Annotated in this window: 60 protein-coding genes (1 of these 60 cut by a window edge); 7 read left to right on the forward strand and 53 right to left on the reverse strand. The window is 47.3% G+C overall.

Features of this window, described 5'->3' with window-relative positions:
• From carB to KNQ09_RS07530, 30 genes are all read right to left on the reverse strand, one after another.
• A protein-coding gene (carB, locus tag KNQ09_RS07385) for a carbamoyl-phosphate synthase large subunit (protein ID WP_064299622.1) crosses the window boundary here: on the reverse strand, positions 1–1057 show its beginning. The gene continues 2153 nt to the left of window position 1, outside the view; the window shows 1057 of its 3210 coding nt (coding positions 1–1057); its start codon is at positions 1055–1057; its stop codon lies beyond the left edge, outside the window.
• Positions 1050–2138: a carbamoyl phosphate synthase small subunit gene (locus KNQ09_RS07390; RefSeq protein WP_064299621.1), complete on the reverse strand. Its 1089-nt coding sequence runs from the start codon at positions 2136–2138 to the stop codon at positions 1050–1052. The genes carB and KNQ09_RS07390 overlap by 8 nt, the downstream gene beginning before the upstream one ends.
• The gene (locus tag KNQ09_RS07395; RefSeq protein WP_214858046.1) at positions 2131–3402 is read right to left on the reverse strand and encodes a dihydroorotase; all 1272 of its coding nucleotides are present in this window, start codon (positions 3400–3402) and stop codon (positions 2131–2133) included. Before KNQ09_RS07395 ends, KNQ09_RS07390 begins: the two co-directional genes overlap by 8 nt.
• Positions 3386–4321, reverse strand: a complete 936-nt coding sequence (locus KNQ09_RS07400; RefSeq protein WP_064299619.1) for an aspartate carbamoyltransferase catalytic subunit — start codon at positions 4319–4321, stop codon at positions 3386–3388. Before KNQ09_RS07400 ends, KNQ09_RS07395 begins: the two co-directional genes overlap by 17 nt.
• A 123-nt stretch (positions 4322–4444) precedes the next feature.
• Positions 4445–5758, reverse strand: coding sequence for a uracil-xanthine permease family protein (locus KNQ09_RS07405; RefSeq protein ID WP_064299618.1), 1314 nt, complete (start codon positions 5756–5758; stop codon positions 4445–4447).
• A gap of 51 nt (positions 5759–5809) precedes the next feature.
• Positions 5810–6340: a bifunctional pyr operon transcriptional regulator/uracil phosphoribosyltransferase PyrR gene (gene pyrR / locus KNQ09_RS07410; RefSeq protein ID WP_064299916.1), complete on the reverse strand. Its 531-nt coding sequence runs from the start codon at positions 6338–6340 to the stop codon at positions 5810–5812.
• Between the two features lie 248 nt (positions 6341–6588).
• Positions 6589–7512 carry an RluA family pseudouridine synthase gene (locus KNQ09_RS07415; protein ID WP_035396726.1) on the reverse strand — a complete coding sequence of 308 codons (924 nt, stop codon included), beginning with the start codon at positions 7510–7512 and terminating at the stop codon, positions 6589–6591.
• Entirely contained in the window at positions 7509–7985 is a 477-nt protein-coding gene (lspA, locus tag KNQ09_RS07420) for a signal peptidase II (RefSeq protein ID WP_023468792.1), read from the reverse strand. The genes KNQ09_RS07415 and lspA overlap by 4 nt, the downstream gene beginning before the upstream one ends.
• A 72-nt stretch (positions 7986–8057) precedes the next feature.
• A complete protein-coding gene (gene ileS / locus KNQ09_RS07425) occupies positions 8058–10793 on the reverse strand; it encodes an isoleucine--tRNA ligase (RefSeq protein WP_214858047.1) in 2736 nt (911 codons plus the stop codon).
• Positions 10794–11092: 299 nt separating this feature from the next.
• Positions 11093–11614 (reverse strand): DivIVA domain-containing protein, encoded by a 522-nt coding sequence (locus KNQ09_RS07430; protein WP_023468794.1) that lies wholly within the window; start codon positions 11612–11614, stop codon positions 11093–11095.
• A 25-nt stretch (positions 11615–11639) separates the two neighbouring features.
• The gene (locus KNQ09_RS07435) at positions 11640–12410 is read right to left on the reverse strand and encodes a YlmH family RNA-binding protein (RefSeq protein WP_029342133.1); all 771 of its coding nucleotides are present in this window, start codon (positions 12408–12410) and stop codon (positions 11640–11642) included.
• Positions 12407–12682 (reverse strand): YggT family protein, encoded by a 276-nt coding sequence (locus KNQ09_RS07440; RefSeq protein WP_023468796.1) that lies wholly within the window; start codon positions 12680–12682, stop codon positions 12407–12409. Before KNQ09_RS07440 ends, KNQ09_RS07435 begins: the two co-directional genes overlap by 4 nt.
• Before the next feature lie 2 nt (positions 12683–12684).
• Positions 12685–13011 (reverse strand): cell division protein SepF, encoded by a 327-nt coding sequence (locus KNQ09_RS07445; protein WP_231496839.1) that lies wholly within the window; start codon positions 13009–13011, stop codon positions 12685–12687.
• A gap of 193 nt (positions 13012–13204) precedes the next feature.
• Positions 13205–13876, reverse strand: coding sequence for a YggS family pyridoxal phosphate-dependent enzyme (locus KNQ09_RS07450; RefSeq protein ID WP_064299617.1), 672 nt, complete (start codon positions 13874–13876; stop codon positions 13205–13207).
• Positions 13863–14639: a peptidoglycan editing factor PgeF gene (gene pgeF, locus KNQ09_RS07455; RefSeq protein ID WP_047393727.1), complete on the reverse strand. Its 777-nt coding sequence runs from the start codon at positions 14637–14639 to the stop codon at positions 13863–13865. Before pgeF ends, KNQ09_RS07450 begins: the two co-directional genes overlap by 14 nt.
• Positions 14640–14723: 84 nt before the next feature.
• Positions 14724–15878 carry a cell division protein FtsZ gene (gene ftsZ, locus KNQ09_RS07460; protein WP_029342137.1) on the reverse strand — a complete coding sequence of 385 codons (1155 nt, stop codon included), beginning with the start codon at positions 15876–15878 and terminating at the stop codon, positions 14724–14726.
• Positions 15879–15925: 47 nt separating this feature from the next.
• Positions 15926–17230, reverse strand: a complete 1305-nt coding sequence (ftsA, locus tag KNQ09_RS07465; RefSeq protein ID WP_029342138.1) for a cell division protein FtsA — start codon at positions 17228–17230, stop codon at positions 15926–15928.
• A gap of 229 nt (positions 17231–17459) precedes the next feature.
• Complete coding sequence (locus KNQ09_RS07470) at positions 17460–18239, reverse strand: cell division protein FtsQ/DivIB (protein WP_214858048.1); 780 nt, start codon at positions 18237–18239, stop codon at positions 17460–17462.
• Positions 18240–18299: 60 nt separating this feature from the next.
• Complete coding sequence (gene murG / locus KNQ09_RS07475) at positions 18300–19394, reverse strand: undecaprenyldiphospho-muramoylpentapeptide beta-N-acetylglucosaminyltransferase (RefSeq protein WP_050677531.1); 1095 nt, start codon at positions 19392–19394, stop codon at positions 18300–18302.
• Positions 19391–20737: a UDP-N-acetylmuramoyl-L-alanine--D-glutamate ligase gene (gene murD / locus KNQ09_RS07480; protein WP_214858049.1), complete on the reverse strand. Its 1347-nt coding sequence runs from the start codon at positions 20735–20737 to the stop codon at positions 19391–19393. The genes murG and murD overlap by 4 nt, the downstream gene beginning before the upstream one ends.
• A gap of 33 nt (positions 20738–20770) precedes the next feature.
• On the reverse strand, positions 20771–21733 hold the full coding sequence (gene mraY, locus KNQ09_RS07485; RefSeq protein WP_050677532.1) for a phospho-N-acetylmuramoyl-pentapeptide-transferase: 963 nt from the start codon (positions 21731–21733) through the stop codon (positions 20771–20773).
• 22 nt (positions 21734–21755) lie between these two features.
• Positions 21756–23075, reverse strand: a complete 1320-nt coding sequence (locus KNQ09_RS07490) for a UDP-N-acetylmuramoyl-tripeptide--D-alanyl-D-alanine ligase (protein WP_251138110.1) — start codon at positions 23073–23075, stop codon at positions 21756–21758.
• A gap of 108 nt (positions 23076–23183) precedes the next feature.
• A complete protein-coding gene (locus KNQ09_RS07495; protein WP_353049748.1) occupies positions 23184–25253 on the reverse strand; it encodes a penicillin-binding protein in 2070 nt (689 codons plus the stop codon).
• A 65-nt stretch (positions 25254–25318) separates the two neighbouring features.
• Positions 25319–25705, reverse strand: a complete 387-nt coding sequence (gene ftsL, locus KNQ09_RS07500; RefSeq protein WP_023468808.1) for a cell division protein FtsL — start codon at positions 25703–25705, stop codon at positions 25319–25321.
• Between the two features lie 13 nt (positions 25706–25718).
• Complete coding sequence (gene rsmH, locus KNQ09_RS07505; RefSeq protein ID WP_035396712.1) at positions 25719–26657, reverse strand: 16S rRNA (cytosine(1402)-N(4))-methyltransferase RsmH; 939 nt, start codon at positions 26655–26657, stop codon at positions 25719–25721.
• Between the two features lie 161 nt (positions 26658–26818).
• Positions 26819–28381, reverse strand: coding sequence for a bacillithiol biosynthesis cysteine-adding enzyme BshC (bshC, locus tag KNQ09_RS07510; protein ID WP_214858050.1), 1563 nt, complete (start codon positions 28379–28381; stop codon positions 26819–26821).
• 29 nt (positions 28382–28410) lie between these two features.
• Positions 28411–28767 (reverse strand): DUF3397 domain-containing protein, encoded by a 357-nt coding sequence (locus KNQ09_RS07515; RefSeq protein WP_023468811.1) that lies wholly within the window; start codon positions 28765–28767, stop codon positions 28411–28413.
• Entirely contained in the window at positions 28764–29573 is an 810-nt protein-coding gene (locus tag KNQ09_RS07520; protein ID WP_214858052.1) for a ketopantoate reductase family protein, read from the reverse strand. Before KNQ09_RS07520 ends, KNQ09_RS07515 begins: the two co-directional genes overlap by 4 nt.
• 83 nt (positions 29574–29656) lie before the next feature.
• Positions 29657–29830 carry a 50S ribosomal protein L32 gene (gene rpmF / locus KNQ09_RS07525; protein WP_012370841.1) on the reverse strand — a complete coding sequence of 58 codons (174 nt, stop codon included), beginning with the start codon at positions 29828–29830 and terminating at the stop codon, positions 29657–29659.
• A gap of 46 nt (positions 29831–29876) precedes the next feature.
• Positions 29877–30401, reverse strand: a complete 525-nt coding sequence (locus tag KNQ09_RS07530) for a YceD family protein (protein ID WP_214858054.1) — start codon at positions 30399–30401, stop codon at positions 29877–29879.
• Positions 30402–30557: 156 nt separating this feature from the next.
• On the opposite strand from KNQ09_RS07530, the gene KNQ09_RS07535 reads away from it, so the two are divergent.
• Entirely contained in the window at positions 30558–31709 is a 1152-nt protein-coding gene (locus KNQ09_RS07535) for a tRNA(Met) cytidine acetate ligase (RefSeq protein WP_214858056.1), read from the forward strand.
• On the opposite strand, the gene KNQ09_RS07540 is transcribed toward KNQ09_RS07535, so the two are convergent.
• From KNQ09_RS07540 to KNQ09_RS07560, 5 genes are read right to left on the reverse strand one after another with little or no spacing between them, the layout of a single operon-like run.
• Positions 31682–32680 carry a SepM family pheromone-processing serine protease gene (locus tag KNQ09_RS07540; protein WP_064299609.1) on the reverse strand — a complete coding sequence of 333 codons (999 nt, stop codon included), beginning with the start codon at positions 32678–32680 and terminating at the stop codon, positions 31682–31684. The genes KNQ09_RS07535 and KNQ09_RS07540 overlap by 28 nt on opposite strands.
• Positions 32680–33171, reverse strand: coding sequence for a pantetheine-phosphate adenylyltransferase (gene coaD / locus KNQ09_RS07545; RefSeq protein WP_214858058.1), 492 nt, complete (start codon positions 33169–33171; stop codon positions 32680–32682). The genes KNQ09_RS07540 and coaD overlap by 1 nt, the downstream gene beginning before the upstream one ends.
• Positions 33168–33749 (reverse strand): 16S rRNA (guanine(966)-N(2))-methyltransferase RsmD, encoded by a 582-nt coding sequence (gene rsmD, locus KNQ09_RS07550; RefSeq protein WP_214858060.1) that lies wholly within the window; start codon positions 33747–33749, stop codon positions 33168–33170. The genes coaD and rsmD overlap by 4 nt, the downstream gene beginning before the upstream one ends.
• 46 nt (positions 33750–33795) lie before the next feature.
• Complete coding sequence (locus tag KNQ09_RS07555) at positions 33796–34053, reverse strand: YlbG family protein (RefSeq protein ID WP_023468818.1); 258 nt, start codon at positions 34051–34053, stop codon at positions 33796–33798.
• A gap of 24 nt (positions 34054–34077) precedes the next feature.
• Positions 34078–34518 carry a YlbF/YmcA family competence regulator gene (locus KNQ09_RS07560; protein WP_195864725.1) on the reverse strand — a complete coding sequence of 147 codons (441 nt, stop codon included), beginning with the start codon at positions 34516–34518 and terminating at the stop codon, positions 34078–34080.
• A 122-nt stretch (positions 34519–34640) separates the two neighbouring features.
• On the opposite strand from KNQ09_RS07560, the gene KNQ09_RS07565 reads away from it, so the two are divergent.
• Positions 34641–35387 (forward strand): ATP-grasp domain-containing protein, encoded by a 747-nt coding sequence (locus tag KNQ09_RS07565; protein WP_251138112.1) that lies wholly within the window; start codon positions 34641–34643, stop codon positions 35385–35387.
• A 110-nt stretch (positions 35388–35497) separates the two neighbouring features.
• Positions 35498–35848, forward strand: coding sequence for a YugN family protein (locus tag KNQ09_RS07570; RefSeq protein WP_023468821.1), 351 nt, complete (start codon positions 35498–35500; stop codon positions 35846–35848).
• A 146-nt stretch (positions 35849–35994) separates the two neighbouring features.
• On the opposite strand, the gene KNQ09_RS07575 is transcribed toward KNQ09_RS07570, so the two are convergent.
• From KNQ09_RS07575 to cyoE, 9 genes are all read right to left on the reverse strand, one after another.
• Complete coding sequence (locus KNQ09_RS07575) at positions 35995–36252, reverse strand: hypothetical protein (RefSeq protein ID WP_064299608.1); 258 nt, start codon at positions 36250–36252, stop codon at positions 35995–35997.
• 6 nt (positions 36253–36258) lie between these two features.
• Positions 36259–36864, reverse strand: a complete 606-nt coding sequence (locus KNQ09_RS07580) for an SCO family protein (protein WP_064299607.1) — start codon at positions 36862–36864, stop codon at positions 36259–36261.
• A gap of 12 nt (positions 36865–36876) precedes the next feature.
• A complete protein-coding gene (locus tag KNQ09_RS07585) occupies positions 36877–37338 on the reverse strand; it encodes a DUF420 domain-containing protein (RefSeq protein WP_023468824.1) in 462 nt (153 codons plus the stop codon).
• Between the two features lie 18 nt (positions 37339–37356).
• Positions 37357–38262, reverse strand: a complete 906-nt coding sequence (gene ctaG / locus KNQ09_RS07590) for a cytochrome c oxidase assembly factor CtaG (RefSeq protein WP_023468825.1) — start codon at positions 38260–38262, stop codon at positions 37357–37359.
• Between the two features lie 131 nt (positions 38263–38393).
• Positions 38394–38723 carry a cytochrome C oxidase subunit IV family protein gene (locus KNQ09_RS07595; RefSeq protein ID WP_064299605.1) on the reverse strand — a complete coding sequence of 110 codons (330 nt, stop codon included), beginning with the start codon at positions 38721–38723 and terminating at the stop codon, positions 38394–38396.
• Between the two features lies 1 nt (position 38724).
• Complete coding sequence (locus tag KNQ09_RS07600; RefSeq protein WP_023468827.1) at positions 38725–39354, reverse strand: cytochrome c oxidase subunit 3; 630 nt, start codon at positions 39352–39354, stop codon at positions 38725–38727.
• A gap of 1 nt (position 39355) precedes the next feature.
• Positions 39356–41224, reverse strand: a complete 1869-nt coding sequence (ctaD, locus tag KNQ09_RS07605) for a cytochrome c oxidase subunit I (RefSeq protein ID WP_029342162.1) — start codon at positions 41222–41224, stop codon at positions 39356–39358.
• A 35-nt stretch (positions 41225–41259) separates the two neighbouring features.
• Positions 41260–42291, reverse strand: a complete 1032-nt coding sequence (gene coxB, locus KNQ09_RS07610; RefSeq protein ID WP_081637364.1) for a cytochrome c oxidase subunit II — start codon at positions 42289–42291, stop codon at positions 41260–41262.
• Positions 42292–42355: 64 nt separating this feature from the next.
• Entirely contained in the window at positions 42356–43288 is a 933-nt protein-coding gene (gene cyoE / locus KNQ09_RS07615) for a heme o synthase (protein ID WP_023468830.1), read from the reverse strand.
• Between the two features lie 325 nt (positions 43289–43613).
• Between cyoE and KNQ09_RS07620 the strand changes: the two genes are divergently transcribed.
• Entirely contained in the window at positions 43614–44507 is an 894-nt protein-coding gene (locus tag KNQ09_RS07620) for a COX15/CtaA family protein (RefSeq protein ID WP_023468831.1), read from the forward strand.
• Positions 44508–44554: 47 nt separating this feature from the next.
• On the opposite strand, the gene KNQ09_RS07625 is transcribed toward KNQ09_RS07620, so the two are convergent.
• The 4 genes from KNQ09_RS07625 to KNQ09_RS07640 form a co-directional block, all read right to left on the reverse strand.
• Positions 44555–45910, reverse strand: coding sequence for a cryptochrome/photolyase family protein (locus tag KNQ09_RS07625; protein WP_214858062.1), 1356 nt, complete (start codon positions 45908–45910; stop codon positions 44555–44557).
• 75 nt (positions 45911–45985) lie between these two features.
• Entirely contained in the window at positions 45986–49420 is a 3435-nt protein-coding gene (locus KNQ09_RS07630; protein WP_064299604.1) for a pyruvate carboxylase, read from the reverse strand.
• Entirely contained in the window at positions 49413–50684 is a 1272-nt protein-coding gene (locus tag KNQ09_RS07635) for an FtsW/RodA/SpoVE family cell cycle protein (protein WP_064299603.1), read from the reverse strand. The genes KNQ09_RS07630 and KNQ09_RS07635 overlap by 8 nt, the downstream gene beginning before the upstream one ends.
• Positions 50685–50754: 70 nt before the next feature.
• The gene (locus KNQ09_RS07640) at positions 50755–51033 is read right to left on the reverse strand and encodes an Fpa/YlaN family protein (RefSeq protein ID WP_023468835.1); all 279 of its coding nucleotides are present in this window, start codon (positions 51031–51033) and stop codon (positions 50755–50757) included.
• A gap of 123 nt (positions 51034–51156) precedes the next feature.
• Here KNQ09_RS07640 and KNQ09_RS07645 point away from each other — a divergent pair, with 123 nt between their 5' ends.
• Positions 51157–51618, forward strand: a complete 462-nt coding sequence (locus tag KNQ09_RS07645) for a hypothetical protein (protein WP_064299602.1) — start codon at positions 51157–51159, stop codon at positions 51616–51618.
• A gap of 39 nt (positions 51619–51657) precedes the next feature.
• Here the strand turns inward: KNQ09_RS07645 and KNQ09_RS07650 are convergent, their stop codons facing one another.
• Positions 51658–52974, reverse strand: a complete 1317-nt coding sequence (locus tag KNQ09_RS07650; protein WP_023468837.1) for a PhoH family protein — start codon at positions 52972–52974, stop codon at positions 51658–51660.
• A 40-nt stretch (positions 52975–53014) separates the two neighbouring features.
• Positions 53015–53467: a PNPOx family protein gene (locus KNQ09_RS07655; protein ID WP_050677546.1), complete on the reverse strand. Its 453-nt coding sequence runs from the start codon at positions 53465–53467 to the stop codon at positions 53015–53017.
• Between the two features lie 117 nt (positions 53468–53584).
• On the opposite strand from KNQ09_RS07655, the gene KNQ09_RS07660 reads away from it, so the two are divergent.
• Entirely contained in the window at positions 53585–53788 is a 204-nt protein-coding gene (locus KNQ09_RS07660) for a YlaI family protein (protein ID WP_029342171.1), read from the forward strand.
• 43 nt (positions 53789–53831) lie between these two features.
• Here the strand turns inward: KNQ09_RS07660 and KNQ09_RS07665 are convergent, their stop codons facing one another.
• The 3 genes from KNQ09_RS07665 to typA form a co-directional block, all read right to left on the reverse strand.
• The gene (locus tag KNQ09_RS07665) at positions 53832–54926 is read right to left on the reverse strand and encodes a PQQ-dependent sugar dehydrogenase (protein WP_353049749.1); all 1095 of its coding nucleotides are present in this window, start codon (positions 54924–54926) and stop codon (positions 53832–53834) included.
• Positions 54927–55048: 122 nt separating this feature from the next.
• Complete coding sequence (locus KNQ09_RS07670; protein ID WP_023468841.1) at positions 55049–55402, reverse strand: YlaH-like family protein; 354 nt, start codon at positions 55400–55402, stop codon at positions 55049–55051.
• A gap of 26 nt (positions 55403–55428) precedes the next feature.
• A complete protein-coding gene (gene typA, locus KNQ09_RS07675) occupies positions 55429–57276 on the reverse strand; it encodes a translational GTPase TypA (protein WP_023468842.1) in 1848 nt (615 codons plus the stop codon).
• Between the two features lie 185 nt (positions 57277–57461).
• Between typA and KNQ09_RS07680 the strand changes: the two genes are divergently transcribed.
• Positions 57462–57632 (forward strand): DUF5325 family protein, encoded by a 171-nt coding sequence (locus KNQ09_RS07680; protein WP_023468843.1) that lies wholly within the window; start codon positions 57462–57464, stop codon positions 57630–57632.
• The last annotated feature ends 39 nt before the right edge of the window (positions 57633–57671 follow it).

The raw sequence follows: 57671 nt of genomic DNA on the forward strand, positions 1-57671 counted from the left end.
CATAATCGAGTGCCGGTTCGAAGGAAGCAAAACTTGTCTCGGTGATCGGGTTCTTTAATTCGGATAAGGCATACCCGACGGCAATCTTCGCAGCCAGTTTTGCGATTGGGTAACCAGTTGCTTTTGACGCGAGTGCAGACGAGCGTGAGACACGTGGATTGACTTCGATGACATAGTAGTCGAAGCTCGTCGGATCCAGTGCGAACTGGATGTTACATCCACCTTCGATCCCGAGTGCACGGATGATATCAAGCGAGACGTTTCGTAGCAATTGATAATCGCGATCCGATAGCGTTTGCGTCGGTGCGAAGACGATCGAGTCTCCAGTATGAACACCGACGGGATCGAAGTTTTCCATCGCACAGACGATGATCGCCTGATTCGTCGCATCGCGCATGACTTCGAACTCGACTTCCTTCATCCCGGCAATTGATTTTTCTAGAAGTACTTGTGTTGCCGGACTTGCCTTGAGTCCCCCTTCGACGATTCGCGTGAACTCTTCCGGTGTGTTGGCGATTCCACCGCCCGTTCCTCCAAGCGTATACGCCGGACGGATGATGATCGGTAAACCGATCTGTTGCCGGAATTGTTGTGCCTCTTCAAGCGTATGCACGATTTCACTGTCCGGCACACCATGCCCGCGTTTAAACATCAGTTGACGGAACAAATCACGATCTTCTGCCTCTTCGATTGCTGACAATTTCGTACCGAGTAACTCGACACCATACTCAGCAAGGACACCGAGACGATCCAGTTCGACAGCCAAGTTCAGACCCGTTTGACCTCCGAGTGTCGCAAGCAAGGCATCCGGACGTTCCTTGCGGATGATCCGTGAGACGAACTCTGCTTGGAGGGGCTCGATGTAGACACGATCAGCGACCGTTGGATCCGTCATGATCGTTGCTGGGTTCGAGTTGACGAGGATGACTTCATATCCTTCTTCCTTCAAGGCTTGACACGCTTGTGTTCCAGCGTAGTCGAATTCAGCTGCTTGTCCGATCACGATAGGACCGGACCCGATAACGAGAATTTTCTGGATATCTTGACGTTTAGGCATGAGAGACCTCCTGTTGTTTCGTGATTTCTTCTAAAAACTGTTGGAATAGACCGTTCGCATCCATTGGACCAGGTGATGCTTCCGGATGGTACTGGACGGAGAAGACCGCTGCTGTTGTATGACGGATTCCTTCGACCGTTCCGTCGTTGATCGCAAGATGCGTCACTTCAAGCACGGTATCGCGTAAGGACTGTTTGTCAACGGCATACCCGTGGTTTTGCGACGTGATATCGACGCGACCTGTCCGGATATCTTGGACTGGATGATTCGCCCCTCGGTGACCAAATGGGAGCTTGAACGTATCCGCCCCGTGCGCTAGTGCAATCAACTGATGACCGAGACAGATGCCGAAGATGACGACTTTTCCCGTCAATTCTTGAATCATCGGAATCGCCGTTGGGACATCCTTTGGATTCCCTGGTCCGTTCGATAGCATTACACCGTCCGGACGATAGCGTAAGACTTCCGTTGCACTGACGTCGTAGGGCACGACGACGACTTCACAGCCGCGTTTGACGAGTTCGCGGACGATTCCGAGCTTCGCACCGAAATCGACGAGAACGATTCGCGGTCCAGCACCCGGAATGATGTACGCTCGTTCCGTTGAAGCTCGCTTGACTTGATCCGTCTCGATAGGTGCGTTTTGAAGATGAACCAGTTCTGCTGCTAAATCGAACTCACCGTCAACGAGTCGTCCACGCATGACACCTTTCGAACGGATATGCCGTGTCAATTGGCGCGTATCGATTCCACTTAATCCTGGAATATTAAGATCTTGAAGTGCTGCATCGAGCGACATCTCACTCCGGAAATTCGACGGCGTCTGACAATGTTCACGTACGATCAGTGCTTTAGCGAGCGGACGCGTCGTCTCATAATCTTCTCGGTTAATCCCGTAGTTTCCGATCAACGGGTTCGTCAACACGATCATCTGATCGCAGTAAGATGGATCCGATAACATTTCTTGATACCCTGTCATTCCGGTCTGGAAGACGACTTCTCCTGTTGTTGTCGTATCTGAGCCAAATGCTGTTCCTTCAAACGTCATCCCATCTTCTAGTATCAGTGTCCGTTTACGCATGTGCTGTGTCCTCCTTGAATACGATTTCTCCCTTGACAAGCGTCATGACCGGGAATCCTTTTAACCGTTCTCCTGCAAACGGTGTGTTCTTGCCTTTTGAGCGGAATCGTTCCGGTGATACGGTACGCTCCGTTTCTAAATCAAGCAAAACCAGATCTGCTTCCGCCCCCACTTCGAGTTTCCCGTAAGGAAGTTCAAAGATGGCTGCTGCCTTATCCGTTAAATTCCGGATCAAGGTATCCAGTGTCATATCTCCTTTAGAAACAAGCTTCGTATAGAGGAGTGGAAAGGCCGTCTCGAACCCTGTGATGCCGAACGGAGCGCGTTCGATACCGAGCGCCTTCTCTTCTGCCGCATGCGGAGCGTGATCGGTCGCGATGCAATCAATCGTTCCGTCCGCTAACCCCTCGAGCAATGCTTGGCGATCTGCTTCACTTCGTAAGGGAGGATTCATTTTAAAGTTCGGATCCTGATTCGGTATGTCTTCATCGATCAACACCAGATGGTGCGGTGTGACTTCTGCCGTCACCCGGATTCCTGCTCGTTTCGCATCACGGATGACACGGACCGATTCTTTCGTCGAGACATGACAGACGTGATAATGACAGCCGGTTTCTTCTGCGATCAGAACATCACGTGCGATGTGGATACTCTCAGCAAGCGACGGAATACCTTGTAGTCCTTCTCGTCGACTGTAGTTCCCCTCGTGCACACATCCTGCTTTTAGCGAATCATCTTCACAGTGGGCAACGATCGTTTTCCCGAGGCGTGCCGCTTGTTGCATCGCTGTCCGCATGACTGCTGCCGTCTGGACGCCGACACCGTCATCCGTAAAGGCGACAGCATCTGTTAATTGGTCGAACGCGACGAGTTCTTGTCCGAGTTGATTTTTTGAAATCGCCGCGTAAGGCAAAACCCGAACGGACGCTGTCTCTTCAATCTTTTGGAACAACGCATCAAGTGTTTGACGATCGTCTGGTACGGGGCGCGTGTTTGGCATCGGACAAATCGTCGTGAATCCACCCGCTGCCGCCGCTGCCGTGCCGGTCGCAATCGTTTCCTTATGTTCGCCACCCGGTTCCCGCAGGTGGACATGGATGTCGACGAATCCTGGTGCAACGAATAAGCCGGACGCATCAATGACTGTTTCATTCGCTTGCGGTGTTGCTGCTAAATCCGTGATTTTCCCGGCTTCAATCCGAATATCTCCAGTTCGGACTTGTCCCGCCTCGTACCATCTCGCATTCTCAATTCGTGTTGTCATCTGCATCGTCTCCTTTGATTGATTTCGTTGAAAAGCACCATTCCAGAATTGCCATCCGTGCAAAGACACCGTTTTTCATCTGTTCAAAAATCCGCGATCGCGGATGTTCGACCAGTTCGTCAGCAATCTCGACTCCCCGATTGACCGGTGCCGGATGAAGCACGATCGCGGAATGCTTCAGGCGGTTCATCCGCTCATGTGTCAATCCGTGCGTTGTGTGGTAAACTGCTGGATCAAATCGCGTCGTCCCGTCATGTCGTTCGTGCTGGACACGCAGTAACATCAAGATGTCGCACTGCTCGACGGCTTCATCCATCGGAAGATACGGTATGCCCATCGCAGGGTCGTACCACTCAATAGGTCCTGATCCATAAACGATGGCACCGAGTCGCTTTAAGATGTCCGCGTTCGACCGGGCGACGCGACTATGTTGTAAGTCTCCACAGATGACGACGATTTTTCCTTCGACCGTTCGGTACGTTTCGACGATCGTCATCAAATCGAGTAAGGACTGGGACGGATGTTGACCGCTCCCGTCTCCCGCATTGATGATCGGAATATCGAGTGTCTGCATCAGTTCTTCGTAATATCCGGTTGCTCCGTGGCGAATGACCAAAGCATCTGCGCCGATTGCTTCGAGTGTCTTGCATGTATCGCGTAACGTTTCTCCTTTTTGCACGGAGGAAGTCGCCGTTTCGAACGGCAGTAGATGCATGTTCAGACGATGCTCTGCCATCTCAAAGGAAGAGCGTGTCCGAGTCGAGTTTTCAAAGAACAGATTGACAAGTGTCTTATCGGAATAATCTGGCGCTGGCTCGCCTCGTTTAAAAGCGAGACTGCGTTCAATCAAAGAATTAATTTCTGTCGTGGATAAACTTTCTAGGTTGACGAAATGCCGGGTTTTTAGGATCGTCTTCATATCATTCACTCCTCTTCAGGTCATGAAAAAGGCGCACCTTCTAAGTGAAGGTGCGCCGAAAGAAGGCAGAGTGATTCCCTGCATCTTTTCATGGCCTTCACTTTATCGTTCTCTCGGAACGTCTTAAAAGTTGTTAGCTACCGATTGAGTTGTAGAGGTTTCCGTTGTTTCTTCGACCTGCTCTGTCGTTTTCGGAAGAACTAGATTCAGGATGATTCCAAGAATCGTCGCTAGTGCCATTCCTTCGAGAGAGAAGTTGCCGATTTTAAGCGCCGCGCCTCCGATACCTGTGACGAGAATGACCGCTGTAATCGTCAAGTTCCGTTTATCAGCAAGATCGATCTTACTTTCCGTCAGCGTCCGGAGACCATTCGACGCGATGACTCCGAACAAGAGGATACTTATTCCACCCATGACCGGTGTCGGAATCGTCTTGATGAACCCTTCGACGTATCCGAGGAATCCGAAGCTGATCGCAAGAACCGCCGCGCCACCGAGGACATAGACACTGTAGACACGTGTGATTGACATGACACCGTTGTTCTCACCATACGTCGTAACCGGTGGTCCGCCAAGCATCGACGCGACTGTCTTCGCGATCCCGTCACCCAGTACGGTCCGGTGCATCCCTGGATCGAGGAGCGTCTCGCGCCCGATGATCCGTGATGTCACTTTTTGTTCGCCGATGTGCTCCGTCAGTGTGACGAGCGTCACGGGAACGATCAGAAGCAAGGCGGCTGTATTCCACGATGGTGTGTAATTCAAGAACGGAATCGTGAAGTCCGGCACGTGGAACAACGTGGCTTGTTGGAGTGGTGTGAAGTCAATGATTCCGACCGATGCCGCAACGAGATAACCAACTGTGATCCCGAACAAAATCGGAATCGTACTCCACATTCCTTTTAAGTACGTCATCGCAAGGAGTGTTACGCCGAGTGTGACCATCGCAACGAGGAAGTACAGTCCGTTGTACTTACCATCCGCTCCGTTCATCGCCATGTTGACAGCGGTCGGGGCGAGCGATAGACCGATGACCATGATGACCGGTCCGATGACGACCGGTGGGAGTAAGCGAAGCAACCAAGCAGCTCCCGTGTAGCGGATGAGGAGTGAGACGAGTCCGTAGACGAGTCCAGCGACCATTCCGCCGATTAAGGCATCCTCGACACCCCACCGTTCACTGACGGCAATGATCGGGGCAATGTAGGCAAAACTCGAACCAAGATATGTGGGTACTTTGAAGCGGGTAACGGCGAGGAAAATCAGTGTGCCGACTCCGCTTGCGACGAGCGCGACCGATGTGTTGAGTCCCGTTAAGAGCGGGACGAGCACGGTCGCACCAAACATCGCGAAGACGTGTTGTAGGCTGAGCATCAGCCAGTTTAGAGGGTGAGTAGGTACTTCTTGTACATCAAGTACTGCGGCATGTTTTGCCATATGGATGACTCCCTTTCTGGTCTCTCTGGACCACCTTAAAGGTTTTGAATTTTAGCGTTTAATGAATACTTGATCGGCTTCATCGACTTCGGCGAGCGCGACGACGACTTGTTCCTCACGGGATGTCGGGACGTTCTTACCGATGAAATCTGGTCGAATCGGTAACTCCCGATGTCCGCGGTCGACGAGTACAGCGAGTTGAATCATACTCGGTCTTCCGTGGTCGACGAGCGCGTCCATCGCGGCGCGAACGGTGCGTCCTGTGTAGAGCACGTCGTCAACGAGGACGACGATTTTCCCGGTGATGTCTTCCGGTAAATCAGAACCTTTGATTTCTGGTTCTAAACTTCGTTTCGACAAGTCATCCCGGTACATTGAGATGTCGACGACACCGAGTAAGACCGGTTTTCCTTCGATTTGTTCGATCCGCTTCGCAAGTCGACGAGCGAGTGTCTCGCCTCGCGTCTTGATTCCGACAATAATCAAATCATGAATTCCTTTGTTACGTTCAATGATTTCATGGGCGATCCGTGTCAGTGCACGTCCGATCGCAGCTTCATCTAAGATGACGGCTGGTTTCATGGTTTCTCCTTTCATACAAAAGACCTTCTGCGGAAATCCGCAGAAGGTCATCGAAGACAGAATCATGGCATACGTATTGTATGCATGCCTACACACGATCGTGGTAGGTTCTCCCTTTCGCAGCCTCTCCGGACTCGATTAAAGGTGATACTAGTTAGGTAGGATCGTCACTCGGACGACCGAAGTGTCAGTAGAGGATGTCTCGCATCGCTCTCTAGGTGATACTCTACCGTTTTATTAGAAAAACGTCAAGACTCTAATTCAAGTTTTTTCAATTGACCGATTTCAAATGTCATCTCTTCTGGGAGCGGTGCTTCAAAGCGCATCCACTCACCTGTGCGTGGATGTTCGAAACCGAGAACCGCAGCATGCAAGGCTTGACCATTCATTTTCATCGTCTTGCGTGGACCATATTTCGGGTCACCAGCAAGCGGGAAACCGATATAACGCATATGGACACGGATTTGGTGCGTCCGTCCTGTTTCAAGTTTACATTCAACGACCGTAAAGCCCTCGTACCGATCAAGAACACGGAAATGGGTCACGGCAGACTTTGAATTCTTATCCGTTACCGTCATTCGTTGACGGTCGTTCTTATCGCGTCCGATTGGGGCTTCGATCGTTCCGAGTTCGTGCGGGATTTCACCGTGCACGAGCGCAATGTAGAGACGTTCCGTCGTCTTCTCTTTCAATTGATGCGCAAGTGATTCATGCGCTAAGTCGTTCTTAGCGACCATCAACAGACCTGACGTATCCTTATCGATTCGGTGAACGATCCCTGGACGTTTGACGCCATTTATGCCTGAGAGATCTTGACAGTGATGTAATAAGGCGTTGACGAGCGTTCCTGAGACATGCCCTGCCGCCGGGTGGACGACCATCCCTTTTGGTTTGTTGACGACGATGACGTCCGAATCTTCATAGACGACATCAAGTGGGATGTCTTCCGGCAAGATTTCGAGTTCCACTGCTTCCGGGATATGGACCTCAATCGATTCCGTTCCCGATAATTTATAGTTCGGTTTGACGACACGACCGTCGACTTCGACGCGCCCCGCTTTCAACCATTCCTGTACTTGCGAACGCGACCAATCGTTTTGTTCTGCGAGCCATTTATCAATGCGCCCTGTCGCTCCATCCGCTTGCACGGACCATGTTTCTACTTCATTCATTTATCCATCGTTCCTTTCTTAGTCAACCGTTCTTCGAACATGACGCTAATTAGCATCGTGATGACACCAAACGTCAAACAGACGTCTGCGACATTAAAGATCGGAAAATTATAGCCGAACGGGAAGAAGTGGAAGAAATCAACGACTTCTCCTCGTGCCATTCGATCAATGAAATTTCCGATCGCACCACTGAGCAATAACGCGATGCTCCAAGCAAATACCTTATTTTTCGTGCCTTCCTTGTAGAGGAAGTAAATCAATCCAATGACGACGACGACCGTAACGATGAAGAAAAAGCCGAATTTACCTTCGAGCATTCCCCACGCAGCGCCTCGATTCCGATACGAGTTGAGATAAAAGAAATCCGGAATGACCGTGATCGCTTGACCGATCGTCATATTTTGAACGACAATCCATTTCGTCAACTGGTCGATTCCAACGAGTAAAGCAGCAATCCCTAAGTAAAGCCACATCCTATTGTCCTCCGCATCCAAAAATAATGAGGGGCGTCCTGCGAAGTCGCAGTCGCCCCTCCCTTTGTATCATTATAAAGAATTGACGACTTCAGTACAACGTGGGCAAAGCGTCGGATGAGCCGGATCTTGTCCGAGTTCCGTCGAATATGTCCAACAACGTTCACATTTTTCACCGTCAGCTTTTTGAACCGTGATGCCGGTCGTCTCATACATCTTATCCGCCGTTTCCACGAATTCGAGTTGTGAGACTTGGAGTAACTGCTCAAGATGATCGATTGTTCCGAGCAAGGCTTTCGTCTCTACCTTCGGTGCAAGCAAGAGTTTCGCTTCGAGTGTCTTACCGACGAGTTTCTCAACGCGCGCTTCCTCGAGTGCTTTTAAGACATCATCGCGGAACGTCAGGAACGCGTTCCATTTCTCGATGAGGGCAAGTCCTTCTTCTGAGACTTCGACCGTTTCCGGAAGGTCTGTCAGGAAGATACTCTTCGTCTCAACAGCTGGTACGAATTCCCATGCTTCGTCTGCTGTGTGTGGCAAGACCGGTGCCATCAATTGCAATAAGGCAACGACTGTATCATACATGACCGTCTGAACCGCACGACGCGATGTCGCGTCTGCTTTTTCGATATACAGGATATCTTTCGTGTAATCGAGGTAGAACGACGACAAATCAAGGACACAGAAGTTGTGGAGCAATTGATAGACCGACATGAAGTCGTACGCATCATAAGCCGCTTTTACTTTTCCAACAAGTTGGTCCAGTTTCGTCCGCATGAAACGGTCTGACTCTGGTAAGTCTTCAAATGCGACGCGGTGCGTCGCAGGATCGAATTGATCCAAGTTTCCGAGGAGGAAACGAACCGTGTTGCGGATTTTACGATAGGATTCTGAGACTTGTTTAAAGTTATCCATCGATGCCCGGACATCAGCTTGATAATCGACAGATGCGACCCACAAGCGAAGGATCTCTGCTCCGAATTGTTGCATGACTTGAATCGGTGCAATCGTGTTACCGATCGATTTCGACATCTTGCGACCTTGACCATCCAGAACGAATCCGTGACTGACGACCGCTTTGTATGGTGCTTTTCCTGTCGTTGCGACGGCTGTCGATAGCGACGAGTTGAACCAACCACGATATTGGTCAGATCCTTCAAGATAGAGATCCGCTGGACGTGTCAATTCAGGACGTGTCGCAAGGACACCGGCATGTGATGAACCAGAATCGAACCAGACATCCATGATGTCCGTTTCTTTTTTGAAGATACCGTTCGGGCTTGCTGGATGTGTGAATCCTTCAGGAAGCAAGTCGACTGCTTCGCGCTCATACCAGACATTTGATCCGTGAGCTGCAAATAGATTCGCGATATGATCAATCGTTTCTGGTGTGACGATTTCCGTTCCATCTTCAGCGTAGAAGATTGGAAGTGGAACGCCCCAAGCACGTTGACGTGAGATGACCCAGTCGCCGCGGTCTTTGAACATGTTGTGGAGACGTGTTTCCCCCCACTCTGGTACCCACTGGACGCCTTTGATCTCATCAAGGATTTCCGCACGGAAGTCTTTGATTGAAGCGAACCACTGTGGTGTTGCCCGGAAAATGACCGGTTTTTTCGTCCGCCAGTCATGTGGATACGAGTGTTTGATGAACGATAGTTTCAAGAGTGCACCGGCTTCTTCGAGGGCAAGACCGATTTCTTTATTCGCATCTTCATAGAACATGCCTTCGAATCCAGGTGCTTCTGCTGTCATGATCCCTTTATCGTCGACTGGGCAAAGGACGTCTAGACCGTAAGCTTGACCGATGCGGAAGTCATCTTCCCCGTGACCTGGAGCCGTATGAACGACACCTGTCGCTTCCGCTGTAACGTGATCGCCAAGCATGACGAGTGATTCACGGTCGTACAGTGGATGTTTTGCTTTCATGTATTCGAAGTCCGCACCATTAAAGACACGTCCGACTGTTGCATCTTCCCATCCGAGTGCTTCGATGACTTCAGGAACAAGTGTTTCCGCTACGATATAGCCTTTTCCTTGATACTCGATCCGCGCATACGTCAATTCCGCACTGACAGAGATTCCGAGGTTCGCTGGAATCGTCCATGGTGTCGTCGTCCAGATGACGAAATGATCCGTCGGCTCTAGGATGTTTTTTCCGTCCATGACTTGGAACGCGACATAGATGGCCGCTGACCGTTTATCTTGATATTCGATTTCTGCTTCAGCTAGTGCCGATTCAGAAGACGGTGACCAATAGACCGGTTTCTTCCCTTTGTAGATATAGCCTTTGTTCGCCATATCCCCGAATAAACGAATTTGAGCTGCTTCAAATTCTGGTTGAAGAGTGATGTATGGGTTGTCATAGTCACCGAGAACGCCGAGGCGTTTGAATTGTTCGCGTTGGTGATCGACTTGTTCCAGCGCATATTTCGCACATAATTCACGGAATTCTGCGACCGTCATCGATTTACGATCAACACCTGCTTTTTGAAGCGCGGTCTCGATCGGTAATCCGTGTGTGTCCCAACCAGGCACGTACGGAGACTGGAAGCCATTCATCGATTTGTAGCGGACGATGATGTCTTTTAAGACTTTGTTTAATCCGTGACCCATGTGGATGTCACCATTCGCATACGGAGGACCATCGTGGAGGATGAACGTTGGCTTTCCAGCATTCTTTTCCTGGACCGCAGCGTAGAGATTCATCTCTTCCCATCGTGCTTGCATATCTGGTTCACGTTTTGGCAAGTTGCCTCGCATTAAAAACTCCGTTTTCATCATCAATAAGGTTTCTTTATAATCCATCTGACCATCTCTCACCTTTCGCTTTAAAAGTACAAAAAAAGCCAAGCTCATCCCTGAGATAGGGACGAGCTTGGCTGAACTCGCGGTACCACCCTACTAATCCTGCTCGCCATTTTGACGACGCAGGACCGCTTAAGAACTCGATAACGGGAGTGAGCCGGCATGACTTACTGTTCAGCGAACGTTCAGTCATACACTCCAAGGGGATACCTCATCTTTTTCGTTGCTCGGGCTTCCACCATTCCCCCGATTCGCTGTCAACCGTCCAAGATGCGACGTGTCCTTGTCATTGATTTTATTTATACGACATCGTCGTCATTATACGCAACTGCTGGAACATCGTCAAGCGCTCCACGAGAAGAGAAGTCAAACGCATCCCAGTCATGGCTCGTCAATAATTCCATCTGCGCATCGATCAATACTTTGAATCGATTACGATAAAGTTCGATTTTTTTGCGCATTTGCTCTACTTCGAAGTCTGTCCGTTGTGCCCGACGTTGCGCTGCATCTTGCAACTGCTCTGCTTCACGTTCTGCTTGCTTTAGGATCAAGCTCGCTTCTTTTGAAGCATTGGCTTTGACTTCTTCAGCTGCTTCCTGTGCGACGATGATCGATTTATTCAATGTTTCTTCCATCGAACTGAAGTAATCAACACGTGCTTGCATGTTTTGGATGACTTCCTGTTGTTGACGATTCTCACGTAACAACAATTCAAAATCCTTGATGACTTGATCTAGGAATTCGTTCACTTCATCTTCGTCATAGCCGCGAAACTTTCGTGTGAACTCCTTATTATGAATATCGAGTGGCGTTAATGGCATGATGAATTCCTCCTCCGCATTTATCTTATCCTTTTAAAATACCGTATTGTAGCTTGATCCGGTCACGTTTCGTTGATCCGAGGATTGCAATCAACTTGACGCGTCCTGTTCCACGCAAGGAAAGCAAGTCGCCTTCTTCTAGCATGAAGCTCGAATCATCCACTACTTTGTAATTGACCTTACTTTCACCTTGTTTAATGAGCGTCTGTGCTTTTTGACGTGAGAAGCCTAAAATTTCACTCACGACCGTATCGAACCGAAGTGAACTGACGAACCCAAGTGTCTCTTCCCACTCTTGATCCTTCACTTTCAAACGGTCTTCCGCCTCAACACGCGAAAGACGAATCTTCGTCTTCCCTGCTCGTTCGACGTTTGCTTCGATATAGGTCGCGACTTCGTCCGCGACGGCAAACTGTACTTGATCCTGAATGATGACGTCGCCGAATTTTGCTCGTTTCAATCCGACGTTCAATAATGTACCGGTGACTTGACGATGAGAAAGTTCAACGAATTTAGTAGGATAATGAATGCGATAGATGGAAATGTCAAAGTCATCCGCGTTGTATTCATAATAATCTGGTGCGAGGATTGCCCGTTTACGTTCAGCGCCTTCGAAACCGCCCTCAAAAAAGAGGGCGCATTTCGAACCGACGAGTTCTTGTGTGATTTGTTGTTCACGTGGATCTAGGAAATCCGTTAATTTGAACGTATAGGTCGCTTCCACATGATCGATCCAGTTCAAGACTGAATCGACGAATTCCCGCTCGCTTCCACGATAATGATCGTATACGCTCATACTAAAAAGATTGCTCGGATACCCGATTGAGCCAAGTTCAAGACGAGGAAGGCTACAATCGGCGAGATATCCAGCATGCCCCCGATAGGCGGGATGATACGACGGAAGGGCGCTAGGAATGGCTCGACTAACATCGCGAGCACTTGTCCGAATTTAGAATCACGGGCATTCGGGAACCACGAAAGCAGGATATAAACGATCATGACGTAACTGTAATACTGTAATAACGTACTTAATGTACGACCAATCGCGTACATCACTTGAGAATCCATACTTACCACCCCTTATGATTAATATCATCTTCTCCAAGAAGATTCGAGATGCTACCAGCCAACTCGACGTTGTTCGGAACACAGAGGAGGGTATTCTGACTGATCGTCGTAATCGTTCCATCGAGAGCGAAGACGACACCAGATAAGAAATTGATCATCTGTCGTGATTGATCTTTTGACATACGCTGCATATTGACGATGACAGCACGGTTCTGACGAAGATGTTCCCCGATTTCCTGGGCTTCGTTGAAGACACGTGGTTCACTCAAGATGACTTGCGATTTCGTTTTTTTCGTCGCATGAAGCGGCACGATATTCGATTGTCTCACGCTGTCCTCCTTTTGAGTAACACTTGGGGTAGATTCCTCGTAATACTCTTCGTACTCTTGTTGTGAAGCACCTCTACCTTTATTTATTGTAGCATCATTTTCATATTCAAGTTCATCTAAATCGTCGCTGTTGCCGAGAAATAGATTTTGCATTTTTGATTTAAAACCCATATCCATTCTCCCTTCTTCTCGTTTAGGTATGAACGAGCGTTGTCCCGATTCGGACGAACGTCGCCCCTTCTTCGATGGCGATCTCAAAATCCGATGACATTCCCATAGATAACTCCGTACATGGAGCATACGACAATTTTTTCGCCTTGACCTCTTCTTGCAATGTTTTTAATGACCGGAATACCTCACGGATACGCGTCGTATCTTCCGTTAACGGTGCCATCGTCATCAGTCCGATGACACGAATCGCTGGATACTGACCGATTTCATGTAAGAACGACGGTACATCCTCAGGCGCGATGCCTTGCTTCGATTCTTCTCCCGAAACGTTGACTTGAATGAAACAATTAATGATTCGGTCCGTTCGTTTATTGATCTCTTCCGCCAAATGAAGACGGTCAAGGGAATGCAGCACGTCAATGGCATCGATGATCTGACGAACTTTACGCGTTTGTAGCGTACCGATGAAGTGCCATGTACAGGCGGTTCGTCCGAGCTCTGCCTGTTTTTCGAGCAATCCGTCCGGGCGATTTTCACCGAGATGGGTCACACCTGCTGCTAATAATTCAGAAGCAACTTGACTTGAGACTGATTTCGTCACGCCAATCAACTGTACCTGCTTTTCAGAAGAACTCTTTTCACTTGCTTGTTCCATTCGTTTCGTAACCTCTTGTACATTATCAAGAATTGACATCCAATGACTCCTTTACGATCAAACTTGCAAAGCGACCACCGTGGTCGCCGTGGCGATAAGAGAAGTAATCTTCCGCCTGACAGTGTGTACATAGACCTGTGTCAAGGACATCACCGACTCCACAACGCTCAGCTAGCGCAGCGTTCGTTTTTTGTAGCGATAACATCGCTTTTCCATCTTCCTTGCGTATGTAAGGAGACTCATCGAGTTCAAGCGCATCGATTGCATCGATGACGGGTTGATCGACTTCGTAACAACAATCACGGATCGATGGACCAATGACCATTTGAATCGATGAACGACTCGCACCCGCACGTTCCATTTGCTTGACTGTTTCCTCGACGATATTGCCGACAGTTCCGCGCCAGCCAGCGTGCGTATTCGCGATGATTCCTGTCGTCGGATCACAGAAGACAAGCGGCACACAGTCAGCGAACAGCATCATCAATAAGACATTTGAATCGGTCGTCACCAATCCATCTGTACCCGGAATCGCTGTTTCGTAATCCAAAGCACCGCGCCCAGAGTCAAGTGTCGTCACCTGTTCGACGTGATTTCCGTGAACTTGCTGTGCCCAAATCGAGTTCTCGAGGGAGAGATCAAGCTGACGTGCGATGACTTGTCGGTTCTGGATGACACCGTCGCGATCATCGTTGACATGTAATCCTAAATTTCCGTTCTCATGAGGGGCTGCGAACTTCGTCGTAAAGGCGGCACGTACGGTACCCGTCGGTGTATCCCATTTGATCCATTGTCCAAACATGTTCATGCCTCCTTTGATTTTAAAAAAAGAGGCGCCGCTTTCGCGACACCTCATCGTTTAGCAGTCGTGTCACTGGAACATCGATCAACGATTATTCCGGCGAAGGAATGATGGGATGTCCATCGTTTCTTCGACATCTGGCGCTTTAGCCGGTTCAGGATTCGAGCTGACAGGTGTCTCTTCGACTTGTGGTTTAGACTCCTCAGTTGGTGGTGGAGTCGCTTGTTTTTTCTTCAAGAGGTTTTTCATCATCTCTTGTGCCGATGGGATTTCGAAATCGAGTGGTTCGTTTTCGAATTCCGTCGCGATGACTGTGACGATGATTTCATCTTCTAGGTTATCGTTGATGACAGAACCGAAGATCAAGTTGACTTCCTCATCGGCTGCACTCTGGACGATTTGTGCGGCTTCCGTCACTTCGTACAAGCTGAGGTTCGCACTACCTGTGATGTTCATCAGAACACCTTTTGCGCCTTCGATCGATGTCTCAAGCAACGGACTCGAAATCGCTTTTTTCGCTGCTTCCGTCGCGCGGTGCTCGCCTGTCGCGACACCTACACCCATTAAAGCAGAACCTTTCTCAGTCATGATCGTCTTCACATCGGCGAAGTCAAGGTTGATCAGACCAGGTACGGCGATCAAGTCAGTGATACCCTGTACCCCTTGACGCAAGACGTTATCCGCTTCTTTAAACGCTTCAAGCATTGGTGTATTCCGATCGACGATTTCAAGTAACTTGTCGTTCGGAATGACGATTAACGTATCGACTTTTTCTTTGAAGTTCTGGACACCTGAAACAGCATGTTGCATCCGTTTACGTCCTTCGAACATGAATGGTTTTGTGACGACACCGACTGTCAATGCGCCGATCTCTTTTGAAATCTCCGCGATGACAGGAGCTGCTCCTGTACCCGTTCCGCCACCCATTCCCGCTGTGACGAAGACCATGTCAGCACCAGAAAGGATTTCTGTTAATTGCTCACGGCTCTCTTCCGCCGCTTTTTTACCGATTTCCGGATTGGCACCCGCACCGAGACCGCGTGTCAATTTAGCACCGAGTTGTAGTTTTACGTCAGCTTGTGACATGTTCAATGCCTGCGCATCCGTGTTTACTGCGATGAATTCTACGCCTTGGACACCGTGTTCAATCATTCGGTTGACGGCGTTCGAACCGCCACCACCTACACCGATGACCTTGATTTTTGCTACTTGGTCCATCATTTCATCAAAATGCAACATAAAAAGGGCCCCCTAATATTTTTTACTCATTGGATTTTTTGTAGGCATTAACCAAAGAATTTCTCAAAGAAACTGCTGAATGACTTTTTCTCTTTTGGAGGCTGTTCACGTGTCGACCGTTCTTCTCGAACAGGTGTCGCTTGTTCGTTCATGAGCAGTGCATCCTGTTCACGTCCGTGTGCTACGACTTCCTTCTCTTCCGCGCGGTCGAAACCTGATTTCGATACGGCGCTTCGTGAAAGTACATAACGTAACATACCAGCTGCGACGGCATACTTCGGATGACGAATACCAAGACTAGCAGGTTGATAGACATTGACGCTCTGCTTGAAGATTCGTTTTCCAAGCTGGTCGATTCCCGGCAGTGAAGAACTTCCGCCACACAAGATTAAACCGCTGTTCATATGAGCGTATCCGGCTTGAGTCATTCGTTTTTGAATCATCTCGAAGATTTCCTCAAGTCGTGCTTCTAATACGAAACCGATTTCTGATTGTGGCTCGAAACGATGTTCCCCGTTGATCGTGACGTAAGAAACTTTCTCTTCCGGATCACCGAGTGCTTCAAGTGCAACACCGTACTCTTCTTTTGCGAGCTTCGCATCTTGATATTTACAATTCATCTTATACGTCAAATCACGTGTCAGATGATCGCCACCGTATGGCAACGTCGTCGAGTAGACGAGATCATTCTTTTCATAGATGGAAAGTGTCGTCGTCTCATGTCCGATGTCGATGATTCCGACACCGAGTTCGAGTTCATCAATCGATGCTGCGATTCTAGATACCGCTAAACTCTCCAGCACATATCCAGCAAGCTCTAAACCAGCCCGTTCAATGGAACGTTTAATGCTATGTAGGATCGTCTTTGCTCCGATGATGAGCTTCCCTGTTACTTCGAGACGATAACCAATCATTCCTCTAGGATCAGTGATCTCCGTTTGCTGATCGACCGTAAACGTCTTTGGCAGAACATCGACAACACTGAGTTCGTTTGGAATTCGCATGACCATCGCAGAATGCAGAACATCTTTCACGTCATCATCCGTGATTTCATTGTCCTCACCTTTGATTGATGTCATCCCCTGGCAATCCTTCACTTGAATGTGTTCGCCAGAGATAGCAACATATACTTCACCAATTGGTTCACCAAGTGTACGTTCCACTTCCGTGACCGCTTGTTTAATGGCATGTACCGTTTGATCGATGTCAACGATGACACCTCGTTTAACACCCGCGGATGGTGCAGAACCTTCAGCAAGAACGTTCAGCGTTCCACCAAGTAGTTCACCGACGATGAGTTTCACCTCCGATGTCCCTATGTCGAGTGCGGCAATCGTACCTTTCGTTTCCATGGGAGTGACACCTCCACTTTCATAATACTAATCCTTTTTATTCCTAATTATATTCTAGGAACAGGACAGGCTTCTTCTCGTTTAAGTCTACACTATATAAATACTTACGAAAAGAAGTTATTGCCCGTCTTAGCGTTCGAATAGATTACGATTTGATGACGATTCGAACAACGGTCAACGAATGAAAACACACGTTTGTTTTTTTGTTCGTCAACCCTTTACGAATCTTCTATTTTTTCCCTTTATATGGCTTGAAATAGATACCGCCATCAATTGTAATTGTTCCCGTCTTTCCTTTCGGTAAGGCAGAAATGACCTTCACGTATTCATTCAAGGAATTTGAAAAGGCAGACGTACTGAGTAATACCGTATTCCCATCCGTCATGAATAACTTCAGACCGCCTTTGTCCGTCTTATCGTTTGCGACGATTTCTGAGATTCGGCTCCGTACTTTCGGCTCGATTTTAACAAGTTCCTTCGTCAATCGATTTAATGACTGATCCGTGAATCCTGTCAAGATTGGAGCATCGAATAGTTCTTCCTTCGACTTTCCAGGAATGATCGTTCCGTCCGCAAGCACAATCCGGTCTCCCGGTTTATCCTTCGCGTAAGCAATCTCTTTCTCTTCCGTCACCGTCACGCGATATTGATGCAAAAACTGTTTTTGCATCGTCGCTTCTTGAATACCCGGAACCTTTTCGATTCGCTCAAGAACGTCTTCCTCCGATACATTAAAGGCGTGTGTTTCCTTCACCTTAATCCCCGACGCTTGCAAGATATCAGCAGACTTCACATTGACGTTACCCTCGATATCAAATCGAGCAACCCGAGAATAACTCGATTGTAGATAAAAGACGACACCGACCAATAGACCAATCAGAATCAGGACATAAATGAGTCTTCGGTTGGCTTTTTTGCGACGTTGTTCACGGATATAAGGTATCTTATCCTCGAGACTACGGACGTTCTCGTCCTCTTGTGGTCGTCCGACCGCTCTCCGTTCCCTCACGTCTCATTCCCCCTCCATACGTAACAGTTCATTTCCCTATCGGTCTTTTCCTGCAATAGTTTAGTTTTTTTGTGCCGTCAATCGTAACAATTCATCAACTAAGTCCCGTGAAGCGTTCGGCATACCGAGCGCAAGCGCCGCTTCAGACATCATTTGTTGTTGTGCTAACGCTTTTTCACATGCCTCAAACAACCGATCACCCGTTAGCTCTTGTTCACGAATCAATAGACTCGCACCTGTCTCGACGAGCGATGAGGCATTGACCTCTTGGTGATTTTCCGTCACGTAAGGACTCGGGATGAGCACGCTCGGTAAGCCGAGTGTCGTCAGCTCTGCAAGCGTACTTGCTCCCGAACGCGAAATGACGAGTTGACTGGCTTTTAAGATGTTCGGTAAATCATATACGAATGGGCGAAGTTGAATGCGTTCTGGCACGGAACCAACGCGTGACACAATCGTATCGTAATGAATTTGACCAGTAACGAAGAGGAGCGACCAGCCTGCTTGCTCGACCTTTGGCATCATATCGACGACTGCTTCGTTGATTGCAGGTGCGCCACGACTACCGCCATAGATGACGATGAGAGGGCGTCCTTCCTCAAAACCAAAACGTTGTCGCTCTTCAAGCGGATTGATGTTAAGCTCTGCCACTTCAGAAGCACGCGGATTTCCGATTAAAACCGTCTTCGCTTCATTCTTACCGAAGTGATGTCCAGACCCTTTAAACGAGAGTGCAACTCGATCCACATACCGAGCTAAAAATTTATTCGTGATACCAGGTAAACTGTTTTGTTCATGAACGAGTGTCTTGAAACCCATTTTTGCAGCCGTATACAATACCGGTCCACAAACGAATCCACCTGTACCGACGACGATATCCGGTTGGAACTGACGCAGTAGTCGACGAACACGCCGGACGCTCTTGACGAACCGGATACCGGTCTTGACGTTTTCGAACGACAAGGAACGACGGATACCAGAAATCTCAATCGATTCAAATGGAATTCCCGCGCGACGGACGATATCCGCCTCGAGACCATTTTCTGTTCCGATATAGAGGACCTCACACGGCATGCGTTGTTCGAGCTCCCGGATCATAGCGAGTGCCGGATAAATGTGACCGCCTGTACCGCCTCCAGAGACGACGATTTTCATACTGTTGTTCCTCCTACTTCATGTACGGCACGAACGAAATGATCGCCGCGCTCTTCATATGTCTTGTATTGATCCCAACTTGCAGATGCTGGTGACAGAAGAATGATGTCGCCGGGTTGTGACACTTCAAACGCTACTTTCACCGCTTCATCCATCGCCTCAACAACGGTCGACGTATAGCCATTTTCTGACGCAAGCGTTCCGAATCGATGACCTGTCTCACCAAGTCCGATGACGTGTTTGACGTGCTTCATTGCATCGAGTAACGGTGTCAAATCCGCTCCACGCTCGAGTCCGCCACATAACCAGATGATAGGTGCCGTAAATCCAGACAACGCCGCTTCTGTTGCCACATTATTCGTTGCTTTTGAGTCGTTGTAAACTTTTCGACCAGCAATTTCACCGACGAACTGTGTCCGGTGCTCTACACCACCAAACGTCCGTAGAACGTGTTGAACGTCAGATAATGCTAAGTTAAACGGTTCGACGAGTGTTAAGGCTGCGAGAACGTTCTCGACATTATGCCCACCACCGAGAGCCAGTTCATCAACAGGTAAGATACTCGTCCCATTGATTGTCAACGTATCGTTCATGACTTCTGCGTATGCCGATTGACGACGAGAGAACAAGAGTGGCGTTACTTCAGCAGTCTTTCCGAGCGCATTGACGGACGCATCATCGGCATTCAAGACAAGACGATCCGTTTCTTTCATGTTCTTAAAGATCCGGGCTTTCGCTTCGCCATACGATTCAAAATCACCATGATAATCTAGATGTGCCGGTGATAAATTCAAGAACGCTGCCGTGTATGGTCGGAATTGCTCGATCCCCATCAATTGAAAACTTGATAATTCAATGACGATGATATCGTCCTGTTTCGCCTGACATGCGATTTCAATTGCCGGGAATCCAATGTTTCCTGCCAAATGTACACGCCGCGTACCGGTTTTCAACAATTCATGGACAAGCGTCGTCGTCGTCGTTTTCCCGTTCGATCCCGTGATGGCAATCCACGTCGCATCTGTTGCTTGATACGCCAGTTCTACCTCTGTCCAAACCGGAATGTCGCGTCGCAAAGCTTCTTGTAGCAGATCGATGTGATACGGAATCCCTGGATTCTTGACGATCAAATCGATATCGTCGAGTAGTGTGAGCGGGTGCTCACCATAGACCGTCTTAACATCGAGTGATGCAAGCGTCGCTTGATCACTCTCGGACGGCGTTTTCCCGTCATTGACCGTTACCTCTGCACCAACACTCGCTAAATATCGAGCTGCTGCGATTCCACTTTTCGCCGTTCCGAGAACGAGCACTTTTTGATCATTCCATTGTCGTTGTTCCATTGTTGAATCGCTCACTTTCTCTCTTCTTTTTTATTACACGAATAGATAGGCGATGAATGCCATCAAACAGCTGATTCCTGCGAATGTACCGACGATCCGCCATTCGCTCCAACCGACCATTTCGAAGTGGTGGTGAATCGGGCTCATTTTGAAAATCCGTTTTCCTGTCGTCTTAAAGGAGATGACTTGTAGAATGACGGATAATGTCTCGACAACGAACACGATACCGATTAAGACGAGTAGTAATTCCAGTTTTAAGACAATCGATAGACCTGCTAGTGCAGCTCCAAGTGCAAGTGACCCTGTATCTCCCATGAAAATCTTCGCTGGGTGCGCATTGAATAATAGGAATCCGATCAAGGCACCGACCGCTGAGAAAGCAAAACAAGCAGCGCCTACTTCGTCCGCGATAAACCAACTGTATAATCCGAAGAACAAGAATGTTGGAATCGCTGTGAATGATACGAGACCGTCCAATCCATCCGTCAAGTTGACTGCATTTGAGAAGCCAACTAACCAGAACAAGGCAACAAACGGATAGACGATACCGAAATCAAGCTCAAAATCTGTAAATGGAATCGATAGATACGTCGCATCACTCGTGAATCCACCGCTCAACCAGACGAATAACAATCCGACGACGATTTGTCCAATTAATTTTTGTTTCGAATTCAGACCAAGGTTACGTTTCTTGACGACTTTGATGTAATCATCAATGAAGCCGATAACGCCATAAGCAAGTGTTAAAAACAGTAACGATAATTGTGTCGTCGATAGATCGCCCATGACGACTGCACCGAGAACGCTGACGATCATCGCAACAAGAATGACGATTCCACCCATCGTCGGTGTTCCTGATTTGACCTGATGCCATTGCGGTCCTTCTTCCCGAATTTCCTGACCGAATTTCAATTGGTGTAGAAACGGAATCGCCTTTGGCATAACGAGTAGTACAACAAGAAATGCAAGAATAAGACTGATGAATAATGTGATCATAGCAGACACCCTTTTTCAAAAATTAGTTTTCGTTCAGATATGTTAATATCCGTTCAAGCGCCATCCCACGTGACGCTTTCAATAAGACGATTGTTCGTTCTCCGAGCAGCGGACGCAATCGTTTTGCAGCATCCTCGACAGTTGCTGCGAATTGGATTTGAACAGACGGATCGCTGATTCCTTCCGCAATCCACGCGCCTTTCTCCCCTACTAGGATAGCATGCGAGACGGGTAACGCAATCCGCTTTCCGACCGAGGCATGTAATAAGCGTTCTTGGTCCCCTAATTCATACATATCTCCGAGGACGAGAACTCGTGTCGTATACCCTTCCAGCGCAGTAACCGTCTCAATCGCTGCATTCATCGATGTCGGACTCGCGTTATACGCATCATTGATGACCGCAGTCTCTTCAAAGAGTAATCGTTCCATCCGCATCGGTGTCAATTCAACCGCATCGAACCCTTCTTGAATCCGAGCGTCCGTCACGCCAAGTGCACGTGCTGTCGCAATCGCGTATGCTGCATTTCGGACTTGGTGTTTCCCTAGCACTGGTAGGTGAAAAGCGGTGCCATCGTAAGTAAAGGCCGTCCCAAAGAGCGTTGCTTCCCTAGTTTCGATCCGGTACGTATTTCCGATCTGATAGCCAATCTTCTCTGCTTGAACTTCTGCGAGAAGTGGTTCGTCACCATCAACGAATAAATGACCACCTGGCTTGAGTCCGGATTGAATCTCGAGCTTCGCTTTGGCGATGCCACTGCGTCCACCGACTTGCTCCGCATGCGATTCGCCGATGTTCGTGACGAGCGCGATATCTGGCTCAGCTAGATTCGATAAGAATTCAATATCGCCAAATCCATTCATTCCCATCTCAAGTACAGCGACTTCCGTATCAGCCGGCATCATGAGAATCGTTAACGGCATTCCGATATCCGAATTGAAGTTTCCTTGAGTCTTATGTGTCTTGAACGTCGTCTTGAGTACGCTTTCGACCATGTCCTTCGTCGACGTCTTCCCATTTGATCCAGTGATGGCGACGACTTTTGGCGCAATCTGCATTAAGTATCGTTTTGCGATTTGTTGCAGGGCAACCAATGGTTCATCGACTTCCAAGAAAACGATATCGATGTCTGGTCGATCAATGCCTTTCTTCCATAAGGTGACGATCGATCCTTGGTTTTTTGCACCTTCAAGGAATCGATGACCATCGACGCGTGCTCCCTGAATCGGAACATAGAGACCGTCTTCTAGTTGTGCGCGTGAATCCGTTGCAAAATGACGAACGATACGATCATCTTTCACATCGAGATGCAACCATTCAGCGAGTTGCGTAATTGTTAACATGATATATACCTCCATTCGATGACAGCAAAAGAGGACGAATGCAAAAGTCAACGAATGACTCCTGTTCGTCCTCGTCTTCCTGTAGAAATCAGGAAACTTGCTCTACCGTTACTCTTTAGGTTCAGCTAGTTCGACCGTCAACTTTCCATTTTCCTTCACTAGTGTACCAGTTCGAGCCGATTGTTTGGTTACAAAACCTTTACCGATGACGTCGAGCTTCAAATCATATAAGCTGACAAGCTTTTTGACGTCTCGTTGCGACCAACCGGTCAAATCTGGCATCTTGAACGTATTTGATGTTTTCAGCAAGACACGTTCTCCGCTGACGAATTCCTGTCCACGGGATGGAATCTGCGAAACGACTTCAGCACCATCGCCTAGGATGATCGCAACTGCCTCTTGTTCTTTTGCTAGATCAGTCGCTTGTCGAGCACTCTTCTTGATATAACTCGGCGTGATCTTCGCTTTGACATCCACCGAATCCTTTTGCGTTTCCGGTTGGATGCTACGATACTGTAGTGCCGTATTCATGACACTCTTGAACACAGGACTCATGATGAGTGGACCAGAGACGGATGATTCGTTTTTCGATGGACGATCGACCGCGATGTACATGATCAATTCCGGATCATCTTTTGGGGCCATACCGATGAACGAGTGAATGAATTGTCCTTGAATATACTTTCCATTCTCAGAAATCTGAGCCGTACCGGTCTTCCCAATGACACGGTAATCTTTCAACTTATACATTTGACCTGTACCAAGCTTACTGTTGACGACACCGTCGAGTGCTTCGCGTGTTGCTTTTGCCGCTTCAGCAGAAATCGGTTTACCGACGACTTCTGTTTTCGCTCGGTAGGGTGCCTTATCCGTATGATCCGCTTTTTGGATGATATGCGGTTTGACCATCTCGCCGTCTCCAGCGATTGCTGTCGCTCCTTGAAGCAATTGCATCGGCGTGACCGCAGTCGATTGCCCCCATGAGGTGATGAGCGCATTCAACGGTTTAGACAAGTCGGATTGACTATTTACTTCTCCCGAGATGTCTATACCCGTTCGTTGGTCAAAATGAAACTTCTTAAAGTAATCTTTATACCGTTCGATCCCAAGTTTTTCTGCTGTCAACTTCGAGAACATGACGTTTGAAGAGTGATAGACCCCTTCAATCATCGGAATGGTTCCCCAACCGACATCGTTATAATCCTTGATGACCGTCCCTTTATAGTTATAACTACCCGATTTATACATCTCATTCGGACGGAAGACTCCCGCATCAATCGCCGCTGCGAGCGTAAAGATTTTCATCGTCGAACCTGGCTCGAATCGTGACGAGACGGCGAAATTCGTGAAATCTTTCATATCACGTAAATTCGGGTTGAACGATGGGCGATCCGCCATGGCGAGGATTTCACCGGTCTTCGCATCCATGACGATCCCCGTTGCATTTTTCGGTTTGTACGTGTTGTACATTTTTTGCATTTCTTTTTCAAGCGATTGTTGGATTCGATGATCGATCGTCAAATAGAGATTCGATCCATCCTTCGGTTCGTTCGAAACACGCGACGCACCTTGAATCAACGGATTACCGCTACGATCCTTTTCAAAGACACGGGCTCCGTAGGATTCACTTAAAGCATTATCATACTGCTTCTCGATTCCCATCTGACCTTGTAAAGCGACTCGACCATTTTCCTCGGTGATCTTTTGAACGAATCCAAGTGTATCGGACAGGAAGATGCCGTTCGGATAGTATCGTTTCGGCTCTTCAATCATCCGGATTCCGGGAAGTTTCAACTTGTCGATTTTCTCTTTTTGATCGAGCGTCAAATCATTTCCTTTTTTTCCGAACTCAATTTGAGAACGGTCTTTGTTTTCAATCAGATAGGTCTCCAGTTCCTTCGTCGTCATCCCAAGAATCGGCGCAAGACCTTCAGCCGTCTTTTTAAAGTCGACGATCGTCTCATCTGGATCTTTGACACCACCAAGTCGATAAACGCCAATCAGATGATAGGATGGAATATTGATCGCAATCGGGGAACCGAGACGGTCGAAAATCTCGCCACGTTCTGCTCCAAGCGTTTCTTGAGACTCCCATCGTTTCTTTTCCGCATATGCAATCATATCTTCACCATGGAACTGTTTTGTCGTTGCTAAATACAAAAATCGGCCAATGAACACAAAAAAGAGAGTAGCAAATATCACCATGATAAAGGCTACTCTCCAACGGGATTTTTTCAGTGGATTCATTTAGGAATCACCTTGATGTTCCCTTTACGCATATCAAGACCCTGTTCTTTTGCAATCTTATAAATCCGTTCCGGAGAGCTTAAGTTCGTGACCTCTAGTTGTAAACGTTCGTTCTCTTTTTTGAGTGATTGTGTGACTTGGTTCTCTTTTGCTAAATCACGGCTCACGTTATACGCTTCGTTATGCGTACTGATCGTCAAACTCCCAAATAACACAAGACCACCAATCATCGCACTGTATAAGAATTTTTCAAAGGGATACAAGCGATACTTCGGACGGACGGCGACGCGACGCGCGATATCTTCCGTCTTTCGTGGTTCCTGAACAGGTTGTTGACGAACGGGTTGAACCGTTTGGACCGATTTACGAAGTGGTTCTGCCATTGGAATGCTCCTCTCAAGTTTCTTTCATTTTTTCAGCAACTCGTAATTTTGCCGATCGGGCGCGACGGTTATCATCGAGCTCTTCAACACCAGCCGTAATCGGTTTACGTGTGACGAGTCGGAGTTCCGGCTCCATTTCGACGGGAATCATCGGTAACCCCGGCGGAAGCTCGGGTAGTGATGATTTTTCTTTGATTGCTTGTTTACACATGCGATCTTCAAGTGAATGGAACGTAATGACACATAGACGTCCTCCGACCCGTAATAAATCAATGGCTTGGTGTACCGCACGGTCAAAGACATTCAGTTCATCATTGACGGCAATCCGGATTGCTTGGAAAGTCCGTTTCGCAGGGTGACCACCTTTACGTCGTGCCGGTGCTGGAATCGCATCCTTGATCAATTCGACGAGTTCAAATGTCGTCTCAATCGGTCGCTCTTCCCGCGCTTTTTCGATTTTGCGCGCAATCTGTTTTGAGAATTTCTCTTCCCCGTATGTAAAGAAGATACGTACGAGATCATTGTACGACCACTCATTGACGACTTCGTAAGCAGAAAGTGGAGAAGATTGATCCATGCGCATGTCGAGACGTGCGTCGTGATTATAACTAAATCCCCGTTCCCCTTCGTCTAATTGTGGTGAAGAGACACCGAGATCGAATAAGATGCCGTCCACTTTCTCGACGCCATGTGCTGCCAACTGCTCTTTCAGATAAGCAAAATTACTCTTTATTAAAGTAAAGCGACCTTCATACGCCGCGAGACGTTCTGCTGCATGAGCGAGAGCGACATCATCCTGATCAAATGCGTATAGATGACCTGTCGTCAATTGCTTGACGATTTCTTCGCTGTGTCCTGCTCCACCTAATGTACAATCGACGTAAATACCGTCGGGTTTAATCGCGAGTCCTTCGATCGACTCCCATTTCAATACTGTTTCATGCTCAAACATGTCCTGCCTCACCTTTCACTGTCCTTGAAGGACGTTACTCTTTTTCAATGTATCACATTCTCTCGTGAAAACGTTACGAAAATGAGACAGTTTCCTTGATTTATTTAACTTTTGTGTAATTTTCGCTAAAAAAACGAAAAAACCTGCTAGTTTCAGCAGGTTTAGAGGAAAATCTTCAGTTGATCACTCGTATTCGCTTCATAGGCTGTTCTTAAGTCCCGCACAAAATCAAGACCATGATGATTTAACCACGGTAGGACAGAATGAATCCGCTCTTGTGGCGCTCCATCAGGAAAGAGATGGTAAGCCGTCTCTTTATATTGCCGTGTTTGTCGATCGAACTGACGTCGATCTTCTGCCAGTAGACTAGCAACTGCTTGATCGAGCTGTCTCTTGACCTTCTCACTCTTACTCGATGTCCGCAGTAGATCCTGTTCGAGCGAAAGGAATTCGGAGACGAAACTGTCTTTTAGCATCGCTGCCGCCTGCATATGTCCTGTCACCTTCTCTTCTGAATAAACCGGAATCGGAACGCCTGACCGGACGATTTCTTCGAGCGACACCTCGAGTTTAGCAAGACGTTTTTCATCGCTACGACGCACGAGTAACCCACCCATGCGGGGAATCAATAACGGCATCGTCCAATTCAGATGATGAAAGAGCGGTCGTAAGCGTGTCCAGTATGCTAACTCTCCCGGACCACCGATATAGGCAAGCGTCGGGAACAGGTAATCCTGCATTAATGGACGCGTCACGACACTGTTGGAGAAGCGTTCCGGACTGGCGTACAGCAACGCGATCAATTCAAGCTCCGTATACTGCTTTCCTTGTTTCGTCTCGAATCCGTCTGCTGTCGGATAAAGCAACTGACGACCGTGATCATCGACGAAAAGATGCGCCGCTTCCTCGTTCAAGAATGTATCCGGTAACTCTTGCGTCTGCGAAATACCATCCTTCAATGCTCGTCTAAATTCCGCATTGTCTTGAATCAACCGTTCAAAGAACGGAATCTCGAGTTCACGGACAGATTGTGTATCCGCATCAAAGAAGACGACATCAAAATCGATCAATTCACCGATCAATTGCGAGAAAAACATCCCATACGATGTACACTCTTCAACGAGTTGCTTCAGGCGCGTAACTAATCGTTTCGTATGAACCGTTTCTGGCATTGCTCGGAATGCCTCTTCGATGATTTCAAGAAGTGCTGCTTGATCAAAAGAGATTCGACTGACGGAGCGGGCAATCGATTCTGAAGGTGTGACAGCGATTTTACGCGTTTGATAATCCGCTGTCGGAACGTAAACATGGTTAATCTCATCAAAATCGTGATCTTCGGTCGCGAGCCAAAAAATCGGAACGACAGGTCTCCCAAGTGTCGTTTCCGCCTGCTGCGCGACCTTCAGACAGGTCAACAATTTATAGATGGCATATAATGGTCCGCCAAAGATACCCGTTTGTTGCCCTGTAATGACAACTTGAGCTTCACCCGTACGAAGCTTCGCGACACGTTCCCGCAAACGCTCCGTCATGTTCGGATTTTGACGTTCGAGTTCGTCTGTCAGTGCATCAAGATGCGGATAGTGACGTTCTTCAAGCAAACGGCTCCTCGACGCTAAACCACTCTCTCCAAGGTGGTCGACATATGTTAAGAATTCTTCTCGTGAAGCACGATGCATCAACGAGTTTTCATCGTATAAGGCTTCAAATGGTTGTACCTTCAAACAAAATCCCTTCTTTCTTACCTAACTGGTCAGCTGATGAACAGTTGACGAATACCGAGTACGAACAGTATGAAATGGACGGGTAATGCCAGCAAGATGATGATCCGCCAACTGTGGCGAATCATTTGTCTCAAATCAACATCAAGTTGACGAATTCGTTGCCAGAGCGCATTCAACGCAAACACCAACAACACGACGATGACGATCCACCCTAAGTAATTTGTTCCGGTCAAGGCAATCAATGCAACATGAATCGCATACAGCACGATGAATGTTCCAAAGTCGAGTGCAAATCGAACGGCCTTCCCATGTTTCCGAAATAGAAGTAGAAAGACGAGATACAACGCAATCAGGCTGAATAAAGGAAAAATGATGAAGACTGTCACTGCGTACCCTCCCTCTGTTTGATCTGTTCATAATAAAAAGATAAACGTGGCGTCGCAGTCGTCGCCTGACGTAATGCGTATCCAAGTATCGGCTCTACTTCCGTTCGTCGTCCGTACTCAAGATCTCGTAACATGGAAGAACGGTTTTTGCTCGTATTCTTCATGATCCGCTCGATCTCGGAATAAGTAATGTCATGGTGCGGGAAGATCGTCCGCATTTCGTCAAATAATTGACGGGCTTCTTCTCGATAAGGCATCTCTAATAAGGATCCATTCTCAACACCGTAATAAGCCGTCACTGGATTGATGACGACGTTGATGAACAGCTTCGTCAATAAGACAGTTTCCATATCTGACTCGAATTCAAAGCATAGCTGCTTTGACGACAAGTTCGCTACCTCTTTATTCCCGTAGCGGATGCGTCCTTTTCCAGTATGCTGGACTTCAAACGGTGCAGTACGCATGGCACCATGTTCGACGACACCAAATAAGACATGCGGCAATTGCTCTTTCCATTTCAAATGATCCATTCCATTTTGCAGGAACATGACGGGACACGTCAGCCGTTTAAGGAATGGAATCACACTTTTTATATCATACGACTTTGTCGCGACAAACACCAAGTCTTCTGACTCGAGCCGATCAATCTTCCGGATTCGTACGAGACGACTCGCTTGTCCATCGCGAATGATTGGTCGTTCCTCTTCTTGTTCTTGTCGCACATAAAGCGTGACTGCATGCTCTTCCGATAAATAAGAGGCAAGCAACAATCCGATGGCACCCGCGCCAATGATTCCAACATTCATCTATTCATGTCCCCTTTCATGAAAAAAGCGACCTTAAAACCGATTTCTCGATTCGAAGGTCGCTTTTATACCGATCAATCAGCTTATTTGCTGACGATTTCTTTACCTTTGTACGAGCCACATGCTTTACAAACGCGGTGTGAAAGTTTCATTTCACCACAGTTTGGGCACTCGACCATACCTGGTACACGGAGTTTGAAATGAGTACGGCGAAGACGTTTGCGTGTTTTCGACGTTCTGCGGAATGGTACTGCCATCGTTGTCCACCTCCTTGAAAAAATACACTCGCCTTTACTTCAGAAATCAGGAATCCTGATCTTTTTTAAAGAACTGAGCGAGACCCGCGAGTCGCGGATCGATTTTTGGTTCGGTTTCCTCTGGATCTTCTTCAGAAAGAATCGTCCAGCCTTCCCCCTCAACCAACTGATTCTCTTCATCATCCCCATGCACTTGCACTGGCACATGAAGTAAAATCAATTCTTGCACGAGCGGTCGAAGATCGACCGTATTCCCGATCGGCACGTTGATGTCATCTGCTTCGTTCGAAACAGCATCGACCTCGAGCAGGAATGGCTCGATGGATTCAATCTCGAATGGATAAGCGACGTCATTTAGCGTCCGGGCATCCGGAAGCGTCATTTCGCCGGTAATCCAAAGATTGAATATTAATTGATTCGATGTAAACGATGCATTTGCACGAACGTGCACAGGTTGCACCGCCCGGATATCCGGATGGAGGGCGACTAGCTCATTGAGCTCGATCGTCTCGTTAACCTGAAGTTGACCCAGATTGCGCAATTTATTCAATTGCATCAGGGACCATTTCATCCGAATCACCTCAATTGCAACAATATGAATTATAGAGAGGACATCTTGTTTTGTCAATGTTTTTTCTTTACACTGAAATCGCTAGAGAACGAACACTTTTGGACGTCTTTATCCATATTACCGCACTTAATTCGGTTTGCAAAGGAGAAAGTTTTCATGAGGATGACAGCTATCATTTCAGAGTACAATCCGTTTCATAACGGACACTATTATCAAGCGACGACAGCACGACGGGAAACGGATGCCGACGTCATCGTCGCCATCATGAGCGGGACGTTCATGCAGCGTGGTGAACCCGCCTTTACGGATAAATGGACACGTGCTCAGGCAGCGGTCGCGAGCGGTGCCATCGATCTCGTTCTTGAACTTCCTTTCTATTTTGCTGTCCAGCGTGCTGATCGTTTTGCACTCGGTGGTGTAACGATTGCCGAGACAATCGGCTGTCAGTCGCTTTCGTTTGGAAGCGAGTGCGGAGATATCGAACCTTTTCTCCATGCAGCAGCGGAACAGATCGAAGAGACACCTGCATACAAGCAAGCGTTACACGATGGATTATCAGCGGGCCTCTCTTCTGCTCACGCCGCCAGTCAAGCATTCAGGAGCGTCTCACAGACGCTTGATTTGACACAACCGAACAATACGCTTGGCTATTATTACGCTCGCGCCGCAAATACCCTATCGCTTCACACGACGAAACGGATTGGAAGTGGCTACCACGACTTATCCACCGGGGACATCATGAGCGCCACCGCGATACGCGCCCATCATCAGACACACGGTCAGCTGCTCGCACTTCCTGAACAGACCGAAGACGTCTTAGCAAGTGCCTCTTTCGCCAACTTCTCGCATTATTATCCGTGGATTCGACAACGTCTACTAACGACTCCAGTACTCGAGTTGATGCGAATCGCTGGGATTGACGCTTCGTTAGCACCACGACTCATCGAAGGGGCTAAACAAGCAACGACGTTCGATACCTTTCTGAATCACGTCAAAACACGCCGTTATACGCGGACGAGCCTGCAGCGTGCCTTGATCTATCTGTTGACCTCAACGACAGCAGAGGAGGTCGCACGGATCGATTACGACCATGTTGATTTCGTTCGTCCCCTCGCCTTTTCAGAACGAGGACGACAGGCACTCAAAACCATCAAAACGCGGACTACCGTCTTCAGTACCTTCACGAGTCATCCTTGGCTAACGAAAGAAAGCCAAGTGACAGCTGCATACGCACTGCCCTTGGCTCGCTATGACGCGTTGCTCGAACACCGTCGTTTTCCTTATTTCGCTGGAAGTTCTTCTAAATAATCAATCGCATCTTCGACTGTCTTGATCGGAACGAGCTTCATGTTCGTTCCGAGTTTTTTGATGGATGGTTTTGCTTCTTTGTAGTTCTCTCCTGCTGGCACGAACATGATTTCTGCTCCTGCCTCGTCAGCAGCGACGACCTTTTGCCACGCTCCACCAATCGGTCCCACCTTGCCGCCTTCTTCAATCGTTCCCGTGCCGGCGATTTTATGCCCTTTCGCCAAATCCCCCGGCGTCAATTGATCATAAATTTCAAGGGTGAACATCATTCCAGCAGATGGTCCACCGACACCTTCGACCTGAAACGCAATATCAGGATCCGTCGTCACGTTTGAGATCGGAAGCGGTTCGTAAATACCTAGTCCGACTCGCTTGACCTCTTTAGATAACTGATCCACTCGAATCGTCGTCTTCTTGTCTTCCGATTTACGCGTGAACTGAATCGGAACAGCTGTTTTGGCTTTTTTCGCTTGAATCGTCTTCATGAAACCTTCAAATGACGTAATCGGTTTTCCGTCAACACTTGTAATCCGATCCCCTGCCTTCAATTTCCCCTCGGCTGGACCACCGGGAATGACGCCGGAGACGTAGACCCCTTCGAAATCGACATCGACCTTTTGATCCGCCAATTCATACGCTTCGATCGTTGCGTTATGTTGCGCTTCTTCCATATACAGCTTCTGACGCGTTTCATACTGCGCGTCCGACTCTCCGTCGTACAGATAATCACTTACACTCGATGTTTCGGAGAACGGTAGAAATAAGCTTTCAATGAGAAAGTAAGGCGTGGCCCGGCGTTGTGCGATCGTCAGCATCATCAAATCTCCCGGTTCCTTGTCGCCTCCAGACACATCGATCAAATCTTCCGTCGACGTCGCGTCACCTGGATAGGAAATGAAATAGGGAAGCGGTACGAAAAATACGATCAAGGCAGCGATGATTGCTGCTAAGGCAGGTTTCCAAGCTTTCATCACAGTTCTCCTTTCGTATATTTCTGACGTAGCGCTTCTTCGACAGAAGGCGGTACGAGATCGGTAACGGAAGCACCATACTTGGCAGCTTCCTTAACGATCGAAGAACTCAAGAAGGAATACTGATTATTCGTCATCATGAATAGTGTCTCGATTTGATCATTCATCTTCTTGTTGATGGAAGCTACTTGCATTTCGTATTCAAAATCCGAAACTGCTCGTAGACCGCGTACAATCGCGGTTGCTCCGACTTCCGCCGCATAATCGACAAGTAGACCATTAAAGGAATCCACCTTGATTTGAGGTAGGTGCGACGTCACATCGGCAATTAACTCCATCCGTTCCTGGACAGAAAAGAGTGGTTGCTTCGAAGAATTATTCAGTACGGCAACGATGATCTCATCAAAAATCGGAACAGCACGCTCGATGATGTCTAAATGTCCGTTCGTGATCGGATCAAAGCTACCTGGGCAAATGGCGATTCGTTTCATTCGTGGTCTTCCTCCGCTTCCATGAATTCGTACAACGTGATCGAGATGACAGCGGAATAACGAAGTCGACGCACGACTTCTAGTCGTCCGATCTGGTCCGGCAATTCAACCGCTGAGTCATGTTCACAGACGATGACACCATTGTCCGTCAACATATTGTGTTGCTCTATGTACGTGACATGTTCCGTCAATCGCTCTTTTGCATAGGGAGGGTCTAGATAAATCAACTTAAACGGCTCTTCAGATGCGAGTTCCGTTAAAGCGATCGCTACATCTTTTTTCAAAACACGTGCTTGGTCCGTATAGTGCGTCGTTCGTAAGTTATCTTGGATCGTTTGGACCGCTTTATGGTGTTGGTCGACGAACACTGCCTCATCGCATCCTCTTGAAAGAGATTCAATCCCAAGACCACCGCTCCCCGCAAACAGATCCAGTGCTCGTCCTCCGTTGAAATAAGGACCGATGACGTTGAATAAGGATTCTTTTACCTTATCCGTCGTCGGTCGTGTTTGATCCCCTGGCACTGCTTTTAATCGTGTACCTTTCCGTTCCCCTGAAATGACTCGCATTTCCTTCATTCCTTTCAACAAAGAAGCGACGAGGATGTCCTCATCGCTCCATGGATTATGCTTCTTCTGGCATTTTACCTTTTTTGTTCGCGAACGTCTCCGTGATGAACGGTCGTTCTGAACGTTTGATCGATTCGACGAACGGGAGAGTCGAAATGACTTCCATCACCTGTTCATGCTGATCTAAATCGACATACAGATGAACGTATCGTTCACGTTTAGACGTAAAGTAGACGTTCCCGTAACGGCGTAATTGACGGGATGCTTTCATCGCATTGACATAGACGATGAGTCCCACTCGTTCCTTGATCACGCCAGCCTACCCCCTTCACCTTCGTTATCCGCTACAGCTACAGCTGCCACCGGTCGAACAACCTCCAGCGCATCCTTGATCGAAGAAAGGATTTCCCGTCGGTACTTTAATTTGCGGTGATACTTCCCCAGCGAGCTTCAGACTGATTTGTCCGAGTAACGTCTCGAGTTGTTTTTCCGCCTTTTTAAACTGCGCGACTTCCTCTTGTAAATCAAGTCGCCGTTTGACTTCATGGACCTTTTTCGTGATCGTCTGATAGTCAGGATGATACCGTCCGAATCGCTGTACGAGTTCGTAGTCCTCCTTGACTTGATGAAAATCGCGAATGACAGCCTGTGCCTCTGCTGACTCTTGCTGTGCTTGTTTCGCACATCTATATGCTTGCCCCGTTTCACTTTGAGCGAGAGATCGAATGAGGTCTTCCGCTGCGTTGATGAGGTCAATCGTCTTATCGGTATATATCACAACGAATCTCCTCCTTAACTTTACCATCTTATCATAACATTTCTCTCCCTCCTAGCCTGTTGAATTGTGTATAATTTGTTCAGAAGGAAGGAATGAACTTTATGCAACTGCTCTCTTTTAATATGTTCCGGACGATTGGAATCAAGACGGAACATGCCAAGTCAGATTATCACTTTGATTCCTTGAAAAAAATCGAACAGGCGGATGTCGTCCTGTTCCCGGAATACTGGCAAATCCACTCAATCATCTATGGGATGAAAAAACCGATTTTCCCGTCGGCTGCTACGTTCCACTTAGGTCATGACAAGATCGAAATGACGCGGATTTTTCAAACCGTCATTCCGGATAACATCCCTCGGACCGGCATCTATGGAAAAAATGAATTCACCGTCGAACGTGTCTTACGTGAATTTTCGTTTCCTTTCGTTGCGAAGACAGTCCGTAGCTCAATGGGACAAGGTGTTCATCTCATCAAAAATGAAACAGACTGGAAGAAATACACGGATACACACGAGACGTTCTACATTCAAGAGTACATTCCGAATGAGAAGGACTTACGTGTCGTCGTCGTCGGTGATCAAGTCCTTGCTGCATACTGGCGCGTCGGTGGTGCTCAGTTCTTAAATAACGTCGCTCAAGGTGGTGTCCTTGATTTTAATGATGTGCCACAAGGAGCAATCGACTTCGTACTCGCTCTTGCGAAACAGCTCGATATCGATCACGCCGGTTTTGATCTCATCATCCGTGACGGACAGTGGTACGTTCTTGAGTTCAACGTCTTCTTCGGTGGAGAAGGACTCAATCATCTTGGTATTCACGCACCGGATACGATTCTTGAATATGTCGAACGAAAATATGGAAGTTCATGAATTCTTCAAAATGACTTCACATCTTTTACGTCATCGTTTCATTCATTATGGTATGATAGTTTGGAAAGACTAGTATCTACTAGCAAACTGGGGTATAGGGGGATTCAAACATGAAGTTTGAACAATATGGTATCGAAGGCAAGGAACTGAAGTTCGGTCTTCTCGAAACAATCATGGAACATCACCGCTTCGTTCGTGAAGGACAGTGGGATTACGAACGCGCGATGTACGACATGAAATATGAAAAACAATCAACAGGTGAAGTATTCTACCTGCGTGTTCCTGTCTATGCGATCCAAGGCGAGATTGAAGACCGCCATGCTGTCGTTCGTATGATGACACCACTTCTCGGTAAACACTACTATCCACACGGTGTCGAGTATGATGAGACGTTCCCTCCGGAAATCGTCAAAGACTGCGAACGTCGTTTAGCAGCATTGCTCGAAACACTCGAAAAATAAGATCCACACGTAGAGGTTCCAATTAAGGAGCCTCTATTTTTTGTTTTTCATTCCAAACAAAAAAGCTAACGACCTCGCATCATCTACGAAGTCATTAGCTGTTCTGTCCACCTGATTGTTATTCCTTAAAATACACGAAACAGCTATTAACGCGCGACGAATTGTACATAAGATACGACATCGTCTCCAAGCTGAATCCCAAGCTGCTCGCGTACATGAAGATAAAGTGCGTGAAGTGACGTTGCCGGTGCACTGACCTTTACGCTAAATGCAATCTCTTCCCGGTCCATCCGTTTGATCCGGGAGTGATGGATTCCATAATCCTCGATCGCACAAGCAAGTAATTCCTCGATGGCTTGAATAGAGACGGTAACATCTCCTTGCATGTACTCTTCATAAGTCATCTACCTTCACTCCTTTGCTAATTGTGTGACCGAAGACATGACCTCTTCTAAGTCGACCGGTTCATCCGGTGTCTTCGCCATAGATGAAATCGCCCGTACTTTATTATCACGGTCCAAAATGAACATTTGTGTTCCGTGTGTCACTAAGCCGCTCTCAGCCTTCGAGTAATAGAAATTCAACTGACGTGTCAAACGATCGATGACGACTGGATCTCCCGTCAATACTTTCCAGCCCTTAGCATCTGCTTCAAAGTTCGAAGCATACTTTTTCAAGACTTTCGGTGTATCCACTTTTGGATCAACCGTCACTGCGACGAGTTCGACGTCACTTCCGTACAATTCTTCGCTCCGAAGCTTTTTCTCAAGCTTACGGTAATCATTTAATGTCAATGGACAAATATCAGGACAGTTCGAGTAGAAGAACGTCAAAACTTTGACTTTTCCGTCTTCCGAATTGAATGATTTTCCATCTACGGCATTCGTTAATTCAAATGGTGTCGGTTCAGCGATGACAGGTAACTTTTCTTTCATGAAAAAATAATAATATCCCCCGGCTGCCGCAACTAAGATAAGGACGACGGCAGCGACCGTCAAGTAACTGTTCTTTTTCAAGTTGGCTCCCCCTTAATGACTCCAGATCGCCCGGAATACGTTCGTCGTCTCACCCGGATCGTAGACGACATATAGTAAGCAATACACGATCACACCGGTAATGGCTGTCAAAAACCAAACGATTGAGGCAACCGGTCCGATTTTACGGTGACGTGCAAAGTTCTTCTTATAGGCGTGATAGAGTGCCATCAAACCGAGCACCCCACCAGATGTCGCAAGAAGAATGTGGAAGATCAAGAATCCTGTGTAGTAGGCTTTGACGGATTCTGGACCGCCAAAGGCTGTGTTACCGAGCAGAATCGTCCGCAAGGCATACATGATGAAGAATAATAAAGCGAGTGCAGCAGCAATCGTCATCACGGTTTGGTGAGCTTTCATGTTACGACGCGTTTGGGCGATCAAAAACCAGCCAATCGCTACGAAAATCGCACTGATGACAATCAGTGACACACAAATCAACGGCAAATAACTCATGTTCCAACTTCCTCCAATTTAATCCGCTTTTGGTGTGAAGGACATCCCTTCATCCACGGCAGTACTTTTTGAACGGCGCACCCATGTAAAGAAGGTCAGTCCGAAGAATAGACCATACACGAGTTCTTGACCGAGCTTCATGAGGACACCACCAAAGCGTTGGTCCTCTAATAAGTCATCTGTCGTTCCGAGCAATCGTTCCAGGTTCAATCCGCTTAAATCATTGTTCGGCATACAGTAAGCGAGTACTTTCGCGAACGTCGCCGGATCCTGATACGCTTGATACTGAAAACTTTGACTGAAGATCATGAAGGCACAGGCTGGTGTCAACAACACACCATTTGCCACGATATAGACCATCTTCTTCAGGTCAGAAAGACTGTCCGCCTCATTGACCGGTGCAATGATCGGATACCACATCGTCATACTCAAGAAAATCAATGTTCCGTGGAACAGACGGTGAACGGTATAGTTCGTCAAGACATAATCAAAAATAAATGGCATGTGATAGAACGTAAACAAGGCATTAAAGACGACAAGTGCAATCAGCGGCTTGATGAAGAAGCGAAGAATCCTCCCAAGATACGGTGTATCGAACAAGCGCTTATAAAGCCACTCTGGTATCGCAATCAACAAGAGCGGCGGTGCGACCATATAGACGAATACCATCTGCAGCATGTGTGCTGAGAACGTGATATGTGCTAGCAGGTCTAACGGACTTCCAAAACCGATGTAAAAAACGATCAGTGCCGCGAGCATCGAAAACTTTTGCCCAAGCGTTGTTTCCGGCTCATCCGGACGACGCAACTTTTCTGTCACGACAGCATATAGGATATACAATCCAACGAGTATCAACGCATAATACGGACTCCATAAGACAGTCCATTCGAATTGCGAAAGTGCTCCCCTTAAATTGCCTAACATATTTTTTCACCCCGTTCCTTTCTCTTACAAACTAAGATTACCGTTCCCCTATTTCATTGTAAAGGTTTCTCATAAAACGATTCCAAAATAAAAGACCATCCTGCTAAACGTTAGCAGAATGGTCACATTTCTTACCAGATCAATAGACGAAGCGTCGCAACAATCGTCAAGGCGACGAATACACCGAGACCCATCATGACTTTGATCCATGTGTTGCCTTTATTGTTCATGTGCATGAACATATAAAGTTGAAGATAAACTTGAACGATGGCCATGATGATCAAGAAACCACCAGCTGCCCAGTGCGGCATGAGCTCAGCCATGACAGCACCGAACGCGATGAGTGTCAAGACGATCATGAGCGCGAAACTGATGAGTTGCAGTTGTGTCTCGCGACTACGTTCCGCTTTCATCTCGAGTTCGATTTGATTACGCGTAAGTTGTGGTTCGTGTTTTTCCATCTTATTTCACCATCCCCATGAGGTAGACGACTGAGAAGATAAAGACCCAGACGACGTCAATGAAGTGCCAGTAAAGACTTGAAACATAGTACTTCGGCGCGTTCACGACCGTGATGCCACGGTTCCAGTTCCGGATGAGAAGCGTCGAGATCCAGAGAAGACCGAACAAGACGTGCGCACCGTGGAATCCGACGAGTGTATAGAAGGCAGAACCAAATGCACTCGATGTGAACGTGTGACCAATGTGGTAGTAGTGATTGAACTCATAAATCTCACCACTTAAGAATCCAAGACCGAGAAGTAATGTGATGATGAGCCAAAGCTTCATCTTTTTCACATCATTACGTTTCATTGCCATCATGGCAAGAACGCTTGTTAATGAACTCGTCAAGAGAAGCATCGTCATGATGAAGACGAGACCCATTTCGAAGATGTCATAACTGCGTAGACCTTCTTTTGCACCGGAGTTATGAAGTCCGATGTATGTTCCGAAGAGAGAGGCGAACAAAGTCGTCTCTCCTCCAAGGAAGAACCAGAAGGCTACATATTTATTCTTACCCTCAAGTGTTGCTTTTTCAACATGATCCGGAATACCCGTGATCGGGTTATTCGGTACTGAATGATGACCCATCTTACTTCGCCTCCTTTTCTGCTTCAAGGCGTAGATCTTCTTCGACGACTGATTTCGGGATGTAGTATCCTTCATCATCGATCCAAGAACGGAAGAACATCGCGATCAATGTCATCGCAAGACCAATCAAGGCAACAACAAGACCAACAGTTCCATAGTCTAGGCGAAGAATGAATCCGAGACCTGCGAGGAATAGACCGACTGACATGACGAATGGCAAGATCGTGTTGTTCGGCATGTGGATATCACCGACTTCTTCCGATACAGAAACTGTTTTGTTTCCTGCCATTTTTTCGAGCCAATACGTATCCAAACCTTTGACGAGTGGGATTTGAGCGAAGTTATACTCTGGAGTTGGAACTGGAAGTGTCCACTCAAGTGTACGTCCATCTCCCCAGACGTCGCGTTTTACATATTCTTTTGACATCAATGCTGCTGCAATCGAAATGACGAGAACGATCGTCGACACACCCATGAAGGCTGCACCGATTGATGAAAGTAAGTTCATTGTTTCCCAGCCTTGGTTTGGCAAGTACGTGAAGACACGACGTGGCATACCTGTAAGACCAAGAATATGTTGCGGGAAGAACGTCAAGTGGAAGCCGATGAAGAACAACCAGAATTGAATTTTTCCCCAGAATTCGTTGAGCTGTTTCCCGAACATGAGTGGGAACCAGTAGTAAAGACCTGCGAAGAGACCGAAGACAACCCCACCAACGATAACGTAGTGGAAGTGAGCTACTACGAAGTAACTGTCATGGTACTGGTAATCGGCAGGTGCAACAGAAAGCATGACCCCTGTCATACCACCAACAAGGAATGATGGAATGAACGCGACCGAGTAAAGCATTGCGACTGGGAACGTCAACTTACCGCCCCATAGCGTAAAGAGCCAGTTGAAAATCTTGACCCCTGTCGGTACAGCAATCGCCATCGTTGCTACGGCGAAGATCGCGTTTGCGACCGGACCGAGACCAACTGTGAACATGTGGTGGACCCAAACCATGAATCCGAGGAAACCGATCAACATCGTCGCAAAGACCATCGTCGTGTAACCGAAGAGACGCTTACGAGCAAATGTAGGAATGATTTCAGAGAAAATACCGAATGCCGGTAAGATCAAGATATAAACTTCCGGGTGACCGAAGATCCAGAAGAGGTGTTCCCAGATGACGATATTCCCGCCCGCTGCCGGGTCGAAGAAGTGCGCTCCGAAGAGTCGCTCGAACGTCAAGAGGAACAATCCAACCGTAAGTGGTGGGAATGCGAAAACGATCAAGGCAGAAGCAACGAATGCAGTCCATGTGAAGAGCGGCATCCGCATCAGTTTCATACCTGGTGCACGCATGTTCAAAATCGTAACGAGGAAGTTAATCCCCCCCATAAGTGTACCGAAACCAGAAATCTGAAGACCTAGAGCGTAGAAGTCTACACCGAGAGACTCAGGTACCGTCGAGAGTGGTGCGTATGCAGTCCACCCTGCGTTCGGTGCAGCACCGAAGAACCAAGAAAGGTTCAACAAGACTCCACCGAAGAAGAACAACCAGAAACCAAGTGCATTCAAGAATGGGAACGCAACGTCACGTGCCCCGATTTGAAGCGGTACTGCTGCGTTCATGTATCCGATCAACATCGGCATCGCTGCCAAGAAGATCATCGTCGTACCGTGCATCGTGATCAATTGGTTAAAGAGTTCACCGCTGACGAAATCGTTCATCGGTTTAATCAATTGAAAACGAATCATTAGGGCTTCTACGCCACCGACTAGAAGGAAGAACAATCCAGACATGATGTAGAGAATCCCGATTTTCTTATGGTCGACTGTCGTTAGCCAGTCCATGATGCCGCTTTTTTTCTGCGGCATACCCATAGTATGTGTCCCCACTATGATTCCCCCTTAAAAAATTATTGGAGCTTTTTGTCCAATAGATAATCTGCCAATTCGCTCAATTCTTCATCGCTGATCTGATCTTCAGAGAATCCAGGCATTTTCGTACCTTGTTTCTCTTTTTGTGGATCGCGAATCCATTTTTCGAGGTTTTCTTTATCATGATCGAGGTAACCCGCGATACGCTGACGATCACCGAAGTTCGTCAAGCTAGGTGCGACTTTCCCGCCACCATGACAGCTGAGACAGTTCTGGGCATAGACTTTCTCGCCAGTCGTCCAGTTCTTTTCATTCTTTTTATCAAGCTGCTTCGTCTCTGCTTCTTTCGCAGCTTTCATATCTTTTAACCAGTTGTCATAGTCGTCTTGTTCAAGTGCGACGACTTTGAAGTCCATCAATGCGTGAGAAGGACCACACAACTCGGCACATTTACCGTAGTAAGTGCCTGCTTCTTTTGCTTGTAACCACATTTCGTTCTCAAGACCTGGGTTCGTATCTGTTTTACCAGAAAGAGCTGGTACCCAGAATGAGTGAATGACGTCTTTAGACGTCAAGTTAACAGCAACACGTTTACCGACTGGAATGACAAGTTCTTGTCCTGTCGAAACACCTTTGTCTGGGTATTCGAACTCCCACCAGTAGAGGTTTGCTGTAACGTTGATTTGTTCGTTTTTCTTCGCTTCTTTTGCATCTGCGAGTTCAACCGTTGTTTTGATCGTAGGAATTGCAAGCACGATCAAAAGAAGAATCGGAATGACTGTCCAGATGATTTCAAGCGTATGGTTCCCTTCGACTTGCTTCGGAACCGTGTTATCACCTGATTTACGACGGAATTTCATAAGTACGTAAATATAAATGACGGCTACGATCGCAAGGACGAACAACATGACCCACAAGCTAAGCTTGATGATCTCAAGTTGCATCTCAGCGCCTTCTCCGCGAGGCTGTAGCGCAGACAATTCCGGAATTCCACAACCTGATAACATGAGTGCCATCAAGCCGATTGGAAGAAGCCGGAAGAGCATTTTTACTGATTTTTTCACAACCATCCCCACTTTCTTTGTCCCCAATTTTGTCTTTCGTAATGGTGTACGTGAATTATGTCAAATCGTTTTAGAGAGAAACGAGTACGACCGTCACGATCCAAGCCGTGAAATAAAACAGTGAGAAGAAGAACATCTTCGACGCCCATTTGATTTCGGCTTGTTCATCTTGGATCTTCAGACCTTTCAGTCCCATATAGAGCCAATATCCACCGAGCAATGCCATGACGATCATGTAGATGATGCCATAGTGTGCTAAGAGGAGTGATGATGGAATGAGTACTGCAATCCACCATACAATTTGTCGTTTCGTGATCGCGAATCCGTTTACGACAGGTAACATCGGGATACCTGCTGCCCGATACTCCTCTGTCCGTCGCATCGCGAGTGCAAGGAAATGTGGTGGTTGCCACACGAACATGATGAGGAATAAAATCCACGCATCAATGTGAAGCGTCGGAGTGACTGCCGCAAATCCAATGATTGGTGGCACAGCTCCTGATATACCACCTACGACTGTATTGATCGTGTGCGTCCGCTTTAACCACATCGTATAAATCACGACGTAAACGAATGATCCGATCAATCCGAACACTGCCGCCACATGGTTGACGATCAACAACAATACCGTACCGGTCGCAAGAATACCGAGTCCTAGTGCGAGTATCCGCTGTCCATCCATCTTCCCAGTAACGCTTGGTCTTCCCATCGTCCGTTCCATCTTGTAATCGATGTCCCGGTCAATGTAGTTATTGAGGTAGCAACTTCCGGCAATGACCAATCCACTCCCGAGAAGCGTCCACAGTAACATCCACTTGGTTTGCCACAGATACAACAGGACATCATCCGTTATGTATGATGCTGCTACGACATACCCCGCGAAGACCGTAATCAGATTGGCACGGACAATCCCCATTTTTGCTAGGGTAATATAGTCCTTGAATGTCGGCTGATCCGCTTGCTCGATCGCCATATCCAGTGCCTCTCCAGTAACTTTCGCCATGCTGTTCCCTCCTTTTCACCGTCTGCTTCCGTTTAGCACCTAGGCTTCACGTAATTTCTTCACAGAAATAACACAGACATGCCACGAAACGTCCTTTTCTCTATAAAAGATACCACATATCGAGGACCGTGACGTATGAAAATACTTTCGACATAATGAACAAAATGTGAAATCTATGTGATTTTCATCACAGTTCACCATATTTACCTAATACTAGAATAGCGTTGTTCTAAAAGATTGCAACCCTTTCAGTACTTTTTATGCGATACTAGACCTATGGAAATCCATGTATTTCGTATTTTTTTAGAAAGGTGGTGTCCAAATCTTGAATCGAAAACTTTCGATGTTTTCAGCCTTCGTCACGTTTACGATGATGATCGTCTTACTGATGGGTGGGACAGTCACAAAAACGGATTCGGGAGATGGTTGCGGAACGGATTGGCCACTCTGTCACGGGGAACTCATTCCGACGAACCCAAGTGTTGAAACGATGATTGAATATAGTCACCGCGCTGTGACTGGAGTCGTTGGACTCTTAATCATCGCCTTATGTCTCTGGACGCTCGTTGCCTTCAAGGATCGATTAGATACGAAGATCTTTGCGTTTCTTGCTTTCATCTTCATGTTGATTCAATCGATCGTCGGTGCTGGAGCAGTCGTTTGGCAACAATCAGACCTCGTCATGGCGTTACATTTCGGGATCTCTTTGATCTCCTTTGCTTCGCTATTGATTTTGACATTGTTGATCATGGAGCGTCCGGGTCAGGAATTCAGGGAATCTGTCCCAGCATTCTTACGGAAGCTCTTGTACGGTCTACTCATTTATACGCTGATCGTCGTTTATACGGGTGCTTACGTACGCCATGTCGGCGCTACATATGCTTGCGTTGGTTGGCCTGTCTGTTCTCAACCTTCCATGACGTTCGAAGCGTGGGTGCAGATGATTCACCGGATCATGGCAGGATTACTGTTCCTGTTCACCTTATTCGTCCATGTCGTTGCGATTCGCTTAAAGCATCGGACGACAACTATTGGTATGGCGTTCGCGACGTTCTTCATCTCGTGCCAAGTCGCCACTGGGGCTTGGATCGTTCTTGGTGGACATGCAACGTATGTGCCGTTACTCCACGCCTTCTTGATCACATGTTACTTCGGGGTCTTATCTTACTTGACGTACCATGCATTCCGAACGCGTAAGGCAAATAGTCGTCTTCAATAAGGTCGTAAAAAAAGGATGTTCCTCAAGCGAGGAACATCCTTTTTTCATTATTTGAATCGAGCAATCGCACGCTTTCGCGCTTCGTCATGTGCGACGATTGGTTCTGGATAGCCATAATCCTTGCGTTGCTCAGCAGTCGGTTCATGAATATACTGCTTTGATAAATCCTTGATTTCCGTGACATACTTTCGAATGAACGCTCCATCCTTATCGAACTTCTTCGATTGAGTCGTCGGATTGAAGACGCGGAAGTACGGGACGGCATCCGTTCCGACCGATGCTGCCCATTGCCAACCCCCGATGTTTGATGCTGCTTCATAATCAACGAGTTTCTGCTGGAAATATTGTTCGCCTTTCTGCCAATCGACCAACAAGTCTTTTGTCAGGAAAGAAGCGACGATCATCCGTAGACGATTATGCATCCACCCCGTTTGATTCAATTGCCGCATCGCTGCATCAACGATCGGATAGCCCGTTTTGCCTTCACACCACGCCTTGAAGCCCTCTTCATCGTTCTCCCATTCGATTTCCCGATATTGCGTATTGACGGCTTGTCGTTTTGATTCCGGGAAATGCATTAAAATCATGTAATAGAATTCACGCCAGATGAGTTCGGTGATGAAAGTCTGTTTCCCTTTTGATTCTTTTGCCTCCTGAACAGCCGCATAGACGGTCCGAATGCCGATTTCTCCAGTCCGTAAATAGCGAGAAAGTAAACTCGTACCGTCGACAGCAGGAAGATCACGGTTCTCTTCGTAGCCTGCAAGCGATTGTTCGACGAATTTCTTCAAGCGTTGTTTCGCCTGCTTTTCACCAGGATGGAAGACGGCTTCCGACTCTGCCTTTTTAAAATAAGCGTTGATGAAACTATTATCGTGCTGACGCTTTTGATAATGATCCCGCAGCGTTTGCCACTTGACTTCATATGGTGCAGGAATGTCTTTTTTCATGAATGCATTCTTATATGGCGTGAACACTTTATAGAACTTTCCATCTTGCTTTTTAATGTCATGCGGGTGAAGAAGATGCCGGTCTAGTAGCCGCTCCGTCTGACGATCTTTACGCTTTTTAATGATTTTTTCATCTCGCGTCTTGAATGGTTCGACATATTCCGCATTAAATAACAAGATGTCCGCATCATCAGTTGCGTCTAAGAAAGCCTGTTCATCCCCTTCGATGAAACGGATCGGCATCTCTTTCTCTTTGCAGGCATCAGAAAACATTTCGAGCGCTTGGAAGAAATATTGTTGCCGTGCTTCATATTCTCCGATGTAATCCGGATTGAGCCAAAAGACGAACTCGACCGTCGCCTTCGGATTTCCATTTAGTAATTCAACAGCACGTGCCAACATGTGGTTATCTTGTAATCGAAAATCACTTCGTACCCAACAAATAATGTTCAATCGTATCCTCTCCCACTACGTATTGAATGAAAAACAGGCAGCCCGCCGAGCGTGCGCCTGTTTTTCGTTGTGACCTTATACGAATTCAATCAGTAAGTCTTGACTCGCGATAGCTTCGCCTTCCTTGACGTGGACGGCTTTGATTTCACCGTCTTCCGGTGCTTGGATCGTCGTTTCCATCTTCATCGCTTCCGTGACGAGGAGTTGCTCTCCTTTACGGACACGTGTACCCGTTTCGACGAGTACCTTCAGCACGCTACCCGGCATTGAGGCACCGATTTGTTTCGCATTGCTTCGATCTGCTTTTGGACGACTTGATGAACTTTCCTTAATACTGATGTCTTTGACTTCGACTTCACGAGGAACACCGTTCATCTCATAATAGATCGTCCGCATACCATGATCGTCTGGCTGACCGATTTGAATCAACTTGAGGTAGAGTGTCTTGCCTCGTTCGATTTCAACCTCGATCGTCTCACCTAGACGCATTCCATGGAAGAACGTATTCGTATCAAGAACAGAGATATCGCCATATCGCGCGACATACGAACTGTAGTCCATGAAGACTTTTGGATAGAGCGCGTAAGCGAGTGCATCAAATTCTGTAACGGGACGTTCAAGTTTTTCGAACAACTCATGTTTGATTGCGTCAAAATTGAGTGGGTCCATCATCTTACCTGGACGTTCTGTCAGCGGAGCAGCTCCCTTGAGAATAGCCTGTTGAACGTCTTGCGGGAAACCATCTGGTGGTGTTCCGAGCTCCCCTTTCATCAGTTCGACGACTGAATCCGGGAAATCAAGTCCACTTGCACGGTGCAAGACATCCTCTTCTGTCAGATGATGTTGAACCATGAAGAGTGCCATGTCTCCAACGACTTTTGACGATGGTGTGACTTTGACGATATCGCCAAACAGCATATTGACACGCGCATACATCTCTTTGACTTCAGACCAACGATCCGCAAGTCCAACCGCTTTTGCTTGTTGCTGTAAGTTCGAATACTGTCCACCCGGCATCTCATGGTCGTAGACCGTTGGATTCGGTGCGATCATATCGAGTTCGAATGCTTGATACAGATGACGCACGTCCTGCCAATAATCCGAAATCTGTTCAAACTTCTGTGCTGATACGAGCGGTTGACGTGGATGACCACTTAAGGCATGAATCAAGCTACCACCCGCTGGCTGACTCGTCAGTCCCGACATGCTTGATGCCGCGACGTCTACGACGTCGACACCTGCATCAATCGCACGCGCATACGTATAAATCCCGTTCCCACTCGCATCGTGTGTGTGGAGATGGATTGGTAGCGATACCGCATCTTTAAGTGCTGATACGAGTGCGTAGGCTGCCTCCGGTTTCAAGAGACCCGCCATATCCTTGATGGCAATGATATGAGCGCCGCTTTCTTCCAGTTGTTTCGCCAGATTGACGTAATACGGCAGGTGATATTTCGGTCGATTCGCATCGAATAAATCCCCTGTATAACAGACAGCTGCTTCCGCGATTTTACCTGTCGGCAAGACCGCATCGATGGCAAGTTGAATCGACTCCGGGTTATTCAAGCTATCGAAGATTCGGAAGACGTCGACTCCTGCCTGCGCCGCTTCCTTGACGAACGTGTGAATGACATTGTCCGGATAGTTTTTGTAACCAACGCCGTTCGCACCACGAAGCAACATTTGAATGAGGACGTTCGGCATCTTTTCACGTAATTTCATCAGACGAACCCATGGATCCTCCGACAAGAATCGATACGCAACATCAAACGTCGCGCCTCCCCATGCTTCGACCGAAAACAGTTCAGGGAGCAGTTTCGCCTCCGCTTCGGCGATCGCAACGAGGTCCTTCGTCCGCATCCGAGTCGCAAGGAGCGATTGATGGGCATCACGGAATGTCGTATCCGTCAACAACACATTCTCTTGTGCTGCCAACCACTTCGCAACAGCTTCCGGACCTTCTGCATCGAGGATCGCTTTCGCACCCGGTGTATAGTCTGCCGGAAGATTTTTTGGAATCCGGACGTCACGCGCAAGCGGCTTGTCCAATTTCCCGATTCCCGGGAATCCATTGACAGAAACCTCTCCGATGTACGTCAAGAGCTTTGTTCCCCGGTCTTGGCGTTTCGGGAAGATGAATAATTCCTGTGTATCATCGATGAACGAAGTGTTGTAATCGCCACTAACGAACGCATGGTGTTTCAAGACGTTGCTCAAGAATGGGATATTCGTCTTAATCCCACGGATTCGGAATTCACTTAAGTTTCGACGCATCTTCGCGACCGCTTGGTCATACGTCAAACCGTGTGTCGAGATTTTAACGAGCAACGAGTCATAATATGGTGAAATTTCTGCTCCGACATAGGCATTCCCACCATCAAGACGTACTCCAAAACCGCCTGGTGAACGATAGGCCTTGATCTTCCCTGTATCCGGCAAGAAGCCGTTTTCCGGATCTTCTGACGTGATCCGGCTTTGAATCGCAAAACCAAGCATCTTGATGTCTTCTTGTTGCGGAATACCGACGAGGTCACTATGTAACGATTCGCCTTCAGCGACACGAATTTGCGTCTGAACGATATCTACGCCCGTAATCATCTCCGTGATCGTATGCTCGACTTGGACACGTGGATTCACTTCGATGAAGTAAAACGATTCATCTTGCGTGACGAGAAATTCGACGGTTCCCGCATTCTCATATCCGACATGTTTCATCAGTGTGACGGCAGCGTCACAAATCTTTTGGCGACCTTCATCCGAAAGCGTCACACATGGCGCCACTTCGACAACCTTCTGGTGACGGCGTTGCACCGAACAGTCCCGTTCAAATAAATGAATGATGTTTCCGTGTGCATCCCCAATGATTTGGACTTCAATATGTTTAGGACGTTCGATTAGTTTTTCGACGTAAATCTCATCCGAACCGAACGCTTTCAAGGCTTCTGACTTTGCCCGTTCAATCATGTCCGGAAGTTCTTCTTCTGTCCGGACGACACGCATTCCGCGTCCACCACCACCAAGCGATGCTTTGACCATGAGTGGATAGCCTGCTTCCTTTGCGAACGCATACGCTTCATCAATGGATGAGATCGGACCATCCGTTCCCGGAATGACAGGAAGACCGGCTTCAATCGCAGTCGTCCGTGCACGTACCTTATCCCCGAACTTATACAGGTGCTCTTCTTGCGGTCCGATGAAGATGATTCCTTCTTCACGGCAACGTTTGGCTAGCTCAATATTCTCAGAGAGGAAACCATAACCAGGATGGATCGCATCACAATCGGCTTTTTTCGCTGTTGCGATGATATCTTCAATGTCGAGATAGGCTTCGATCGGTTTTTTACCTTCTCCGATCCGGTACGCTTCATCGGCTTTATAGCGATGAAGAGAACCCATGTCCTCTCGCGAATAAATGGCAACGGTACGAATACCGAGTTCTGTCGCTGCACGGAAAACGCGAATCGCGATCTCCCCGCGGTTTGCTACGAGAATCTTCTGGATTTTAGTCAACTGATGCTCCCCCTTTAGTTAATGAGCTCGTGGCACTCATCGAACGTGCAGTCTGCACTTCTTTATGATACGCCATCCGATATTTGTTTTGCATGGAAATGTTTGCCATCACACCAAGCATCGTACTCATGACAAGTAACGACGACCCACCGTAACTGATGAATGGCAAGGTGACACCTGTACCTGGAAATAGACCGGACATGGCCGCGATATTGATACATGTCTGGATGAAGATGATACCGGATATCCCGAGAGCGAGCATACTCGAATAAAGCGAGACACACCGATTAGCGATGATTGCCCCTTGAATCATCAGATAGAACAATAGACCGAGTACGACAAGAACCCCGATGAATCCGAGTTCCTCCGAGATGATCGACATGATGTAGTCGGTTTCAGGCTCTGGCAGATAACCATACTTTTGAAAACTATTCCCGAGACCTACTCCAAATAATCCCCCGTGGGCAATTGATATGACGGAGTTGATGAGCTGATATCCCTTCCCTTCTGCGTCAAGGAAGGGATTCAAACTTGCTTGAATCCGTTGCATCTGATTATCCGAAAAATTATTCCATGCGTACAAGAAGATGATTGGTACGGTGACGACACATAACATGATGTAACCACTCGGTAATCCAACTGCGAATAAAATCATCGCCGTGATGAGTAACAGAATGAACAATCCGCCGTCATCCGGTTGCATGCGAATGATGATCGCGTAAGGTGCAAGTAATACAACCATCGGAATCAAGATCCAGTCCGAGAAACTAAGTAAAATCCGTCTTCCTGGAGACGTCGCTGGAATTTGACGATGGATGAAGTGATGGACGATCCCAATCACGCCGTCCATTTTCCCTTTGTGCTTTTGATCAAAATAACTCGCAAGTCCGACGACGAGCACGAATTTACAAAGCTCGATTGGTTGAATCAAGAAGATACCGAAGTTCAACCATGCGCGAGCCCCGTTTAGTGGTGCCGAAAACAGCGTCGCCATCAACATCAACCATGTAATCGCGTACAAGAGTAAACGAATCACTGGTCCACGGAACACCTCATGATTGATTTGTGAAACGAAAAGGAACAGCACGATCGCCATCGCATCAAACATCAACTGCTTCTCAAAGAAGGACGTATTCGCATAATCTCCACCGTTCCACACGCTCGCACTATAGACCATGACCGTACTGATCGCCATGAGGATGAGCATCGTAAAGAAGAGACCATAGTCAAAAAATGCTCGTTTTTCTTTAAACTTCGCTAACATATGTACACGTCCTTTTTTCATTTTCTAAAAAAAAATACCCAAACGCCGCATTTCACGTTTGAGTAGAAAATCAGCACGTCTCCGCATCATGTAAATCAGATAATTGCTGTTCAAGTGATTCGAGTAATTGTTTCCCCTCACCCGCATCAATCAGTTCAAGACGTACCGCAAAATCAATTTGACGGGATAATCCGAACATTTGTGTATCCAATACTTCCTCGTAAAGAGGACATTGTGGCATCGTTAAATTCGCAAGCTGGACCTCGATCAACCGGCGGATTTTTTGTGCATCCGCTTCTAGTAGCTCAAGAGCGCGCTGGCGATGAACTGTCTCGATTTCAGTTGACAATCCAATCCCTCCTCATCAAATGACGCGTTCCTGTTATAGCTAAACTTTACCTTACTTTCGCCAACAATTCAACGTTTCGGTATAATGGATTTGTTGGACTTACACATTTAGGGGGTAGAACAAATGATTTTTCCGATTAACGGTAAAGTACGGCATCAGTTAACGATTGATCCGACAGTCTGGATCTTTGATGAACGAAAGGTAGCAATCGAGAAAATCGGGCAACCAGCCGACACAAGTGAACAAGAAGCGTACTACGCGAAAATGGGGGCTGCGTGGGATAAAGGCATCATGGAAGGCAGTCGTACGGATCACAATCGTCCGATGACACGTGCTGAAAAAGAAGCCGCGCTTCAAGGGTCATTCGCAATGGCGCTTGCACCGTTCATCCGGAATGCCGAGCTTTTACCGGATGCGATCGCCATTCGTTTCGAAGGCGAAGAAACGGTCGAACTTCCACTTGAGCAACTCGACGAAGTGTATCTGCAGTTCTCACAAGACGGCAAAGTGTTAGCAGATGGACCCGTTCATCTATTACACGGACAACAGATCGTCAAATCCGTTCATACGGTTACTGTCATATAAGGAAAACGTGGTGCGCCTGAATAGACGCACCACGTTTTTTCATAGTAAATCGGCTGCGAGGCGTGCCAAGTTCGAGCGCTCCCCTTTGACGAGTTTGACGTGTCCCGTCATCTTCTCATTTTTGAGTCGTTCTACGGCGTAGGATAGACCATTGGAATACTCATCTAGATACGGATGATCAATCTGCTGTGGATCCCCGACCAACACGATTTTCGAGTTTTCACCGACACGTGTCAAAATCGTCTTGACTTCATGTTTCGTCAAATTCTGCGCTTCATCGATGATGATGAACTGCCCCGGCATACTACGTCCCCGGATGTACGTTAATGCTTCCAGTTGAATCGTCTTCATTCCGGCGAGAATGTTACCTAGTTCGTCTCCCGATCCCGTATTGAAAAGGTGTTCGAGGTTATCGTAGATAGGTTGCATCCACGGACGAAGCTTCTCTTCCATTTCACCCGGCAAGTAGCCGATATCGTTTCCCATCGGTACGACAGGACGAGCAACGACCAGTTTTTTATATTTGTGCTCGTCTTCCACTTGCAGGAGACCCGCAGCGAGTGCGAGTAGCGTTTTCCCGGTACCTGCCTTACCAACGAGTGTCACAAGTGGTACATCGTCACGTAATAATAACTCAAATGCCATCCGTTGTTGAACGTTTCGTGGAATGACGCCCCAGACTTGGTCGACATCGATCGAAAGTGCCCGAATGATCGGCAAGTTCTGATCAACGACGGCGATGGCTGAAGCTTTCGACATGTTACTTTTTAAGATGACGAACTCATTCGGTTGCACTTTTTCTGGCAAGACATCCACCGAAAGCCGTTTGTCCTGATAGAAGGCATCAATATATTCCTGATCGACGGTCACTTCGATGAATCCTGTATAAAGACCGGTCAAATCAGCGATATGATCCGTCATATAGTCTTCAGCGACTAATCCATACGCATCCGCTTTGACGCGGACTAAGATATCTTTTGAGACGAGAATGACATCTCGTGGGGTCGCTTCGGTTTGTTGTTCCTGATGAATCGACCATGCCAGTTCAATGATCTTATTATCGTTTGATTCGTGCGTAAACGGCGAACCTTCATGAATGGAGTCCCCGATATCGACGCGAAGAATACCGCCGTTTCCGAGTGGCACTCCCGCATGAAGCTGACCCGTTTCTCGTAATTGGTCTAAAATGCGAGCTGTTTCTCGTGCATTACGTCCAACCTCATCCATGTTGCGTTTTTTTCCATCTAGTTCTTCTAGTACGATCGCTGGTATGACGACGTCGTGCTCCTGGAATTGGAAAAGAGAAAGTGGATCGTGAAGCATGACATTAGTATCAAGTACGTATATTTTTTTCATTCCATCGTTCGCCCCTTTAGAGTCGAGTTTGTGATGAATGTTACGCTTTTAGGATGCGATGAACGAGTTGATCCAACCGTTCGGCTGCCTGTTCATCGTATGTTTTTTCGATAGTCGGTCGTTGTGTGACAGCTGCTCCGTAAAACAAGATGTCACGCACCTCCTCAACGCGTCCCTCATAAAAAGCGAGTGGCAACGGAAGGTCTTCTTGCGGCGTAAACGCCTTGACGTCCGTACACGTTAAGCTGTACGTCGACTGATCTGCAAAAAAGATCAATGTGAAGACCGGATGTTCTCGTAATGTTTTAACGAGATGAGAATCTGCTTCGATTGCAAAACGAACCGTTTGCGAATCCGTCGCATGTACCCAACTGATTGCATGTGTGATGGGCCAATGTTTGGATTGATCATGCGTAATCAAAAAAACGAGTGGTAATTGCGATAGTGCTTCTAGTTGACCTGAGTTAAGCTGTTGTTCAACTTTATTTGCCATGACATCACCCCCTCTACGACTTAGTGATGATATTTCGAGATATACTTCTCGTTTCCCTTTTTTACATCTGAATAATCTTCTAATATGATATACTAAGAAAAAAAGGGAGGACCTGACATGCGAGTGAAATGTACGATTTGCGATAAGCGTGAAACGATTGATGATTGGTCCTTCACGGCGAAGCGATTACGCAATAAACCTGTTCGTGTCCATATCTGTGATGAGTGTCGATCACGCGTAGAAGAACGGACACTTGAACGCCACGCTTCTGGACAATTCCATTTATACCCGACGTGGGAAACGAAACGAAAACACTGGTAAACAAAAGGTCTGCGGGAAAATTCCCTGACAGACCTTTTATTGTTCATCGATTGATTCGAACGAGTCGATCATCATCTGCCGATGGATTCCCTCTTCCGTCCGTATTATTTGTAATATAGTAAATCGATGTCTCGTCAATCCAGACATCTCGAATCCGACCTTGGTTTTCGACAATCGTCTTGACTTGCTTCGTCTCTAGATCGATGGTTTGTAATCGTTGCCCGACAAGCGTTGCAAAATAAAGTGTATTCTCTGCTGTTGCAACTCCACTTGGTGCAACAGATTGTTCTCCTACTTCATACCACGGCGTCACCAGTCCGTCTGCTTGCTCTTTCCCTTCAATCGTCGGCCATCCATAATTCTTTTGTTCGATTCGATTGATTTCATCGTGCCCACTTTGCCCATGTTCGCTTGCATACAGTTGATCATCGACGAAAACAAGTCCTTGTGGATTCCGGTGACCGAGACTGTAGACGTATCCTTTTTGATTCCCCTCGAACGGTTCTCCTTCAGATGTGATGCGTAAAATCTTTCCTGCCAATGAATCAATGTCTTGCGCTAGTTCAGGATTCGCTGCGTCTCCTGCTGTGACGTAGAGCGCGCCTTCAGGTCCCCATTCTAGCCGTCCACCGTTATGAATCGTCGCTCCGGGAATATCATCGAGTAAGACACGTTCTTCCGTCCACTGGTCACCCTCTTCTTTTATCGCGATGACGCGATTCGTCGCTTGTCCTTGTTTGGCGTACGTATGGTAGACGTATGCCGTCTTATTGTCCTTAAAATCAGGATCAAGTACCATTCCAAGCAATCCACCTTCTCCTTCAGCGAGGACATCCTCTTTCAGCTGAAGGCGCATCCGTTCATAATCACCTTTTTCTCCTTTGACAATCGTTCCTTCTCGTTCCGTGATGTAAAATACCTCTCCTTCTCGGACAATATTCCACGGAGCGTTTAGCTCTTTAAATACGACTCCTTCTTGCGCTTGAGATGATTGCGTTGCTTCTTGATCACCTGAATCCTGTTGATTGTTTTCTTGTGTCGTCTGATTCGTTTCCTCTGTTGACGATTCTTCTGACGTTTGTGTACAGCCCATCAGAATACCCGCTAACAATAGGGGTATGACATACCTTACTTTCACTGTTTTCTCCCCCTTTTAGTATTCTTGTTCCCGCTACGCTTTAAATCATGCATCTGAATTGGCTCAAAAAAAAGAACGAACCTCCGAGGAGATTCGTTCTTTTGATTCATGACACGCTTCCGTCAAGAAGCTGTCCGTTCACGTTCACGCTTGACCATCCACATCCGGAAGCGATAAATACCAAGTACGAAGACCATCGCAAGGAGTACTTCAGGAATCGGCCATGTCCAGAAGACAAGCGTCAATGCTGCCGAGAAGACGGCGAGCAAGAGATAGACGATCAGTGATTTCCACCATGCTAGTTCCTTAGCAAATCCTAACTTAAAGACGACAAGTGTCAAGATGACGACGGTAATCATTAAAGGATAAAATCCCGCTTCGATGTTATTCGGATCACTTCCGATACCGAGAAGTTTCGCGATGAACGGAATATCGTATTTCGAGAAATCAGAAGCAACGGCAGCTTGTGCATTCATTGCCAGTCCCCCTATTCGTTCAAGACTTAATCTTTACCTAGACGACGACGTTTTTCTTGCTTTTCACGCTCGTTCTTATTCAAGACTTGTTTACGGAGACGAACCGATTGTGGTGTGATTTCACAGTACTCATCTTCGTTCAAGAATGTCAACGACTCTTCAAGTGAGAAGACACGTGGACGTTTAAGAACGTTCGTTGAATCTTTTGCAGATGCACGCATGTTCGTTAATTGTTTTGCTTTAACGACGTTGACAGCGAGATCGACATCACGGTTACATTCGCCGATGATCATACCTTCGTATACTTCAATACCAGGCTCGATGAAGATCGTTCCGCGGTCTTCAAGAGCTGAGATCGCGTAAGCAGTTGCTTTACCTGTTTCGATTGAGACCATAACTCCACTACGACGTCCACCGATATCCGCTTGGATGAACGGACGGTATTCTTCGAATGTGTGGTTCATGATTCCGTATCCGCGTGTAGCAGAAAGGAATTCGTTACGGTAACCGATCAAACCACGTGAAGGAACGATGAATTCCATCTTCGTTTGACCGTTGTCCATTGTTTGCATGTTCGTCAATTCACCTTTACGGAGACCGATCGATTCCATGACAGAACCTGTGTACTCTTCTGGTGTATCGATGACGACGCGTTCGAATGGCTCGACTTTGACGCCTTCTTCTTCTTTGATGATTACTTGCGGTTTCGATACTTGAATTTCGTATCCTTCACGGCGCATGTTTTCGATCAAGATCCCGAGGTGAAGTTCCCCACGACCAGAAACGATCCAGCGGTCCGGTGAGTCTGTGTTTTCGATGCGAAGTGAAACGTCTGTTTCGAGTTCTTTTTCAAGACGCTCTTCGATTTTACGTGAAGTAACGAGATCCCCTTCACGACCAGCGAATGGCGAGTTGTTGACGATGAATGTCATTTGAAGCGTTGGCTCATCGATACGTAATAATGGGAGTGGATCAACGTGTGAAGTTGGGCAAACCGTCTCACCGACGTTGATATCTTCCATACCGGCGATCGCGATCAAATCTCCAGCTTTTGCTGTTTCGATTTCGACACGTTTTAGACCGAAGTAACCGAACAACTTCGTAACACGGAAGTTCTTCGTTGAACCATCAAGTTTTGAAAGCGAAACGCTATCACCAACTTTGATTTCTCCACGGAAGACACGACCGACACCGATCCGTCCGAGGTAGTTATCATAGTCAAGCATCGTAACTTGGAACTGAAGCGGCTCCATTGTGTTATCGACAGGCGCTGGTGTGTGCTCAAGAATTAAATCAAGAACGTTTGTGATTGTATCTTCTTGTTTCTCTAATTCAGGTTCAAATGAACTTGAGCCGTTGACTGCCGATGCATAAACGACTGGGAATTCGAGTTGATCTTCGTCAGCTCCGAGGTCGATCAAGAGATCAACGACTTCGTCGACGACTTCAAGAGGACGGACCATCGGTTTGTCAATTTTGTTGACGACGACGATTGGTTGAAGTCCTTGCTCGAGTGCTTTTTTCAAAACGAAACGTGTTTGTGGCATACAGCCTTCACGTGCATCGACGACGAGGATAACGCCATCAACCATACGCATGATCCGCTCAACTTCTCCACCGAAATCGGCGTGTCCTGGCGTATCAACGATGTTGATGCGTGTGTTCTTGTAATCAATTGCAGTGTTTTTCGCAAGAATCGTGATTCCACGTTCCCGCTCGATGTCATTTGAGTCCATTGCGCGTTCTTCGACTTGTTCGTTCGTACGGAACGTACCAGACTGTTTTAAAAGCTCATCGACTAATGTTGTTTTACCATGGTCAACGTGGGCGATGATCGCAACGTTGCGTAAATCATTTCGTACTAATGTTGTCATAGGTGTGTACCTCTTTCTATTCATTTAAATAAATCTTATCATACTTTCGGTCAACTTTAAGAGTATAGCACAGGTAGAGTCCTAATTGGCAATGACTAAGATTCGACATCAGTCCGAAAGCCTTTTCATTATCCTTCATTCACGCTACACTGTTAACGTACTCACGGGTAGAGGGGGAAAAGAACATGCGCCTGCTATTTTTATTACTCGCCATGCTTGCCGTAGGATCCATGGCAGCCATCGGCATCTTCATCGCGGAACAAAACGTCCCGATGACGATCGCCTCTGTCATCTTGATGATTGTTGCGATGGGTGCTGGGTTCGTCTTAAAGGCACGTTTACGAAAACAAGCATGAGCAAAAAGGTTCCTTTCGTTCAAGACGAAAGAAACCTTT

Origin of the sequence: Exiguobacterium sp. s191, from assembly GCF_018618955.1 — a bacterium.
In the GTDB taxonomy this organism is placed as follows: domain Bacteria; phylum Bacillota; class Bacilli; order Exiguobacteriales; family Exiguobacteriaceae; genus Exiguobacterium_A; species Exiguobacterium_A abrahamii.

Excerpts from the sequence above, each read along its gene's own strand:
- KNQ09_RS07390 (WP_064299621.1), bottom strand. The coding sequence starts at position 2,138 with ATGCGTAAACGGACACTGATACTAGAAGATGGGATGACGTTTGAAGGA.
- KNQ09_RS07395 (WP_214858046.1), bottom strand. The coding sequence starts at position 3,402 with ATGACAACACGAATTGAGAATGCGAGATGGTACGAGGCGGGACAAGTC.
- KNQ09_RS07400 (WP_064299619.1), bottom strand. The coding sequence starts at position 4,321 with ATGAAGACGATCCTAAAAACCCGGCATTTCGTCAACCTAGAAAGTTTA.
- KNQ09_RS07405 (WP_064299618.1), bottom strand. The coding sequence starts at position 5,758 with ATGGCAAAACATGCCGCAGTACTTGATGTACAAGAAGTACCTACTCAC.
- pyrR (WP_064299916.1), bottom strand. The coding sequence starts at position 6,340 with ATGAAACCAGCCGTCATCTTAGATGAAGCTGCGATCGGACGTGCACTG.
- KNQ09_RS07415 (WP_035396726.1), bottom strand. The coding sequence starts at position 7,512 with ATGAATGAAGTAGAAACATGGTCCGTGCAAGCGGATGGAGCGACAGGG.
- lspA (WP_023468792.1), bottom strand. The coding sequence starts at position 7,985 with ATGTGGCTTTACTTAGGGATTGCTGCTTTACTCGTTGGAATCGACCAG.
- ileS (WP_214858047.1), bottom strand. The coding sequence starts at position 10,793 with ATGGATTATAAAGAAACCTTATTGATGATGAAAACGGAGTTTTTAATG.
- KNQ09_RS07430 (WP_023468794.1), bottom strand. The coding sequence starts at position 11,614 with ATGCCATTAACGCCACTCGATATTCATAATAAGGAGTTCACACGAAAG.
- KNQ09_RS07435 (WP_029342133.1), bottom strand. The coding sequence starts at position 12,410 with ATGAGCGTATACGATCATTATCGTGGAAGCGAGCGGGAATTCGTCGAT.
- KNQ09_RS07440 (WP_023468796.1), bottom strand. The coding sequence starts at position 12,682 with ATGGATTCTCAAGTGATGTACGCGATTGGTCGTACATTAAGTACGTTA.
- KNQ09_RS07450 (WP_064299617.1), bottom strand. The coding sequence starts at position 13,876 with ATGTCAATTCTTGATAATGTACAAGAGGTTACGAAACGAATGGAACAA.
- pgeF (WP_047393727.1), bottom strand. The coding sequence starts at position 14,639 with ATGTTTGGACAATGGATCAAATGGGATACACCGACGGGTACCGTACGT.
- ftsZ (WP_029342137.1), bottom strand. The coding sequence starts at position 15,878 with ATGTTGCATTTTGATGAAATGATGGACCAAGTAGCAAAAATCAAGGTC.
- ftsA (WP_029342138.1), bottom strand. The coding sequence starts at position 17,230 with ATGGAAACGAAAGGTACGATTGCCGCACTCGACATAGGGACATCGGAG.
- murG (WP_050677531.1), bottom strand. The coding sequence starts at position 19,394 with ATGAAAATCGTCGTCTCTGGAGGCGGTACAGGCGGTCACATTTATCCG.
- murD (WP_214858049.1), bottom strand. The coding sequence starts at position 20,737 with ATGGAACAACGACAATGGAATGATCAAAAAGTGCTCGTTCTCGGAACG.
- mraY (WP_050677532.1), bottom strand. The coding sequence starts at position 21,733 with ATGATCACATTATTCATCAGTCTTATTCTTGCATTTCTTGTTGTACTA.
- KNQ09_RS07490 (WP_251138110.1), bottom strand. The coding sequence starts at position 23,075 with ATGTTAACAATTACGCAACTCGCTGAATGGTTGCATCTCGATGTGAAA.
- ftsL (WP_023468808.1), bottom strand. The coding sequence starts at position 25,705 with ATGGCAGAACCACTTCGTAAATCGGTCCAAACGGTTCAACCCGTTCGT.
- rsmH (WP_035396712.1), bottom strand. The coding sequence starts at position 26,657 with ATGTTTGAGCATGAAACAGTATTGAAATGGGAGTCGATCGAAGGACTC.
- KNQ09_RS07520 (WP_214858052.1), bottom strand. The coding sequence starts at position 29,573 with ATGAATGTTGGAATCATTGGCGCGGGTGCCATCGGATTGTTGCTTGCC.
- rpmF (WP_012370841.1), bottom strand. The coding sequence starts at position 29,830 with ATGGCAGTACCATTCCGCAGAACGTCGAAAACACGCAAACGTCTTCGC.
- KNQ09_RS07530 (WP_214858054.1), bottom strand. The coding sequence starts at position 30,401 with ATGAAATGGTCCCTGATGCAATTGAATAAATTGCGCAATCTGGGTCAA.
- KNQ09_RS07535 (WP_214858056.1), top strand. The coding sequence starts at position 30,558 with ATGAGGATGACAGCTATCATTTCAGAGTACAATCCGTTTCATAACGGA.
- KNQ09_RS07540 (WP_064299609.1), bottom strand. The coding sequence starts at position 32,680 with ATGAAAGCTTGGAAACCTGCCTTAGCAGCAATCATCGCTGCCTTGATC.
- coaD (WP_214858058.1), bottom strand. The coding sequence starts at position 33,171 with ATGAAACGAATCGCCATTTGCCCAGGTAGCTTTGATCCGATCACGAAC.
- rsmD (WP_214858060.1), bottom strand. The coding sequence starts at position 33,749 with ATGAAGGAAATGCGAGTCATTTCAGGGGAACGGAAAGGTACACGATTA.
- KNQ09_RS07565 (WP_251138112.1), top strand. The coding sequence starts at position 34,641 with ATGTTCCGGACGATTGGAATCAAGACGGAACATGCCAAGTCAGATTAT.
- KNQ09_RS07570 (WP_023468821.1), top strand. The coding sequence starts at position 35,498 with ATGAAGTTTGAACAATATGGTATCGAAGGCAAGGAACTGAAGTTCGGT.
- KNQ09_RS07575 (WP_064299608.1), bottom strand. The coding sequence starts at position 36,252 with ATGACTTATGAAGAGTACATGCAAGGAGATGTTACCGTCTCTATTCAA.
- KNQ09_RS07585 (WP_023468824.1), bottom strand. The coding sequence starts at position 37,338 with ATGAGTTATTTGCCGTTGATTTGTGTGTCACTGATTGTCATCAGTGCG.
- ctaG (WP_023468825.1), bottom strand. The coding sequence starts at position 38,262 with ATGTTAGGCAATTTAAGGGGAGCACTTTCGCAATTCGAATGGACTGTC.
- KNQ09_RS07595 (WP_064299605.1), bottom strand. The coding sequence starts at position 38,723 with ATGGAAAAACACGAACCACAACTTACGCGTAATCAAATCGAACTCGAG.
- KNQ09_RS07600 (WP_023468827.1), bottom strand. The coding sequence starts at position 39,354 with ATGGGTCATCATTCAGTACCGAATAACCCGATCACGGGTATTCCGGAT.
- ctaD (WP_029342162.1), bottom strand. The coding sequence starts at position 41,224 with ATGGGTATGCCGCAGAAAAAAAGCGGCATCATGGACTGGCTAACGACA.
- coxB (WP_081637364.1), bottom strand. The coding sequence starts at position 42,291 with ATGGTTGTGAAAAAATCAGTAAAAATGCTCTTCCGGCTTCTTCCAATC.
- cyoE (WP_023468830.1), bottom strand. The coding sequence starts at position 43,288 with ATGGCGAAAGTTACTGGAGAGGCACTGGATATGGCGATCGAGCAAGCG.
- KNQ09_RS07635 (WP_064299603.1), bottom strand. The coding sequence starts at position 50,684 with ATGTTAGCGAAGTTTAAAGAAAAACGAGCATTTTTTGACTATGGTCTC.
- KNQ09_RS07645 (WP_064299602.1), top strand. The coding sequence starts at position 51,157 with ATGATTTTTCCGATTAACGGTAAAGTACGGCATCAGTTAACGATTGAT.
- KNQ09_RS07650 (WP_023468837.1), bottom strand. The coding sequence starts at position 52,974 with ATGAAAAAAATATACGTACTTGATACTAATGTCATGCTTCACGATCCA.
- KNQ09_RS07655 (WP_050677546.1), bottom strand. The coding sequence starts at position 53,467 with ATGGCAAATAAAGTTGAACAACAGCTTAACTCAGGTCAACTAGAAGCA.
- KNQ09_RS07660 (WP_029342171.1), top strand. The coding sequence starts at position 53,585 with ATGCGAGTGAAATGTACGATTTGCGATAAGCGTGAAACGATTGATGAT.
- KNQ09_RS07670 (WP_023468841.1), bottom strand. The coding sequence starts at position 55,402 with ATGAATGCACAAGCTGCCGTTGCTTCTGATTTCTCGAAATACGATATT.
- typA (WP_023468842.1), bottom strand. The coding sequence starts at position 57,276 with ATGACAACATTAGTACGAAATGATTTACGCAACGTTGCGATCATCGCC.
- KNQ09_RS07680 (WP_023468843.1), top strand. The coding sequence starts at position 57,462 with ATGCGCCTGCTATTTTTATTACTCGCCATGCTTGCCGTAGGATCCATG.